This window comes from Actinokineospora baliensis (assembly GCF_016907695.1).
Classification (GTDB): domain Bacteria; phylum Actinomycetota; class Actinomycetes; order Mycobacteriales; family Pseudonocardiaceae; genus Actinokineospora; species Actinokineospora baliensis.
In genome coordinates, this window is the sequence record NZ_JAFBCK010000001.1 from 7128371 (window position 1) to 7186041 (window position 57671).

Here is a 57671-nt window from a genome sequence, read left to right on the forward strand (position 1 = left end):
CCGGGAAGTCCCGCGGCGCGCGGGAGGGTGCCGCGCAGGCGCTCCGGGTCCTGGCCGAGCGCGCGGGTGACGGCCTCGACCCGGCGTCGGTGAACGCGCCGTTCGCGGTGCCGCCCGCCGCGCCCGGGGTGTGGCAGCCGACGCCGCCCGCATACGCCCCGGCCGCCCAGTACGGGAACCGCTCGGCCAAGCCGTTCGCGCTGCGCCGGGCCGACCAGTTCCGGCCCGCGCCGCCGCCCGCGTTGGATTCCGCGCGCTACCAGCGCGATCTCGCCGAGGCGCGGGACTACGGGTCGAGCACCAGCACTGTGCGCACCGACGCGCAGACGACAGTGGCCTCCTTCTGGTACCAGGGTTCGCAAACCGCTTACGTCACGCCACTGCGGGTCGCGCTGGCCGGGTCGCGGGGTTCGCTGGCCGACCGGGTGGCGCTGGTCGCCGTGTTCAACGTCGCGGCGGTGGACACCCAGATCGCCACGTCCGACGCGAAGTACGCCTACCAGCTCTGGCGCCCGGTCACCGCGTTGCGGGCGAACGGCCTGCCGGACTGGACCCCATTGCACGCGACGCCCGCGCACCCGGACTACCCGAGCGGGCACGGCACGTACGCCGGGGTGGCCGAGCAGGTGCTGACCGCACTGGTCGGACCGCGCGCCTCGAAGCCGTTCGAGCTGACGAGCCCGACGGCACCGGGGGTGGTGTTCCGGTACCAGGCGTGGCGGGAGTTGAGCCGCGACAACGTGAACGCGCGGGTGTGGTCGGGCATCCACACCCGGGTGGCCGACGAGGTGGGTGTCGAGTTGGGCCGCGACGTCGGCCGCCACACCGTGGGGGCGGTCGACCGGCTGCTCCGCTGAGCGGCGGTCCGGTGCTGCGATAAGCCGAATGGGGTGCGCCGTTTCCCCGTGCCCACCCAGAACCGCCGGGACAATTGCGTCGTTCGGGTGAACTTCGGCGGTTGCACCGGAGGCCGTGGCGGCCACGCGCTTGTCTTTGTCCAGAAAACGCCCAGCGGGACTGGACCACCGCCGGGCCAGGACATCCGCGTGGCCGCGCACCGGCGGCGGTGAACTGGGGAATCGGCCGCCGCCCAGGTGGACCAATCCGGGTCTCGGGGGCCAGGTGTCGATCAAGGAAGCCGAGATCTCACCGTTTGTGGATATCAGTCCGTGTCTTGGAGGCTTCCCGGCCATGGAGACGACGCGGTCTTCCCCGGTGAGGTCTTCCCCCGCGGGTATGTGGATCCCGGTGCGCGACGGGCGGGACACCGTGCCGGTGCGGCTGGCGGCCGAGGGGGCGTTCCTGCCCAAGCCGCTGCCGTCGGACGTGCTGCTGTCCTCGCGCACGCACCGGGGTCTGGCCGACGCCCAGGAAGCGTTGGGGCGCTTGGACGAGGCGACGGTCCGGCTGCTCGACCCGTCGGCGTTGGTGCGCGCCACCCAGGTCCGCGAGGTGCAGCGGTCGGCCCGGTTGGACGGGATCAGCACGGCGCTGCTGGAGGTCCTGGTGTCGCAACTGCCGGGGGTGCGGCCGGATACCGCGGTCGAACCGGCCATCACCAGCTACTTGCGCGCCGGGGACACGGGCTTCGCGGCCGTGCGCGCGGGCGTGACCGACCACGTCGCCCTGATGTCAGCCGTGGCGGGCGCGTTCGGCGGCAGTGAGAGCGGGATCTGGCGTACCCACCACACGTGGCTCGGCGGCAGCGACCCGTTCCTGCTGGCCAGCCCGCCGGGTGCGGCCAGCAGGGCGGCGTTCGAGCAGTTCGCGGCGTGGTCGGGGGGCGAGACCGAGGTCCCGGTGCTGGCCAAGGTCGCCCTAGGCCACTTCTTCCACGAGGTCGTCCGCCCGTTCCGGCACGGCAACGGCCACATCGCCCGGCTCTACGTGGGCCTGGAGTTGGCCCGCTCCGGGGTGCTGCGCGGGCAGGTGCTGCCGCTGTCCACCTGGATCGACCGCAACCTGGGCGAGTACCGCGCCCGGGTGCGCCTGCTGGCCGACGAGGGCGACTACGAGCAGTGGATCTCCTTCTTCGCCAACGGCATCCGCGCGGTGTCGCGGGAGGAGCTGTCGTTGATCACCAAGCTGGAGGCCGCGCACGAGGCCCTGCACCACCGGCTCTCCGGCAGGCGCACCGGCAACATCCGCAAGGTCCTGACCAGCCTCATCGCCACCCCCGTCACCAACCACCGCCAGATAGCCGAACTCCACGGCATCACCACCAAGAACGCCGGAGACGTCTGCGCCCGCCTAGTAGACGCCGGAGTCCTCCACCGCCTCGACGACAAGCCCTACGCCAAGGCCTACTACGCCCCAGACCTGCTGCGGCTGCTCAGCCTGACCGATCCGCTCCCCCACCGCCCGTAGCGCGAGGATGGGCGGGATAGGTGTTCGAGGGGCAAGGGATCTGACTCGGCGGGTGGGGGTGGAAGGGTCGAGGATGACGGCTGGCGCGAAGTGGCGCGACGACGCCGGATGGTTCTGCGTCGCACCGCTTCTCCCTCGAACACCACGTGGATCAACGGCGGCGTTGGCGGCGTTCGAGGGCGAGGGACTTGGCTCGGCGGGTGGGGGTGAAGGGGTCGGGGATGACGCCCGCGGCGGGCGGGGTGTGGGCCGCTTCCCCAGCCGCCGCTGGGGTGGGAACGGCGCTCGGCTGGGGCCGCGGCGGCGTTCGGCCGAGACCCTGGCGGGAAGCAGTGGCGACGGACGCTGGTGGCCACCATGGTGTGGCCGGGATCCGCAGCCGCCGCGGTGGCAGCGGCGAGAAGGCCAACTCTCCCGACATGGAACGCCGCCACTCCTTCACTCGCCGCCGCTGGTCCGCCGCCTCGGCAGCCAGGGGTGCGTCGTCGCCGTTTCCCGCGCCCCGACTACCCCACCGCCCGTAGCGCGGTGGGGCGAGCTCGGATCAGCGGCGGCGTTGGCGGCGTTCGAGGGCGAGGGACTTGGCTCGGCGGGTGGGGGTGAAGGGGTCGGGGATGGCGCCTGCGGCCACCAGGGTGCGGACCGCGTCCGCGGCCGCCGCCGGGGTGATGTCCAGGGCGAAGTGGCCTTCCTGCGGGGTGAGCAGATCGTCGCCGCCCCAGCGGATCGCGGCTGAGCAGTCGGTGAGGATGTCTCGGATGGTGGCGATCTCGTGGGGGTAGAGGTTGCCGGTGGAGGAGAGGGGGAGGCGGGTGGGCAGCAGCGAGATCGCGGTTCCGGAGAGATGGTTGGACTGCAGCGCGCCAACTCGGCGGTCGGTGGTGTGGCCGAGGATGTCGCCCGCCGCCAAAGGGGTTATCTCGTAGTGGAAGCGGCGTGCGACGTGGGCGAGGAGGATGGCGGCCGGGCCTGCCAGGGCCGTCATGGTCGCGGTGGAGCCTTCGACGCGGACCTCGGTCATGCCGCGGGTGCGGATGGGCCAGCCGTTGGCGGAGGTGCGGCCGCGCCATTCGGTCGGCGCGGCGGCGGCTTCGGTGGCGCCGACCGAGAGTGTCAGCGCGACACCGCCCACCCCCGCGAGGAAACCCCGTCGTCCCAGTGTGGTCATGTCTGGACCCCTCCCAGAGTTCGTGCGCGGACCGCCATCCCCAGGCAGGCGGTGGCCGCGAGTGCGAGCCCGGCCATGGCCGGGTTGACGTAGCCGGGGACCAGGTCGATCCCGGCGGCGCATTGCCTGCTCAGGGGCAGCAGGGTCGACCCGCCGACGCGGGCGTCCCAGGCGATCCCGTACACCAGCGCGCAGGTCTCGCTGATGTCCGGTGTGTACATGTGCGCCGCGCCCCACCCGTACGTCGCGACCGCAGACAAGGCCGCCACGACACCCACGACGGCCCACGGGCGAACCGCGCGCGGCAGCCGCCTACTTGCTTTGTGTACCAACAAGATGACGGCAGCCAACACCGCGATAACCAAGCCCACCATCAACTCAGCCGCAACCCGCGGGCGTTCTCCTGCCCTACCAAGCCGAGCAACGTGTCGGCGTAGCCCTGCAGGAACGGGTCGAGCTTGCTGTCGGGCATGTGCCCCGGCAGCAGCGCGTCCCACCCGCCGGTCGTCTTGATGGCCGCCGTGCGCAGGGCCGCCAGTTCGGTGTCGCCCGCGCTGCCCAACAGGTTCCGCGCGGTGGCGACCACGTGGTCGGCGCGACCGCCGTGGCGCAGGTCGACGAACCGGCGGAATCGCGACACGTGGCCGGTGGTCAGGTGTTCCCGCACAGCGGCGTTGATCGGCGTCCCGGCCAGCACGGCCGCCGCGACCAGGTACCCGTCGACGTCCTCGACCAGGTCGGCGAACGGGAACGACGAGCTGACGTTGATCTTCGCGAGCCGGTCGGCGCAGAAGGCGTACCCCGAGGCGTAGGCGGTCCCGTTGGCCCGCCACTCGCCGTAGAACGTGGCCAGGTCACCGCCCCAGCCGCCGAAGTCGCCGCGGTCGGCGGTGGTGCCGGAGCCGGTTCCGCGCAGCAGCACAGCATTGGCCGTCGCGCCGAAGTGCTCGACCCCGATCTCCACGCCGTAGCAGGGATCGAGGTAGCGGGTCACCTTGGTCAGGCCCGCCCGTTCGGCGTAGGCGATCCAGTCGCGGTCGACGTCGCCGATGAGGTTCTGCCAGCCGGAGTAGAGGTCGACGTAGGTCGGGTAGCGCAGGTACTCGGCGACCAGCCGGTTCGGGTCACCCTTGCCGTAGCGCTGGGCGGTCGCGTACAGGTCGTCGACGTACCGCAGGTAAACGTCCACAGGGGACTGTTGGCCGCCGACGCCCTCCGGTCCGACACCGGGGTCGCCGCCGTCGCGGCACACCACGCGGTCGAGGTCGAAGCGGTCGGCCCCGGAGGTGAACGAGAACTCCTTGATCTGGTTGAACGACCAGTTCGTCGGCAGCGGGAACCCCAGGTTCCCCGAGAACCCCCACGACATCCCGGAGACGAAGGAGAACCGGGCGTAAGCCTCGTCGGTCACCCGCGAGCACACGTTGCGCGACCCGTACACGCCCGCCAGGTAACGCTTGCCCTGGTTGGCCAGACCCGCTTGCACACCGCGGAAGTAGGGCAGGATGTTGCTGTCGATCTGCTCGTCGGTCGCGTCGTAGTCGACGGCGAAGTAGATCACCGCGCCCCGGTTGAACCCGTAGCCGACCGCCCGCGCGTGGGCGCGCAACGCGTGCTGGTAGCCCTGCTCGTAGGTGAAGTCCGGGAGTTCACGGGCGTTGTACTGCGAGATCGGGAACATGCGCAGGCCGCCCGCGAAGATCGCCTCCAGCTCGCCCGGCTGCAACTCCTTGTCCAGCGTGCTGTTGACGTCCTCGTCGAGGTAGCGCCCGACGATGGTGTACCCGGCCGCGCGCAACGCCTGCGCGCGGGTGATCGAGATGTGGAACCTCGTGTCGCACCCAGTCACGGGCCGATCGGGGTCACCGCTGGAGACCAGCAGCTGCGACCAGGTCTGGTAGTCGCCGTATCCGGTGGTCGAAAGCGCGGAGAACCGTTGGAAGAACTCGACGAACTGCTTGAGCGCACTGTCGAAAGTGGACTTGAACGCGGTGCGGACCGGAATGGTGTTGTTACCGGGGATGGTGTCGTCCGGCACCGGGCCGTTGAACACGCACGCGGCGCTGAACAGCTGCACGAACACCCCGGACTGCCCCAGTGACACCGGGTGCGCGCGCAACCCGCTCTGCGTCGCCGGACCGAAGTTGCCGGTGACCTGGTCCTCCGGGATGCCGAACTCGTACTGCAGCGCCTTCATCAGCGCCTTCTGCACGTCCCGCGAGAAGTGCCCGTCGCACGGGGTGGCGAAGAAGGTGGACCTGCCCAGGTACCGGCCGTTGAGCCACTGCTGGATCACCCGGACCTGCTCGTCACCACCGGAGAGCAGCACGTAGGCGTCCATGGTCAACAACGCCTTGAACACCTTCGGCGGCAGGGTCCCGTCCCCGCCGACCCCCAGGTCCGCCTTGAGCTGGGCGACCGCAGTGAGCGTCGCCTGGCTGTAGACGCCATTGGTGGTGCCGCCCCAATAACCCTTGCAGTACAACGCGTGCTGCACGATCCGGACGACGTTGGCGTTGGCGTAACCGGGACCGACGTTGCCGCGCTGGGCCAGCAGCGACAACGTGGTGGGGCCGAAGCTGTCCGACAGAGAGGTGATGCCCAGTTCCCGTTGCAGAGCGCGGGTGAGCGAGAACATCGTGCTCCACGCGGTCTTGCCGTCCTCCGGGCAGCGCACGTAGCCGGGCACGGCGCCGTAGGTCGCGTTGACCCAACGTTGCGCTTCCAGCACTTTGACATCGGCCATGGTCCGCCCCCAGCACTTCCCGTGTCGCCCCCAGCGGGCGAATCGGAGGATAGGCGGAAGATCAACGGAGGGAGGGGGTGCGCACAGAGACTCCGCACACCCACACCATTCCTCCACAATCCGGTGGCTTCGGGGTCGGCTCGCCTTCGGCATTGCGCTGGATCGTGGTGGCGTGGGTGTGCTCGATGGGGCGAACTTGGTTTGCGCGGGGCCCCTGCGCTACCCGTGGCAGGACCGCAAAGCTGGGGCCGAAAAGCATGGCCCTGCAGCGCACAACGCTACGGGCACCGCCACCCCACACAAACCAAGTCCGCCCCATCGAGCATTTCGGGTGGGCAGCTTCCGAGTGTCCAGTGGTCGGCAATGCTGTCGGAGTCGGGTGGTCGGGCTGGCGGGGTCGGCCCCAGCTCAAGAGCGAACAGGCCCTGGGTCAGGGGGGCCGTGCGATTCCTCGGGGACCGGGTGGGTGCCGAGCGGCTTCGGCACCCACCCGGAGGTCAGAAGGGGTATCGGGGGAGGTCCCCGCGGAGGGTCACCCACTGGGTTTCGGTGAAGGCCTCGATGTTGGCCGCGGCGCCGCCGTGGCGGGAGCCGGTGCCGGAGGAGCCGACGCCGCCGAAGGGGGCGGGGGCTTCGTCGTTGACGGTTTGGTCGTTGATGTGGACCAGGCCGGAGGGCACTCGGTCGGCGAGGTCGAGGCCTGCCTGCAGGTCTCGGGTGAGGATGCCCAGCGAGAGGCCGTAGTCCGAACCGGCGGCGAGGGCGGCGACCTCGTCGATCGAGGAGAACGGCGTCACCGGGGCGACCGGGCCGAAGATCTCCTCCTGGTAGGCGGGCACGTCGACCGGCACGTCGCCGAGCACGGTTGGGCGGTAGAACAGGCCGTCGAAGGTGCCGCCGGTGCGCACCGTCGCGCCGCCCTCGGCGCTGGCGGTGACCAGGCCGTGCACCCGGTCGCGCTGGCCCTGGTCGATCAGCGGACCCAGGGCCACCTGCTCGCGGTACGGGTCGCCGACCGGCAGCCCGGACACCTTCTCGGCCAGCACCGCCGTGTACTCCTCGGCGATCGACTCGTGCACCAGGTGCCTGCTGGTGGCCATGCAGATCTGACCGGAGTGGGTGAACGTGCCCCACGCGCCGACCGAGGCCGCCGCGGTGACGTCCACGTCGGGCAGGACGATCAGCGCCGAGTTGCCGCCCAGCTCCAGGTGCGCCCGCTTGAGGTGCTGGCCCGCCAGCGCCCCCACCGCGCGCCCGGCCCTGGTCGACCCGGTGAACGCGATGACCCGCACCGCGGGCTCGGTGACCAGGGCCTCGCCGACGTCGGCGCCGCCGGGTAGCACCTGCAGCAGGCCCTCGGGCAGCCCGGCCTCGGCGAAGATCCGCGCGAACACGGCTCCGCCGGAGATCGCGGTGCGCGGGTCGGGCTTGAGGATGACCGCGTTGCCCAGGGCCAGCGCGGGGGCGACCGCGCGGATGGCCAGGATCGTGGGGACGTTGAACGGCGCGATCACGCCGACCACGCCCACGGGCAGCCTGCGCGCGAACGACAGCCGGGGCGCACCGGTGCGCAGCAGCTCGCCGTACGGGTGCGAGGGCAGCGCGGCGGCCTCGTAGCACTCCTGGGCGCTGGTGTGGACCTGGAACTCGCCGAACGGCCGGATCGCGCCGGACTCCCGGGAGAGCCAGTCCTTGATCTCCTCGGCGTGCAGGGTCAGCAGGTCACCGGCACCGCGCAGCACCGCGGCCCGCAGCTCGTGGGGTGCCGCAGCCCAGGCCCGCTGCGCGGTGACCGCCCGCTCGGCCGCCGCGTGCACGTCGGCCGGGGTGGCCTTGCCGACCACCCCGAGCGGCTCCCCGGTGGCGGGCTCCACGGCGGTGTAGGTCCCGCCACCGCCCTCGGTCCAGGTCCCGGTCCAGACCTTTCCCTGCCACGCGCCGTCCTCGAGCAGTGCCATCGCGTCGTCCTCCGTCTGCGGCGAGCACACCGGTCAGGGGTGAGCCTGCTGCATTGTTGAAGTTGTGACAACTCGATCCTGGTGACCGGCCCTCCCCCGGACGGAGGACGCCGCGGTCAGACATCGGGGGGACGCCGGTGCCGGTCGCCCGCCGAGACGATGGCGAGGTCCACAGACGAGGGGAGTTCGTCCACATGAACCGGAGAACGTTCGGCGCGGTGCTCGCCACCGCGACGGCCGCGACAGTGCTCACGGCACTGCCCGCGGCGGCGGGTACTGGGGTGACCACGCCGGGGTTGAGCGGGCGGTACCCGGTGGGGACCAGGGAGGTGCACGTGGTCGACCAGGGCCGCGCCGACCCGTGGGTCCCCGACCGGCGCCGCGAGCTGATGCTCACCGTGAGCTACCCGGCGGCCAGGGCGGGCGGCACCCGCGCCCGCTGGCTGTCGAGCGGGGTCGCGGCGGCGTTCACGCAACTGTTGGCGGACCCGAACTTCGTCGGCCTCCCACCGGGCACCGTCGACTGGACCGCGGTGCGCCGCCAAGCCGTGCTCGACGCGGCCCCGGCGCGCGGCAAGTGGCCGGTGGTGCTGTTCTCCCCGGGATTCGGCGGCCCCCGCGAGTTCTACACCGACAGGATCGACGACCTGGCCAGCCGCGGCTACGTCGTGGTGTCGATGTCGCACACCTTCGAGTCAGCGGTCGTCCAATTCCCGGACGGCCGGGTTGAGTACGGCCGCGCGAACGCAGGCAGCAGCGCGGACAAGAAGAAGGCCATCGACACCCGCGTCGCCGACACCCGCTTCGTCCTCGACCGGCTCGCTGACCTGCCCTTCGCCGACACAAGCCGGATCGGCATGGCGGGACACTCGTACGGCGGCTTCACCACGGGCGAGACGATGGTTGTTGATCGACGCATCAAGGCGGGGGTCAACATCGATGGTGCGCTCGGGTACGGGGCGGGGGTCTATCTGCCTGGTCGGGTGGTGGCGGAGGGGCTTGATCGGCCGTTCTTGCTGTTCGGCGGGGATGATGTGGATCCGGTGACGGGGCGGGAGTTGGAGCATTCGCACGTGGCGCGTGAACTGGATCCGAGTTGGGCTGATTTCTGGGGGGTGCAGCGGGGGTGGAAGCGGGATCTGCACTTGGACTCCAGTACGCATTACTCGTTTACGGATCTGCAGTTTGTGGTGCCGCAGGCGCGGGGGTATTTGGGGGCTGGGGTTGTGGAGCGGGTGGTTGGGGGTGTGGATGCTCGGCGGTCGGTGGTGGTGCAGCGGGAGTATGTGGCAGGGTTCTTTGATCTGCATTTGCGGGGGCGGGATCGGGGGTTGTTCTCTGGGGGGTCGTGGTGTTATCCGGAGGTGCGGTTGATTCCGTAGGGTCCTGGTCGGCTCGCCTGCGGCATTGCGCTGGATCCGTGGGTGGTGCGGTGTGCTCGATGGGGCGAACTTGGTTTGCGCGGGGCCCCTGCGCCACCCGTGGCAGGACCGCAAAAGCCGGGGCCGAAAAGCATGGCCCTGCAGCGAGGCAAGGCTACGGGCACCGCCACCCCACGCAAACCAAGTCCGCCCCATCGAGCATCTGGCACCGGAGGGTCCGAGTGTCCAGTGGCCGGGTTGGGCGGGTCGACTCGGGGAGTGTTCTGGCACCAGCGGCTTCCGAGTGTCCAGTGGTCGGCAATGCTGTCGGGGTCGGGGGGTTATGTTGGCACGCCTGCTCAGGTGTCTCCGCTCAGCAGTAGGCGTATTCGGGCGGCTTCGACTTCGTCGACATCAATGGCTAGGGATAGGGCTCTGTGTAGGTGGTGGCGGGCGGCTGCTATTGCTCCGGATTTTTGGGCGGCGGTGGCTCGTTGGAGCAAGAGATCAAGCCGTGGGCCTAGTGCTCGTTCCGCTTGTTCCAGGTACATCGCAGCGGCGGTGGGGCGGTTGGCTTGGAGCATGAGGGTGCCGATGGTGTGGAGGGCGGGGCCTTCGGGGGTGTCCTGGCGGCGGTGTTCGACCAAGAGGGCGAAGGCGGCGTCAAGGGCTCGGTGCCATTGTCTGGTGTTGCGGAACAAATCAAGCAAGGACTCGAGGGTGCCGATAAGGCGAGGCTCGTCGGTGAGGTTGCGCCAGAGGGTTAGGGCTCGGACCAGTTGGGATTCCGCTATGAGCGGGTCGCCCGCTGCGGCTGCGGTGTGGCCGGAGTGGTCGTGGAGGGCGGCTAGGGCTGCGGGGTTTTTCCATTGGCGGGCAGCGGTTTCGCCCCAGGTGGTCAGGTCGGCGCGCCAGGTGCTGTCGTGCAGTAAGGGGGGTTCGGCGGTGAGGGGCCAGAGGGTTAGGGCGAGGGTGCATCGGGCTTGAGCGGCGCCTGCGGAGGCGAAGGCGGCGGCCAAGTGGGGGCGGTGGTCGGCGACCCAGGTGGGTGAGTGGGCGTGTGATGCCAAGGCCGTCACGAACTTTGTCGGCAGCACGGGGTCCGGGGCGGAGCGCAGGGGGGTGGGGGGCGCGAACCAGCCGGGGCGGGTGGGGGTCAGGGTGCCCGCGCGGGTCATCTCGGTGACGACGTGGTGGGTGGTGGGGTGGGGCCAGTCGAGGGTGGCGGAGAGGAGGGGGAGGGACAAATCGGGTACGGCGAGGGTGGCGAAGGTGGCTGCCACCCGTTCCGCGGCCTCGTCTCGCCCCACCGCACCGGCTCCGTTCGGCTCGTGCGCTGATCACGGCCCGCGGTCCATGATGCGCGCGGGCGTCAGCCGCCGAAGGCGGCCGTCAGGGTGAACCGGTCGCCGCGGACCAGGGTGTGCCGCCATTCCATGGGCTGGCCCTGGGCCCGGCTGAGCCGGTGGATGGAGAGCCCGACGCCGCAGCCGAGGACGGAGCGCTCCACCGGCGAGAGGGCCACCGCGCGGATGTTCTCGCGGGCCCGGTCCAGGCGCAGGCCGGTGCGGGCGAGAACCGCGTAGACGCCGATGTCGGTGAGGTCGGCGGTCAGCAGGCACCGCCCGTGCTCGGCGGGTAACCACACGCGGTCGATGGCCAGCGGTTCGTCGCCCGCCAGGCGCAGCCGCTCCAGGTGCACCAGCGGGGCGGAGCCGTCGAGGCCGAGGTGGTCGGCGACGACGCCGTCGGCGTGCACCTCGAGCTTGCGCACGACGCTGCGCTGGGTGAGCCCGGCGGTGCGGACCGAGGCGTTGAGGCTGTAGAGGGTGCCCAGCGGCTGCTCGACGCCCTGTTCGGCGCGGACCCGGGGGCGTCGCCCGCGTTCGGCGGTGACCACGCCGTCGGTGCGCAGCTTGGCCAGCGCCCGCCGGACCGTGGTGCGGCTGACCCCGTACTGCGCGACCAGCTCCGCCTCGCTGGGGAAGAAGCCGTCGAACTCGCCCTCGCGGAGCCTGCGGACGAGGTCGTCCTGCACGCGCCGCCACCGGATCCCGTGGTCCATCCGCTAAATGTACCTACCTTTGCGCCCCGGACAAGCCCGCCGAGTCGTACCTTAAATGTCCGAACATTGAGGAGGCGTGATGGTCGTGATCGTGGGTGGCGGCACAGCCGGTATCACCGTGGCCGCTCGGCTGCGGCGGGCCGGTCTGCAGGACATCACCCTGGTCGACCCGGCGCACACCCACCACTACCAGCCGCTGTGGACGCTGGTCGGCGGCGGCCGGGCGCCGTTGCGGGAGAGCGCCCGGCCGCAGGCGTCGGTGGTGCCCAAGGGCGTCACCTGGGTGCGCCGCGCCGCCGTGGGGATCGACCCGGACGCCAAGCGGGTGCACCTGGACGACGGCACCGAGCTCGGCTACGACCAGCTCGTCGTGTGCCCCGGCATCCAGCTCAACTGGGGCGCGGTGCCCGGCATGACCGAGGCGCTACGCGCGAACGCGTCCAGCAACTACAGCGCCGACCTGGCGCCGCGCACGTGGGAGCTGATCAAGCGCACCCGGCGGGGCACCGCGGTGTTCGCGATGCCGTCGGGGCCGATCAAGTGCGCCGGGGCGCCGCAGAAGATCGCCTACCTGGCCGCCGACTACTGGCGCGAGCAGGGCGTGCTGCGCGACATCGACGTCCACCTGGTGCTGCCGACGCCCGCGCTGTTCGGCGTGCCGGAGTTCGCCGAGGTCCTGGCCGGGGTGGTGCGGCGGTACGGGATCACCACGCACCTGTCCAGCGAGGTGACCGAGGTCCGCGACGGGTCGGTGGTGATCAACGGCGAGACCGAGCTGCCGTACTCGATGGCGCACCTGGTGCCACCGCAGAGCGCGCCGGACTGGATCAAGGGCGGGCCGCTGGCCGGTGCGACCGGGTACGTCGAGGTGGACAAGCACACGCTGCGCCACGTCCGCCACCCCGAGGTGTTCGCGCTCGGCGACGCCGGGTCGACGCCGAACTCCAAGACCGGTGCGGCGATCCGCAAGCAGGCGCCGGTCGTGGTGGCCAACCTGCTCGCGGTCCGCCGGGGCCAGGAGCCGACCGCGCGCTACGACGGGTACGCGTCCTGCCCGCTGACGACCGCGCGCAGGCGGATGCTGCTGGCCGAGTTCGACTACACGATGCGCCCCACGCCGTCGATCCCGGTGATCAACACGATCCGGGAGCGCACCGACATGTGGTACCTCAAGCGCTACGGGCTGCCGCTGATGTACTGGAACCTGATGCTGCGCGGGCGCGCGTGAGACCTGGAGGAGCCGTGGCGTCGAACCTCGTTTTCGCCCAGTACTACACCGAATGCCTGTCCCAAGCGTCCTATTTGGTCGGTGACAGGCGCAGCGGGCTGGCCGCCGTCGTCGACCCGCGCCGCGACATCGGGACCTACCTGGCCGACGCCGCGGCCAACCGGCTGCGGATCGAGTGGGTGCTGGAAACCCACGTGCACGCCGACTTCCTGTCCGGTCACCTGGAACTGGCCGAGGCGACCGGGGCGGTGATCGGGTACGGGAGCGCGGCGGAGGTGGACTTCCCGGTGCACCGGCTGGCCGACCGCAGGCGGATCTCGTTGGGGGACGTGGACCTGGAGGTGCTGCACACGCCGGGGCACACGCCGGAGTCGATCTGCCTCGTGGTCCGCGAACACGCCGACGACGAGGTGCCCTACGGCGTGCTGACCGGCGACACGCTGTTCCTCGGCGACGTCGGCAGGCCGGATCTGTTGTCGGCCAACGGGTGGAGCGCCAGGGAACTCGCCTCGGCGCTGTACCGGTCGACGCGGCGGCTGCTGGAGTTGCCGGACGGGACGCGGGTGTTCCCCGGGCACGGGGCCGGGTCCGCGTGCGGGAAGAACCTGTCCACGGAGACGACCGGCACCCTCGGCGAGCAGCGGCGGACCAACTACGCACTGGCGCCGATCACGGAGCGGGAGTTCGTCCGCGCGGTGTGCGCCGGTCAGCCGACCGCTCCTCGGTACTTCGCCTACGCGTCCACGCGCAACCGGGCTTCGCGGCCGATCTTCGACGAGCACGACCCCGTTCCCGAAGTGTCCGCTGTGGAGGGTTCGGTGCTGTTGGACACGCGGGACCCGGACGAGTTCGCCGCGGGGCACCTACCGGGTTCGGTCAACGTCGGGCTCGGTGGACGCTACGCGGAGGCCGCGGGGACGGTGTTGGCCGCGGAGGACGAGATCGTGCTGGTGTGCGCCCCGGAGCGAGCGGTGGAGTCGCGCAACCGGTTGGCGCGCATCGGGTTCGACCGGGTCCGCGGGTACACGCGGCCGCGTCCGGTGCGCCGCGCCGAGCGGCTGAGCGCGGCCGAACTGGCGGAGGTGGCTCCGGCGCGGCAGTTGGTGGACGTGCGCGGTCCCGGCGAGGTGGAGGCGACCGGCACGATCCCCGGCGCTGTGCTGATCCCCCTGCCGGAACTGGTGGCGCGCCTGAGCGAACTCGACCCGGCCCGCCCGACGGTGGTCTTCTGCGCGGGCGGGTACCGGTCTTCCGTCGCGGCATCGACCTTGCGCGCCAACGGTTTCGCCGATGTCGCAGACCTCGCTGGCGGGTTCAGCGCGTGGACGGGCTTAGCGTGATCCTCACAGCGCTGGCCGCAGGCGGTGTGGTCGGCCTCGCGATGGGCACGCTCGGCGGAGGCGGCGGAGTGCTGGCCGTCCCGGCTCTGGTCTACCTCCTCGGCATGACCCCATCGATGGCGGCCACGGCGAGCCTGCTGATCGTCACCGCGACCTCGCTCACCGCCCTCACCCGCCACGCCCGGGGCGGCGACGTCTGCTGGCGGACGGGCCTGCAGTTCGCCTGCGCGGGCATCCCCGTCTCCGCCGGTGCCGCCGTGCTGTCCACCCACCTGCCCGCCTGGTCGCTGACCGCGGCTTTCGCACTGCTGGCCGTGGCAGCGGCGGTCAAGATGATCGCTGGCGCCCCGGCCGAGGCCGAGGTGTCGGCCCCGCGTCAAGCACGGGCGGCGCGGGCGGTGGGCGCCGGTGCCGGTTTGGGGGCGGTGACCGGGCTGTTGGGGGTGGGTGGTGGGTTCCTGGCGGTGCCCGCCCTGGTCAGCGCGGTCTCGCTGCGGATGCGGGTCGCGATCGGCACCAGCCTGCTGGTCATCGCGGTCAACTCGGTGGTCGCACTCACCACCCGCCTGGTGACCGGTCCATCCGGCCCCCAGTGGTCGGTGATCGCCCCCTTCGCCGCCGCCGCCGTCCTCGCGGCCTGGGACGGCCGACGGCTCTCGATGGCCCTGTCCCCGGTGATCCTCCGGCGGGCCTTCGGCGTGGTGCTGGTCCTCCTCGCCGTCGCCATGATCGCGGACCTGGCGCTGACGGCGATTCGGTGAGGGGCTAGCGCTGGGTGCACTGCCCGGCGGTGTGGGTGCCGGGGAGGCGGGGACAGCGGCAGGCGCAGAGGTCGTCGTACTCGGCGTCGTCGAGGGGTTGGGTGGGGCGGGTGGGGGCGGGGGTCAGCGTGGACATGGCGAACTCCGGGGAGTTGGCGACAGGGGCGAGACATACACCACGTACCACCGGGAGCGGGGGTTCAACCCCAGGAGGTTGTCTGTCCACAGTGGTCAATCAACGGCGGGTGGGTGAGGAAGTCCTCGAAGGCCAGTTCCGCGGCACCCACCAACACCGGGTGCGCGACCGCGCCCGCCACGACCGGTGTGCCGTCGGCGCGGGCGATCACCGAGCGGCCCAGGTGTTCGGTGATCCGGTCGCCGCCGAGGCGGTGCAGGTCGGCCAGGAGGCCGGTGAGGACGACCTTCGCCGGGGCGAGGACGTTGAGGAGGTTGACCAGGCCGGTGCCGAGGTGGTCGGCGGCGGTCAGGACCGCCCTGGTGTCCCTGGCGGCGCCCGCTTCGGCGCGGGCGAGCACGTGCGGCAGGTGGTCGACCGGCACCCCCGCGTTCCTGGCGACCGCGCGCCCGTCGGCGTAGAGCTCCAGGCAGCCGCGTTGACCGCACGGGCACGGCAGACCTTTGCGGTCGATCGACAGGTGGCCGACCTCCAGCACGTGCGACTCGGCACCCACCAGCGCGCCGCCGATCCCCGTGTGCCCGCCGACCAGCACCAGGACGGGCCCGTCGCCGCGCCCCGCGCCCCGGCGTTGCTCGGCGAGCGCGGTCAGTCCGGAGTCGGTGGCGACCCGCACCGGTAGCCCCTCCGGCAGCGCCGACCGCAGCACCTCCTCCGCCGGGACATCGGTCCAGCCGAAGTGCACCGCGTTGCGCACCACCCCGCCCGGCCTGGTCATCCCGGCCAGACCGACCGCCACCCCGACCAGCGGCCGCCCGTGCCGCCGCGCCACCGACGTGAGCCGAGCCGCCAGCGCCTTGAGCACCGCGCGCGGCCCCTGCCCGGGCAAGGTGAACCCGCACTGCTCGACCACTTCGGCCCCGAGCCCGACCACCGCCACCTCCGCGCGCCGGGGCTTCAGGTGCACCGCGAGCACGACCGGTCCCCGGTCGGCGAACCCGAGCACCGGCGACGGTCGGCCGCGGCCCGTGGGCTCCGCGGCCGCGGCGGCCAGCACCCCGGCGTCGGCGAGCCACCCGGCCGCGTCGCCGATGGCCGTCCTGGTGAGACCGAGCCGGGTGGTCGCGGCGGCGCGGCTCATCGGGCCCTCGTCGTGCAGCAGCCGCACCAACCGGGTCACCGCGGTCGGTCGAGCGGGGCTTTGCACGGGCGTCTCCTTCGCCTACGGTTGGCGGTGTCCGATTTTATCCAGTCGTGGGACAAAAAGGGAAGTGAGCCGGGTGCGCCGACCACTGTGGACGTTGCCGTCCGCGTTCGCGGTGTTCCTGGCGCTGGGCGCGTCGGCGGCGGCGTGGGGGGTGGCGCTGCCCCGGCTGCGCGAGACCTACGACCTCGGCCCGACCGGGGGTGGGGAGGTCATCAGCGCCTTCAACCTGGGCGCGCTGGTGGCGATCCTCGGCTGCGGCGTCGCCGCGCGGCACCTGCCGCCGAGACCGACCCTGGCCGTCCTGCTCGCCGCGTTCGGCTGCGGCCTCGTCGGCGCCGCACAAGCCCCGAACTGGACGTTCCTGCTGGTCAGCGCCCTGGTAGCCGGGCTGGGGTTCGGCGGGGTGGCGCTGCACCTGAACACCACCTACGCCTCCGGACCCCGCGGCGTCCTGCTGGTCAACCTGGTCAACGCGATGTTCGGGGCAGGCGCGATCGCCGCGCCGCTGCTGGTGGCCGGGTTCGGCGTGTCGACCGCCCTGATGGCCATCGCCGCGGTGGTCGTGCTGTCGGTACCGCTGGTCGCCGAGGCGGGCGGGACACCACCCCCGACCCCGCCGGTGGGCCGCGCGACGCTGGTGCTGCTCGCGCCGTTCGCCCTGATCGGCTTCCTCTACGCCGGGGTCGAGACGTCGGCGGGGGCGTGGGCCAGCACACACCTGACCTGGACCGGCACCGCCCCGGACACCGCCGCCCGGCTGACCGCCCTGTTCTGGGCAGGCCTGGCCGTCGGCCGCCTACTGGTGCCGCTGGTCGCCACCCGACCAGCGGTGATCGTGCCCGCCGCGTTCGCCGTGACCACCGCCGGACTCGTGGTGGCCACCCAACCCCCGGTGGCGGTGATCGGCTACGCCCTCACGGGCCTCGGCCTCGCGCCGATCATCCCCACCACCCTGGCCTGGCTCGCCGCACTCACGCCACACGCGCACCTGGCGGGCTCGGCCCTGCTCACCTGCAGCATGCTCGGCAGCGCTGTGCACCCCCTCTTGGTGGGCCTCATCGCAACGCCCGACCACCCGGTGACCATCCCCCTGACCTTCACCACCTACGCCGTCCTGGGACTCGCCGCCGCCCTGTGGACCGCCCGCCACCGCCCAACCTGAACCCCTCCGCTGCGATGTCCTGTTCGCCACGCACCGCTACCCGAGCTCGCGCCCACCGCGGCTCGACAACCGCATAAAGACACCCCGAGGGCAACCGTCCACAACGTCCCGAGCCATCCACAGCTCGTCGCAGCCCCTTCCCCGCGCCCCCACACCGGATAGACTGGCACCAGGGCCGCCCCCGGAGAGGGTGGGGGATGTGTCCCGGGTGAGTGCGATGCCGCCGACCGCCGAGGATTCCGCGCCGCCAAGCTGCCCTTGCACGTCGCCCTGTGGACCTCTGCCCGATCTGAACTGGTCCTCAATGCCCGGGCGGAGAGGGTGCTTGCAGGAAGGGCCGCTGCTCAACAGCGAAGCGAAGCCGCAGGCGTGATTCGACAAGATCGCCGGTCGCGGGACATCGCTGGTTGCCATGCTCCGCAGCGACACCTACCGCTACCCCGAAGCCAACTGTCCACAACGTCCCGAGCCATCCACAGCTCGCCGCACACCCTTCCCCGCGCCCCCACACCCGATAGACTGGCACCAGGGCCGCCCCCGGAGAGGGTGGGGAATGTGTCCCGGGTGAGTGCGCGCAAAGAGGATGACTCCGACAGCCTAGAGGTCCGCGCCGCCAAGCTGTCGCTGCAAGCCGCCCTGTGGACCGCCTGCCTTCGCCCGACCTGAACTGGTCCTCAAATGCCCGGGCGGGGAGGTGCTTGCATGACGGGCCACCGCCCAGCCGCGAGGCGAAGCCGCAGGCGTTGTTCGACAAACTCGCCGACCACGGGACATCGCTGGTTGCCGCGCTCCACAGCGACACCCACTACCGCCGCCCCGAAGCCAGCCGTCCACAACGTCCCGAGTTGTCCACAGCTCGTCGCAGACCCTTCCCCGCACCCCCACACCCGATAGACTGGCACCAGGGCCGCCCCCGGAGAGGGTGGGGAATGTGTCCCGGATGTGTGCGCGCAAAGAGGGTGCTTCCGACAGGCGCAGCCAAGTCTGACCCCGGTGCTGTCAGCGGGCGTACCGCACCGCCAGCACCTCCGAGGCCAGGCCCGACAGTCCCAAGATCCGGGCGGGTGCGCTCCCCTCCGCCACCACCACCGTCACCGGGGCCACGGCCGCGACCTCCAGCAACAGCGCCACGCCCGCGCTGCTCATATAATCCACACCGGACAGGTCGACCATCACGGGTCCCGCGGAAGCCTTGGCCAGCAACGATTCCCGCCACTGATCCACCCCCGGCAGGTCCAGCGATCCCGTCATCTCCACCGCGCCAAGAGGATCGACCACCGGCAGCATCGGGTGGGTTCCGCCGCCGACTACGCGGAAGGTCACGGTCGTGCCCGCGGGGGTTCGGGTGTAAGACACGGATTCGGCCAGTTCGTGGATCATGTCGACGCCGCGGCCGCGGTGGGTGTTGTTGGGGGGTTCGGGGCGCCATTGGCCTCGGTCGCGGACTTCGGCGACGACGGAGCCGTCCGGGGCGCGGGACACGTCGACGTCGAAGGTGCCGTTGGTGTTGGGGTAGGCGTGTTCGACGGCGTTGGCGGCGGCCTCGCCGAGGGCCAGGTGGAGGTCGTTGCGGACGCCGGGGGCCAGGCCGGCGGCGTCGGCCCAGTGGTCGACGGCGGTGCGCAGCGGGCCGAGTTCGGCGACCACGGCGGGCAGGTCGCGCGCGGCCAGCGGCGGCGGGATGAACCGGGCGACGACCAGGGCCACATCGTCGCCGTGGCCGCCGTCGAGCAGTGCGGTGGTGACCCGGGTGGCCAGGCTCTCCGGGTCCAACCCAGCCCTCGCGGTGACCACCTCGGCCAGCCGCGCCAGACCCACGTCGATCACCGTTCCTGGCCGCTCGACCAGGCCGTCGGTGTACAGCAGCACCGTCGCGCCCGGCCGCAGGGTTGTCTCCCCTTCGCGGTACGGCCCGCGCCCGGCCACCCCCAGCACCGGACCGGCCGCGCCCGCCAGGTACCCCACCCGGCCGTCGGCCACCAGCGGTGGCGGGTGCCCGGCCAGCGACCAGCGCAGCAGCCCGCTCGCCCAGTCGAACGTCAGGCACGCGCAGGTCGTCCCCATCGCACCCGGCGTACGGGCCACGAACGCGTCCAACCGCTCCAAGGCCGCGGCGGGTGAGTACCCGTCGAGCAGGTACCCGGCGAGCGCGCTGCGCAACTGCCCCATCACGGCCGCCGCGGTCGGCCCCTTGCCGACGACGTCGCCGACCGACAGCGCCACGACGGTGTCGGTCAGCTGCAGCACCTCGTACCAGTCGCCTCCCGCCTGGGCGTGCCGGGCAGCGGGCAGGTACCGCGCCGCGGTGGCCAGGCGGGCCAGGCCGGGCAGCTCCCGCGGCAGCAGGCTGCGCTGCAGCGCCTCGGCGATCTCGTGCTCGCGGCGCAGCAGCAGCTCGCGCTCCTGGTCGGCCCGCCTGCGCGCGGTCACGTCCCGCCCGATGGCCTGGACCCCGGCAGGCGTGGCCTGGATGCTCAGCTCCAGCGCGACCACCCGGCCGTCGCCCCGGTGGATCTCCCACACCTCGGTCGCCACGTCACCGGCGGTGAGCCGGTGCCACAGCTCCCGCAGCCGCCCGGTCTCCTCGACGGCGACGAACTCGTTGATCGTGCGGCCGAGGATCTCCTCGCGGGTGGCCCCGAACAACGCGCAGCCCGCCGGGTTGACCTCCACGTAGCGCAGCTGCTCGTCAACCACCCACACGCCGTCGGTGGCCCGCTCGAACAGCATCCGGTACCGCTGCTCGCTGGCCCGCAGCGCCCGCCCGGCGTGCACGCGTTCCAACGTCTCCCAGCAGCGGGCGACCACGACGCCGACTAGGTCAACCTCCTCGGCCGTCCAGGCGCGCGGGGTGGCCTGGTGCACTGCCATCGCCGCGACGAACCGGCCCGCCTTGCGCAGAGGCACGCAGATCACCGCGCGGATGCCGGTCACCCTATAGGCGTCGAGGTCGGCCAGCCGGTGGTCGGTGTCGGCGTCGACGACCACCCACGGCAGACCGGCCCGCATGGCGGTGAGGGCGCCCGCGCCGAAGGCCGACATCGCGTACCGCCCGGCCAGCGGCGGCAGTCCGGTGGCGTGGCTGCCGCTCATCACGAAGTGGTCTTCGTCGGCTTCGACGCGCGCGTAGGCGCAGCGGTCGACGCCCAGGTGGACGCCGAGTCTGCTGGCCGCGGTCGCGATGATCTCCTCCGCGTCCTCCAGCGGCTGCAGTTCGCGCTCGAGGGCGCCGAGGAACCGCTCCCGCTCGTGCGCGGCCCGCCGAGCGGTGATGTCGAGCGAGACGCCGCGCAGGCCGACGGGGGTGCCGTCCGGGGTCCGTTCGACGTGCACGACGTCGTGCAGCCACAGCACGGAGCCGTCCGCGGCCACGACCCGCAGGTCGAGCTCGTGGTCGCGCAGCGCGGCGCGGGCGGCGACGGCGGCGGCCCGGTCGTCGGGGTGCACCACGCTCGCCCAGAAACCGGGGTCGGCCAGCCACGCCTCGCGCGGGTAGCCCAGCAGCGCCTCGACCCCCTCGGAGACGAAGCTCAGCCGCCCGGTGCCCGCCTCGGCCGTCCACACCACGACCGGCAGCCCGCCGAGCAGACCGGCCGCCTCGGACCAGCCGGGTGCGGTGTCCATTTCAGCCTCCCGCCGCCTGTCGCCCTGCCGCGCCGACCCTACCTCCGCGCCGCCCCGACCGGTCTGCCGGATTTCTCCGCCATTTCCGGTGAATACCCTTTCTCGCCCTTTCCGAAGGATATCCCGACTTTTCTGGGCGGGTCGACCGAATTGACGCGTTAACACTTGTCGCATGTGAATATCTGGACGTTCCGCGTGAAGTTCGCCGGAGTTAACGTCTATTCGTCCGGCACCGGCGGCGGGCGAGCGGCGAGGGACCTCACTCGACCGGCGCGGTGCGCGGATTCCTGATGCGCCCGAATGCGCATTCCCTGCATCTTTCCGGTCCGTGCGCGAGAACACGGCCGGGAAAGGAGCCACTTCCCCATGAAGCCCAGTCATCGCCTGCTCGCCGTGGGTGGCGCGCTGGTGTCCGGCCTGGTGGTGATCGGCAGCGCCGTCGCGGCGACGTCGAACCAGCAGGTCGACGCCGCCCAATCCGCCCAGGTGGCCCAGGACACCGCCGCCCACGCCGCGGCCGCCCTGGTCGACTCCCGTCCCGCGGCACTGCACGCCTCGGCCGACGATTCGTTCGTCCAGCGCAAGGTCTACTCCGCGGGCTCGACCCAGTACGTGTCCTACGACCGCACCTACAAGGGCCTTCCCGTCGTCGGCGGCGACTTCGTCGTGGTCACCGACAACGCGGGCACCGTGAAGTACACCTCCGTCGCCCAGGACCAGACCATCCAGGGCGTGGCCACCTCCGCCAAGGTGACCAAGGAGCAGGCCGAGACCGCCGCCCGCGGTCAGCTCAAGTCCGTCGAGAAGACCGAGGCGAGCAGGCTCGTCGTGGTCTCCCTCGGCACCGCCCGGCTGGCCTGGGAGTCCACTGTCGACGGCAAGACCGCCGAGGGCGAGCCGAGCAGGCTCAGCGTCTACGTCGACGCCATCGACGGCAAGGTGCTGCGCACCCAGGAGCACGTGGCCCGCGGCAGCGGCAGTTCCGCCTACAGCGGACCGGTCACCATCGACACCACCCACTCGGGCAGCAACTACGTGATGCGCGACCCGAACACCAGCAACCTGTCCTGCCAGGACATCAGCGCGTCGACCCCGTTCAGCAAGACCTCCGACTCGTGGGGCAACGGCCAGGCGTCCAACCGGGAGACCGGCTGCGTCGACGCGCTGTTCGCCGCCGAGACCGAGCGCAAGATGCTCACCCAGTGGCTGGGCCGCAACGGCATGGACGGCAACGGCGGCGCGTGGCCGATCAAGGTCGGCCTCAACGACCTCAACGCCTTCTACGACGGCAGCCAGGTGCAGATCGGGCACAACCAGGCCGGTGGCTGGATCAGCTCCATCGACGTGGTCGGCCACGAGATGGGCCACGGCATCGACGACCACACCCCCGGCGGCATCTCGCAGTCGGGCACCCAGGAGTTCGTCGCCGACACCTTCGGCGCGGCGACCGAGGCCTTCGCCAACGAGTCCTCGCAGTACGACCCGCCGGACTACCTGGTGGGCGAGGAGATCAACCTGGTCGGCAGCGGCCCGATCCGCAACATGTACAACCCGTCGCAGGTCTCCAACAACCCCAACTGCTACTCCAGCAGCGTCCCCGGCGGCGAGGTGCACGCCTCGGCGGGCCCCGGCAACCACTGGTTCTACCTGATCGCCGAGGGCAACAACCCCGGTGGCGGCAAGCCGACCAGCCCGACCTGCAACAACAGCTCGGTGACCGGCCTGGGCATCCAGTCCGCCATCAAGATCATGTACAACGCGATGCTGATGAAGACCTCGGCCAGTTCCTACCTGAAGTACCGGACCTGGACGCTGCAGGCGGCCAAGAACCTGTACCCGGGCAGCTGCACCGAGTTCAACACCGTCAAGGCCGCCTGGGACGCGGTGAGCGTGCCCGCCCAGTCCGGTGACCCGACCTGCACCGGCGGCACCACCACGCCGCCGACCAGCCCGACCACCACCACCCCGCCGACCACCACGACCCAGCCGCCCGGTGGCTGCTCGGGCCAGAAGCTGACCAACGCGGGCTTCGAGTCCGGCGCCACCGGCTGGACCCAGACCTCCGGTGTGATCGGCCAGTTCGCCTCGCAGAACCAGCCCGCGCACGGCGGCACCTACTCGGCGTGGCTCAACGGCTACGGCTCGGCGCACACCGACAGCGTGGCGCAGTCGGTCAGCATCCCGGCGGGCTGCAAGGCCACCCTGACCTACTACCTGCACATCGACACCGCGGAAACCGGCTCGACCGTCTACGACAAGCTCACCGTGACGGCCGGTTCCACCACGGTGGCCTCCTACTCCAACGTCAACAAGGCCGCCGGGTACACCCAGCGGACGGTTGACCTGTCCAGCCTCGCCGGGCAGACCTTCACCCTGAAGTTCACCGGCACCGAGGACGCCTCGCTGCAGACGTCCTTCGTGCTCGACGACCTGGCGCTGACCCTGGGCTGATCACCAGGCACCGCCAACCGGGCGGGCACCTCCGCACGGGGGTGCCCGCCCTGCCGCGTCACCAGTGCAGCAGCCAGGGCACCACCAGGGCGACCACCGCCACGGCCCAGAAGCGCGGGCCGCCCAGCCCGCTCGCCGGGCGGATGACGCCGACGTTCACGCCGAGGAAGAACACGAGCACCACCGCCCAGAGCACGCCGATGTACCCCAGGTTCAGCACGGGACCGCCGTCGTCGGCCAACTCCTCCGGCGCGCCCACGGCCAGCGCGGCCAACTGCCCGGGCAGCACCGCGAGGTAACCGATGCCCAGGTTGACCAGCACCGTCGCGCTCCAAGCCCCCAGTTGTCGCATGCCTAGAACGCGATCTCCCGCCAGAGGTCCCACCACCCGACCGCGAACGCGCTCGGTACCAGGAACAGGACCAGCGCCGTCCGCCAATAGCCGCGGCCGCCGATCTGCCCCACGGTCACGACCGCCCGGTTCACCCCGTAGAACACCCCGCCCACGACCGCCAGGGCGATGGCGACGAGCGGCAGGAACGCCAGCATCCCGCCCATCTCCGCGGTCTCCCCCGGCGCCACCACGGCGACCGCCACCAGGGTCAGCGGGTACACCGCCAGGTACCCCACCCCCAGGTTGAGCAGCACCGCCGCGCCCCAAGCCCCCACTCGTCGCATGCCGAAGAGTCTATTGACCAGGAGTGACCAGCTTTTGCCCGCCAGCGCTCGGCCGGGCCGCGCGCGCTGGCCGAGCGGGCGGTGGGCTCGCACGATGGGCCCATGTCGACTCCTGCCGAGGACGAGTGGCGCACCTACGACGAGTTCGCCGACGGTATCGCCACCTACCGCCTGCCCAACGCCGACCTGACCGGGCGCGAGATCGTCATCGCGCTCGAGGACGGCCCCGTGCTCGAGCTGCGGTTCGAGGACGCCACCCACGTGGTGTGCAACGGGGTGCGCGACCCCTACGACGCGGTGGCGGTGCGCGAGGACGTGTTCTTCGTGAACCTGCCGCTGACCAGTGTCGAGGGCGAGTCGCTGACCCTGGTCTTCTCGACCACCACGCACCGCGCGCTCGGCGTGCTGTCGGTGATCGGCGCCGAGGACGTCGAGGGGCAGCCCAGGGTCCGGCAGTCGTTCTGGGCGGGGACCACCAACGGCGGCGAGCCGACCGGTGAGGTGCCGGGGCCCTCGCGCGACCTGATCGGCAAGCGCAACCTCTACCGCTACAGCCCCAACCACCTCTACGAGCACGTGTACGTGTCCTCGCAGCGCTACACCTGGCAGTGCCTGGAGGGCATCCAGCGCGGGCACGGCGACACCGACCTGTCCACGGTCTGGAAGTTCGCCGACGGGCTGTACCTGTTCTGCTTCCGGGAGTTCCGCATCGCGGTGGCCAGCGTGTGGCTGCACGACCTGAGCATCGCGCTGCGCACCACCGGGGTGTTCCTCGGCCTCAACGGCGAGGGTGCCTCCGAGCACTCCACCGGCGGCGGCCACATCTACCCGCTCGGCGCGGTCGTCTACCCCGACGTCCAGCCGGTCTGACCAGCACAACGCAGAGGAGAACCCATTGTCTACTGTGGACGTCGTCGCCGCACACTACGCGGCGAGCGACCGCGGTGACCTCGACGGCATGCTCGCCCCGATCACCGCGACGACCACCTGGACCGAGGCGGCCGGGTTCCCCTACGCGGGCACCTACACCGGGCCGGACGAGGTGCGCGAGAAGGTGTTCATCGCCATCGGGCAGGACTGGGACGGCTACACCTTCACCCTGGCCGAGCTGGTCGACGGCGGTCAGACCGTGATCGGCCTGGGCCACTACCACGCCACGAACCGCCGGTCGGGCCGCGAGTTCACCGCCCGCGTGGCGCACGTGTGGAAGTTCGACGGCGACACCGTCGCCAGCTTCGAGCAGATCGTCGACTCCGTGCCGGTGGCCGCCGCCATCGACTAGCGGATCGAGCCACTGGGGCTCACCCGATGAGGTGAGGCGCCGTGCAGTTCCACCCCCTGGCCGCCTCCTGGAGCGCTTCCGCGCGCTCCGGGAGGCGGCCAGGGGCGTTTGCGGGCAAGGTCGGCGAGTGACCTGGATCGCACCCCGTGCTGCGCACGACAACACGCGTGCCCGCAAAGTCAAGGAGCGTGGGCCAGACCACTCATAGGGTCCGTTCCACCTTCGAAGAATTGAGTGAATCCCGTGCCCTGCGCGCGCAAGCGACCGCAGCCGAGAAAGACAGGGACCGCTATGAGAAAGATCATGCGCAGCGTGGCGGTGGCCGCCGCGGTCACACTCGTCGCCGCCGGGTGTGCCGACGGTGGCAGCAGTGGCAGCGGCGGTGGCAGCGGGCCGATCGTGGTCGGCTCGGTCAACGCGCTCAGCGGCGCGGCGACCTTCCCGGAGTCCTCCGCGGCCGCCAAGGCCGTCTTCGACGCCGCCAACGCCTCCGGCGGGGTCGGCGGTCGGCAGATCCAGTACAAGGCGCTCGACGACAAGGGCGACCCGGCCGCCGCCGCGGCCGCCGCGCGCGAGATCGTCGGTGCCGACGGCGCCGTCGCCCTGGTCGGCTCGTCGAGCCTGCTCGAGTGCGAGATCAACAACAAGTACTACGAGCAGCAGAAGATCCTGTCCATCTCCGGCATCGGCGTGGACCCGGCCTGCTTCAACAGCCCCAACATCTCCCCGGCCAACGTCGGTCCCTACCACGACATGACGCTGACCCTGCTCTACGGCTCGGAGACGCTCAAGCTCGACAACATCTGCGCGCTGCTGGAGATCGCGGGCAACACGCTGCCCTCCTACCAGGCCGCGATCGACGAGTGGACCAAGATCACCGGCAAGAAGCTGACGTACATGGACGCCACCGTGCCCTACGGCGGCTCCGACTACACCAGCTACATCGTCAAGGCGCGCCAGGCGGGCTGCAAGGCGATCACCGTCAACCCGGTCGAGCCGGACTCCATCGGCCAGCTCAAGGCCGCCGCCGCGCAGGGCTGGAACGACGTCACCTGGCTGCTGCTCACCTCGGTGTACAGCGAGAACTACGCCAAGGCGGTCAGCAACGCCGGTGCGGGCATCTACGTCCCGGCCGAGTTCTACCCGTTCACCGACGCCGACGCCGCCCAGAACAAGGAGTGGCGCGAGCTGATGACCAAGAACAACATCCCGCTGACCTCGTTCAGCCAGGGCGGTTACCTCGCGGCGAAGTACTTCCTGCAGGTGGTCAAGGGCATCTCCGGTGACATCAACCGCGAGTCGGTGACCAAGGCGCTGCAGGAGATGCAGCCCATCAGCGACCCGATGGTCGGAACCCCGTACGTGTTCGGCAAGGGCAAGACCCACCACGACAACACCGCGGGCTGGCCGATCAAGCTCATGTCCGGCACCAACAAGTGGGAACTGGCCGAGCAGGACTGGCTGCGGATCCCGAAGAACTAGTACCGGTTAGGGAGTTCCTCGATGCTGCAAGGAGCGCTGGCAGGTCTTGCCGCGGGCGGGCTGTACGCGGTGCTCGCCGTGTGCCTGACACTCATGTCGCGGCTGGTGCGGGTGGTCAACTTCGCCCAGTCGGCGACCGGGATGTTCGGCTGCTACGTCGCGGTCTGGCTCTCTGTCGACGTGGGACTCCCGACGTGGGCGGCGACGGTGGTGGGCATCGTGCTCGGCTGCGGGCTGAGCGCGCTGCTCGGGTGGATCATCTCCACCTGGCTGGCGGAGGCCGACATCGGCACCCGCTCCGCGGTCACCGTCGCCGTGCTCCTGCTGCTGATCTCGCTGTCGTTCATCCTGTTCGGCAACAAGCCGCAGCCCTTCCACCCGATCCTCGACGGCCCCGCGTTCGAGGTCAACGGCGTGGTGGTCAGCCAGGTCACGGTGGTCACCGTGGTGCTGTCGGTGGTGGTCGCGCTGGGCTGCCGGGCGCTGCTGAGCGGGACCTCGTTCGGCCTGCAGCTGCGGGCGCTGTCGGAGCGGCCGACGACCGCGGAGCTGATGGGCATCCCGGCCAAGCCGCTGGCGGTCGGGGTGTGGGCGGCGACCGGGTTGCTGAGCACCCTGGTGATCTCGATCGTCGCCCCGTCGCAGTCCAACGACGCGACGTCGCTGTCGATGCTGGTGGTGCCCGCCGCGGCGGCCGCGCTGCTCGGCGGGTTCCGCAGGCTGGACCTGGCGGTGGTCGGCGGGCTGGTGCTCGGCATGGCCCAGGGCGCACTCGCCCAGGTCGACAGCCTCTCGGTGGTCCGCTACTTCCTGCCGTTCCTCGTCGTCGTCGGTCTGCTGCTGTGGTCGCAGCGCAAGGAGGTCTGGGATGTCGCGCGCTGAAACCGGCCCGCTGACCCGCTTCGGCGGCCCGCTGGTGGTGGCCGGTGCGGCCATCGTGGTGGGCTACCTGTTCAGCGTCGGGCTCGACGGGTACTTCGTGTACCTGGGGATGAGCGCGATCGTGGCCGGGATCGCGCTGCTGGGCCTCGGTGTGGTGACCGGCAGCGCGGGCATGGTCTCGTTGTGCCAGTTGACCTTCGCCGCGGTCGGGGCGTGGGTGGTCTCCTACCTCAACCGCGCGGGCGCGCCGGGCGGGTTCCTGGTGTACCTGGTGTGCGGCGGTATCGCCGCCGGGCTGGTCGGCGTGCTGGTCGGCCTCCCGGCGCTGCGGCTGCGGGGGATCAACCTCGCCGTGGTGACCCTGGGGCTGGCCGCCGCGGCGGACCTGACGCTGGTGCAGATCCAGTTCCCCGGGACCGTCGACGGCGTGTCGGTGGAGCGCCCGGAGGCGTTCTCCGACGACCGCGGCTACTTCTGGCTGGGCACCATGGTGCTCACCGCGTGCTGCCTGCTCGTGCACTTCCTGCGCCGCACCCGCTGGGGCAGCGGCTGGCAGGCGGTGGCCTTCTCCGAGCGCGGCACCGCGGCGGCGGGCGCGTCCGTGCGCACGTCCAAGCTGAGCGCGTTCGCGGTGAGCGCGGCGCTCGGCGGAGTCGCGGGCGGTCTGCTGACCGGCCAGGTCGGCCTGGCGTTCCCGGCCAGCTTCACCGCGATGCAGTCGCTGGCGCTCTACGTGCTGGCCATCATGTCCGGCGCGCACCTGATCGACATGGCCGTCTTCGGCGCGGTGCTGTGGGTCGCGGTCCCCGAGCTGCTCAAGCGCTGGGGCATCCCGCAGGACTGGGGTTTCGTGGTCTTCGGCCTGCTCGGCACGCACGCCCTCACCACCGGCGGCAACCTGGGCACCGCGGTCCGCGAACTCTGGCGGCGGCGGTCCAAGGAGGCAGCGGGCATCAATCTGGGCGCACCACCGTCCGATGTGGAGATACCGGAACCCGGTGAACCCGTGCTCGTGGTCCGGGACTTGAGCGTGAGCTTCGGCGAAGTCAAAGCACTGTCGCACGTGGACATCACAGTGCCGTCCAACGGCGTGCTGGGCGTCATCGGACCCAACGGCGCCGGTAAGTCCACTTTGGTCGACATCCTCAGCGGCTTCCTCCCCCAGGCCACCGGGTCCGTCGAACTCGACGGCCTCGCGCTCAACGGGATGTCGCCCACCCGCCGGGCCCGCGCGGGCCTGCGTCGCACGTTCCAGCAGGACCGCGTCCCCGCAGGCCTCACCGTCGGCGCCTACGTCCGCTTCGTCGCCAGGCGCCGCCTGTCGACCGCCGAGATCGCCGACGCCCTGGAGTTCTTCGGCTGCCCCGCCCCCAAAACCCCACTACGCCGCGTCGACGTCGGCGCCCGCCGCCTGGTGGAGGTGGTCGGCCACCTGCTGGCCAAGCCGAAGGTCCTGCTGCTCGACGAACCGGCCGCTGGCCTACCGCACGAGGAGCACGTCGCCCTCGGCCTGCGCCTGCGCCAGGTCCCCGCCCGCTTCGGCGTGTCGGTCCTGCTCATCGAACACGACCTCGACCTGGTCCGCTCGGTGTGCGACACGATCACCGTGCTCGACTTCGGGCAGGTGCTGGCCAGCGGACCCCAGGCCGAGGTACTCGCCAACCCGGAGGTCCTCAAGGCCTACATGGGTGAAACGGAGCTCCTGTGAACGCGCTGCAGGTACAAGACATCACCGTCACCCGAGGCGCAGGCCCGGTAATCCGCGACGTCGGCTTCACCCTGGAACCCGGCCGGATCACCGCACTGGTGGGCCCGAATGGGGCGGGCAAGACCTCCCTGCTGGAGGCCATCTCCGGCGTGGTCCCGGCCGCCCGCGGGTCGGTGCGGATCGGGACCACGGAGATCACCAAGCACTCCAGGGTGGCCCGGGCGAAGCTCGGCCTGGCACACATCGAGCAGGGCCGAGCCGTGTTCCCCGGCCTGACCGTGCTGGAGAACCTCAAGCTCACCGCGCGCACGTGGCCCAGGGTGGAGGAGGTGCTCGCCCTGTTCCCCGAACTCGACAAGCGCCGAAACTCCCCCACAGCACTACTCAGCGGCGGCGAACAACAGATGGTCGTCCTAGCCCGAGCCTTCGCCGCCCGCCCCAAGTTCCTCCTCATAGACGAGATGTCCTTGGGCCTAGCCCCAGTCGTCTTCACCCGCCTGCTACCGATGGTCACCCGCTTCGCCTCAGAAGGCGCCGCAATCCTTCTGGTAGAACAATTCACCCACCTAGCCCTAGGCGTCTCCCAAGACGCCATTGTCGTCTCCTCGGGCCAGGTGACCTACCAGGGATCAGCCCAAGACCTCCTGAACTCCCCCGAAACCCTCCACTCCGCCTACCTAGGCGAATAAGAGACCGGCTGGGTGACGTCCTGGGGGCGTCACCCAGCCACCCAAACCCTGGCACTGGCCCGGCCCCGTCAGCCTCGCCGCCGCTCTCGGAGGCCGCTGCCTCTCACTGCTCGATGGGGCGAACTTGTTTTGCGCGGGGCCCCTGCACCAGCCGTGGCAGGACCGCAAAGCTGGGGCCGAAGAGCGTGGCCCTGCAGCGAGGCAAGGCTACGACTGGCGCTCCCCCGCGCAAGACAAGTCCGCCCCATCGAGCCGTCGCGCCCGGCCCCGAGTTGGCCCGCCCGACCCATCGCCCTGAGCTGGCCCGCTCAACCCAGCTGGCCGAGTCAGTCGCGTCAGCCTCGCCACTGCTCTCAGAGGCCGCTCGCTCTAACTGCTCGATGGGGCGAACTTGTTTTGCGCGGGGCCCCTGCACCAGCCGTGGCAGGACCGCAAAGCCGGGGCCGAAAAGCATGGCCCTGCAGCGAGGCAAGGCTACGACTGCCGCCACCCCACACAAAACAAGTCCGCCCCATCGAGCCGCCGCGCCCAGCCCCTCGAGTTGGCCCGCCCAAACCAGCCCCCCGAGTTGGCCCGCCCAGCCCGGCCGTCCGGGCCGGGCCTGCCTGCCTCACTGCTGCTCTCGGAGGCCGCTCGCTCTAACTGCTCGATGGGGCGAACTTGTTTTGCGCGGGGCCCCTGCGCCAGCCGTGGCAGGACCGCAAAGCAGGGGCCGAAAAGCATGGCCCTGTCCGCGCAGCAACGCTACGACTGCCGCCACCCCCACGCAAAACAAGTCCGCCCCATCGAGCCGCCGCACCCAGCCCCCCGAGCCAACCCACCCAACCCAGCCCCCCGAGCCAGCCCCGCCAACCCGGCCACCGCTCCCGGAAGTCGCTGGTGCCAACTGCTCGATGGGGTGGACCTGTTTTGTGTGGGGGGGACGTCAGCCGTAGCGTCGCCTCGCTGCAGGGCCATGCTTTTCGGCCCCTGCTTTGCGGTCCTGCCACGGCTGTCGTAGGGGCCCCACGCAAAACAGGTCCACCACATCGAGCCCGCACTAAAATCGCGGATCGGCGCGCGATGCCGCAGGCGAGCCGATGATCCGACGGCGAAGCCGAAACAAGAGACCCGCGCCCGCTACGCCGGAAACCCAGACCTCACCGAATACCCGAAGTCCGCCACCACAGCCTGCCCGTTCACCGCCCGAGACCGCTCCGAAGCCAAGTACAGCACCTGCCAAGCCACCTCCCCCGCCGACTGCACCGGGAACTCCGCCTCCTCAATCGCCTGATCCCCCAGATCCGCCCGCGCCATCGGCGTGTCCACAACAGACGGACACACGCAGTTCACCCGCACCGGCGCGAACTCCACCGCCAGCGCGCGCGTCATCGACACCACCGCCCCCTTCGAGGCGCTGTAGGGCACCATCCCCGGCACCGACACGAACGCCGAGTCGGACCCCAGCAGCACGATCGACCCGTCCGCCCCCATGTGCGGGTACACGTGTTTCGCCAGCAGCAGTTGCCCCAGCACGTTCACCGCCAGCACCGCCGCGATGTCCGACGCGGGTGTGTCGACCAGCAGGTCGCCCACCGGTCCCGAGATGCCCGCGCACCCCACCACGACGTCCAGCCCGCCCAGCCACTCCACCGCCGAGTCGACAGCGGCCGCCAGCGATCTCGCGTCGGTCACGTCGGTCACGAACTGGGCACCCGGCGCGCGGTCGAGGACGGCGACGGTGGCGCCTTCGGCTTCGAGGGCTCGGGCGCAGGCCAGGCCGATGCCGGAGGCGCCGCCGGTGACCAGGGCTTTCTTGCCGGTGAGGGCGAGGTCCATGGTGCCATCCTGGGGGCGGGCGGGCACCGGTGGTTGGTCTGCGGCGCACCATCCTTGTCCGGTGCCGCACGGGGGTCGGCGGCGCGGTTCCCCCCGGGCGCGCGCAGGGCCAAGACTGCCGGGTACCCGGAGAAAGGAACGCCGATGACGTTGTCCGATACCTCGACGTGGTTGCCGCTCGACGGGTTGGCGCCCGGGTTCGACGAGAACAAGGCGCCGACCGTGGGGGACCTGCACGGGCGGACGGTGGCCCTGGTCGGGGCGGACGGGGCCGCGGTGCTGTCGGCGTCGTTCACCGGGGCCAAGGTGGTGTGGGACCACGGCGTGGACGACTGCGAGACGTTCCTGGTGGACGAGGACCTCTACTACTCGCAGTGGCACCCGGCCGAGCGGCCGGAGGAGGCCGTGTCGCTGTTCCTTGACCTGCGGGCCGGGCGCGCGCTGGTGGTCACCACGACCATCAACGGCGGCGGCACGCCCCGGGTGACCCAGGTCTTCACCCCCGCGACCATCGAGGGCGAGATCCTCTCCGGCGAGGCCCCCGCCCCCTCCCGCGCGCTCATCGGGCGGCGCGCGATGTGGGTGTACAGCCAGGAGCACGCCTACGAGCACGTCTACCTGAGCCCGCACTGGTACACCTGGCAGTGCCTGGCCGGACCGGAGAAGGGCCTGGCCGACACCGACGAGAACTCCGTCTACCAGCTGCGCCCGGGCATCTACGTCTTCACGTGGCGGGAGAAGGTCATCCACTGCGCCTCGGTGACCGTGGCCGACCACCGCGACGTCCACCGGCTGCGCTCGCACGGGGTCCTGTTCGGGCTGAACGAGACCGGTGACGGGCAGACGCACTTCACCTTCGGGGCGCACGGGCGGCTGCTGAGCAACACCGTGCACCCCGAGGAGTACGACCCGGCCCTGGGGTAGGCGCTCACCGCGCGGGCGCGATCCGGAAGCTGAACGCCAGGTCGCGCCACTCGCCGGTGACGTGGCGACCCGGCGGGGGTGTGCCGACCCCCGCCGGGAAGTCCACGACGAGGTCGGGTTTGACGCCGAACACGGCGTCGGAGTCCAGGTAGTCGCCGCCCGCCACGAACAGCTGGGTGATCAGCCGCTGGTGGCCGGGCGCGGAGATCATGAAGTGCAGGTGCGGGGCCCGGTACGGGTGCCTGCCGGTCGCGGCGAGCAGGTCGCCGACGGTGCCGTCGGCCGGGATCGGGTACGCCGAGGGCAGGATCGACCAGAACCGGACCATCCCGAGCTCGTCGGCGCGGAACCGGCCGCGCAGCACCGGGCCCTCGAGGTCGGGCAGCTGCACGTCGTAGAAGCCGTCCTCGTTGGACTGCCAGACGTCGACGACCGCGCCGGGCAGCGGGGTCCCGTCCACCGAGGTGATGGTGGCCTCGACGTGCAGCGGGACGCCGGATAGGCCGTCGGCGACGTCGGAGCCGTGTTCGAGCTCGGGCGGGCCCTCGACGTAGAACGGGCCCAGCACCGCCGAAGGCGTGGTGTCGGGTGTGCGCGAGTTGGTCAGCGCGTCGACCACGCTGGACACGCCCAGGGAGTCCGACAGCAGCACGAACTCCTGCCGCTTGTCGTCGCACAGCTGCCCGGTGCGGGTGAGGAAGTCGATGCCCGCCTGCCACTCGGCCTGGGTGAGGTCGTTGTCGACGGCGAACCCGTGCAGGCGCCGGACCAGGTCGCCGATCAGGTGCCGCAGCCGGGGCTCGCCGCCGAGGGTGCCGACCACCTGGTCGGTCAGCCAGTCCAGCCGGGGTGCGCCGCCCAGCGTCGGCCGCTCGCCCGCCCACGCGGCGCGCAACAACCCCGTCACGCCGTCTTCGGTCAGCGGGGCGGGGTTCGGGTACGGCTTGGCCACGGCGAGCTCGACCGCGCGCGGCAGGTCTGTCTCGGGCAGGTCGAGTTCCCGCAGCGAGGTCGGCGCGCCGGTGGCCACGAGCAGGTCGAAGATCGCGCCGGGGGCGTCGGTGCTGCCCAGGGCCTCGCCGATGCGGCGGACGGCCTCGGGGGTGTGCGCGGCGTTGTAGGCCAGGGCGTGCGGGAGCACGACGGCGTGCGTGGGCGAGTGCGGGAGGCCGAAGGCGCCGCCGAGGGTGTGGCAGAGCTTGTGGTGCAGGCCCATGCCGACCGCACCGAGGCAGGTCCCGGCGAGCCAGGCGCCGGTCAGCAGGTCGGCGCGGACGTCCTCGGCGCTGGGGTCGGCGGTGATCCGGCGCAGCGCGCGGGCGATGCGCTCGATGGCCTCGAGCGCGAGCCGGTCGGTGACCGGGTTGGCGTCGGGGGCGTAGAGCGCCTCGACCGCGTGTGCCATGGCGTTGACCGCGCTGGTGACGGTGATGCCCAGCGGGAGGCCGCGGGTGAGCTCGACGTCGTAGATGACCGTCTCGGGCAGGATGTCAGGCGAGGAACGGGTGGTCTTGACGCCGCCGTCGGTCTCGCCGAGCACCGGCGTGACCTCGGAGCCCGCGTACGTGGTGGGCAGGATGACCTGGTCGACGCCGGTGCGCACGGCCAGCGCCTTCGCCAGCCCGGTCGTGGAACCGCCGCCGACGGCCACCACGCAGTCCGCGCTGACCTCGCGCAGCACCGCCAGCGCCTTCTCGGTCACCGCGACCGGGGTGTGCATGGCCGCGCCGTCGAACCGGCCGACCGCGAGGTGGCCCAGCGCCTCCCGGAGGCGGTCGCCGAGCTCCGGCAGCCCCGGGTCGGCCAGGATGAGGACCCGCTCACGACCGAGCCGCTCCACCTCCGGCCGCACGTCGGCGAGGGTGTGCGAGCCGAACACGACGCGCGCCGGGCCAGCGGTGTAGCGGAAGTTCGAGTAGCGGGAATCAGACACGAGTGGCTCCAGGTCCGGGTGGGGTCGGGCTCTACTCTGCGCCCGCGAGCTCCCCGGCGCCTTCGTCGCGCCGGTCGAGCAGGGTCGCCAGCGCGGTGGTGAGGTCACCAGCCGGGTCCGCGGGCAGTGTCCACGCCCGCCAGCCGACGTGCGCGTCCGGGCGGACCAGCACGCAGCCGGACTCCTCGACCTCGCGCAGCCTGGCCCAGTCGTCGTAGAGGTCGATGTGGTCGCGGCCCGCGCCGATGACGAAGGCCGCGATCTCGATGTCGAGCTGCTTGGCCGCGATCTCGGCCGCCGCGACCCACTCCTCGCCCGCGATGCCGGTGAGCAGGGCGAAGCGGCCCTTGCCCGCCAGGTCGTGGGTGCTGACCTTCTGGCCGCCGCTGCCGAGCCAGCAGTGCGGCAGACGAGCGCCGGGCCAGGTCGTCGGGTGGTAGTACAGCTCGGGGTCGCGGGTGTACTCCGGTTCGGGTGTGCCGTCGCCGACGATCGCGCTGGAGTTGTAGCGCTGGCCGAGTTCGACGCCGTGCGCGTTGAACTCGTAGTCCTTGAGCTCTAAGGCTTTGCGTAACGCGGCCCGCTGCTCGGCGGCCTTGGCGGTGTTCTCCGTCCTGGCCCGCATGTTCGCGACCTTCTCAGCGGGGTCGTCGGACTCGGTGAAGCCCAGGGCCTCGAAGATCGGGCCGAACTCCTCGATGGACTTGTTGGCGCGCAACACGATCTGCTTGCCGACCGGCGCGCGCTCGGCGTCGTAGCTGTCGAGCAGGCCGGGACCCGCCTTGCCGGAGAGCACCATCGCGAGCTTCCAGGCCAGGTTGTAGGAGTCCTGGATGGAGGTGTTGGAGCCCAGCCCGTTTGACGGCGGGTGCCGGTGCACGGCGTCGCCCGCGCAGAACACCCGGCCCGCGCGGTAGCGGGTCGCGTACATCTTGTTGTTGCCCCACAACGAGGTGGAGCGGATGGTGACCGGGATGGTGTCGTCGCCGATCAGGTCGTGCACGATCTTGGTGGCCATCGCGTCGTCCACCGCGGGCGGCGGGCCGGAGATGTCGTAGCCCCACACGATCAGCCACTCGTCCCACGGGCGGACCATCCGCACCAGGCCCATGCCGATGCCGCCGATGTCGGAGCCGGGCTGCAGCACCCAGTACAGGACGCTGGGCCGGTGCTCGACCAGCCGGGACAGGTCGGCGTGGAAGACGATGTTCATGCTGCCCGCGAGGTCCATCTGGCCCTCGAAGGGCAGGCCGACGTCCTTGGCGACCTGGCTGCGGCCGCCGTCGGCGCCGATGACGTACTTGGCCCGGATCGGGTAGGTGTGCCCGGAGAGCCGGTCCCGCACGGTGACGGTGACGCCCTCGTCGTCCTGCTCCAGGCCCAGGTACTCGGTGTCGAACCGGACGCGGCTGCCGCGCTCGGCGGCGTGGCCGATCAGGATCGGCTCCAGCAGCGTCTGCGGCAGGTCGCAGTTGCTCGACGGCGAGGCCAGGGTGTAGTCGGCGCGGCGGGCCGGGTGGGTGCCCCAGGTGCGGACCCGGCCGATCTCGTCGCCGGTGAGGCTGGTGCAGAAGACGGTGTCGCCCATGAGGTCCTGCGGGGTGCCCTGGGCGCGCACGTCGTCCTCGATGCCCAGGTCGCGCAGGATCTCCACGGTGCGCTGGTTGGTGATGTGCGCGCGCGGGGTGTTGGCCGTCCAGCGGTACTTGGTGATGACGATGTGGTCGACGCCGTGGGTGGCCAGCATCAGCGCGGCCGAGGCCCCGGCGGGACCGCTGCCGATCACCAGGACGTCGGTGGTCAGGGTGCTCACGGCGCCTCGCCTTCGGTGGGGACCGCGCCGGTGCTCCGGCGGACATCGGATTGATGATGCGAACCCGGGGGCCATTCGTCCAATACGTCTTGCCCACGCCTGCTATAGCCTGCCGATATGGATGTGCGGGACCTGGAGTGCTTCCTCGCGGTCGCCGAGGAGGGCACCATCAGCCGCGCCGCCGAGCGCCTGCACATGACCCAGCCGCCGCTGACCGTGCGGGTGCGGGCCCTGGAGCGGGAACTGGGGGTGGAACTGCTGGTCCGGCACGGGCGCGGGGTGACGGTCACCGCCGCGGGCCGGTTGCTGGCCGACCACGCCCGCAGGCTGCTGGCCGACCTGACGGCGACCACCGAGACGGTGCGCGCGGTTGGCCTCGGCACCCGGGGCAGGCTGGCCCTGGCGATCGGGCACTCGATCGCGCCGAGGTTGCTGGCGCGGTTGCTGCGCTCGGTCGGGTCCGATGTGGACGTGGCACTGGTCGAGGTGTCGGACGCCGAGGTGCTCGACCGGGTGCACCACCGGGAGGCGCACGCGGGGCTGCTGAGCCAATCCCGGTCCACGCCGCGGCGGGCGGCGGGACTGGAGGTGGCGGTGGTGGGCCGGTCCCCGCTGGTGGTGGTGCTCCCGCAGACCCACCCGTGCGCGGACGCCGAGCGGGTCGACCTCGCGGACCTACCGGACGACCGGGTGGTGGTCCCCGACCTGGCCGAGCTCACCCCGACCGCGGCGACCCGGCACCGGGCGGACTCCGTGGCGCATGCGCTGGCGCTGGTGCAGGCCGGGATGGGGGTGGTGGTCCTGACCGCGGAACACGCCCCCCAGGTCTGGCCCGGCCTGGTCGCCCGCCCACTGCGCCAACACACGGAGATCATCGAGGCCGCCGTCTGCTGGCGCCCCGACGAACACTCCCCCGTCATGCGCCGCTTCCTGCGAGCCGCCCTCGCCACCCCGGAACCCGACGCCCTGGGCCACCCCTTCGCCCGCCCCCACCCCGCCGACGACTCCTGACTCAACCCACCAGGGCGCCGTCGCGGAGCTCAAGCCACCGCGAGATGCCCAGCCCGCTCAGAAACCGAGCGGCATGGCCCACCGCAACCAAAGACACCCCGCAGACGTCGAGCGCGTTCACCACTGGGCCGACGCCCACCACACCCATCCGGCAGCTGGCGACCGCCAGTCCCGGTGGGGCGAACAGCGCCCCACACCAGTGGGGCGCAATTGCGCAGCGGGCAGAGGCGTCCTCGGCATGCAGTCCACCCGCGCCCCTGGTCAGCCCGCCAGGGCTCAGTCCCGGAGCTCGAGCCACCGCGAGATACCGAGCTCACCATGCAACCGGGCATCGCGCCTCACCACAACGAACACACCCCGGGGCGCCGAACGCGTTGGCCACTCGGCCGACGCTCGCCACGCCCAGCCGCCCCCGATCAGCCCACCACCCCGACGAACCCGGGTCAGCCCACCAAAGCCCCATCGCGAAGTTCCAGCCACCGGGTAATCCCCAGCTCACCCAAGAACCGCGCATCATGGCTCACCACAACAAAAGCACCCCGATAAGCCGCTAGCGCGCTCTCCAACTGACCAACGCTCACCAGGTCCAGGTTGTTCGTCGGCTCGTCCAGCAACAGCAACCGCGGCGCCGGTTCGGCGAACAGCACGCACGCCAACGTGGCCCGCAGCAACTCCCCACCGGACAAAGTGGACACCGGCTGGTGTGCGCGGTCCCCCCGGAAGAGGAAGCGGGCGAGCAGGTTCATCAGGTCGGCGCGGGGCATCGACGGGGCGGCGTGGGCCAGGTTCTCGGCAACGGTCAGTGCCGGGTCTAGGTTGTCCAGGCGCTGGGAGAGGTAGGCGGCTGGGACGGCGTCGCGGATGAGGCGGAGCAGGGTTGACTTGCCCGCGCCGTTGGGGCCGGTGAGGGCTATGCGCTCGGGGCCGCGGATGTCGAGGGTCAGTCCTTCCCCGGCGAACAGGTCCCGCGCGCGCAAGCGTGAGCCGTGGAACAGGGTCCGGCCAGCCGGGACGGTGGTCTCCGGCAGCTCCAGGACGATCTTGGCGTCGTCGCGCACGGCCCGGCTGGCGGCGTCGAGGCGGGCTTGGGCGCCGCTCACCCTGGCCGTGTGGGTGCCTTCAGCCCGGCCTGCGGACTCCTGGGCGCGGCGTTTCATGGTGCCCGCGAAGATCTTGGGGAGTCCGGCGCTGTCGAGGGTGCGGGCGGCGTTCCCGGCGCGTCGAGCGGCGCGTTCGCGGGCCTGCTGCATCTCCCGTTTCTCCCGCTTGACCTCCTGCTCGGCGTCGCGCACGGTCCGTTCGGCCGCCTCCCGCGCCGCCTTGGTCGCTGCGTCCCACTCGGTGAAGTTGCCGCCGAACACGCGGATCTCGCCGTGGTCGACCTCGGCCACGCGATCGGCGCGGTCGAGCAGGTCGCGGTCGTGGCTGACGACCACAAGGCACCCGCGCCAGTCGGCCAGGACCGAGTACAGCCGGGTGCGGGCGGCGGTGTCGAGGTTGTTCGTGGGTTCGTCGAGCAGCAGCACGTCGGGCCGTTTGAGCAGTTGCGCGGCCAGGCCGAGGGATACGACCTGGCCACCGCTGAGGGTGCCGATCCGCCGGTCGAACGCGACGTCGGCCAGGCCGAGGCGGGCGAGTTCGGCGCGGGTGCGCTCCTCGATGTCCCACTCGGTGCCGATGGTGGTGAAGTGCTCGTCACGCACGTCGCCGGACTCCACCGCCCGCAGCGCCTCCAGCACCCGGTCCACCCCGAGGACCCGCGACACGCTGAGGTCGTCGCCCAGCGGCAGCGTCTGCGGCAGGTAGCCGACGACCCCGTCGACCAGTACCGACCCTGACCGCGGCCGGTATTGGCCCGCGAGCAGCTTGAGCAGGGTCGACTTGCCCGCGCCGTTGACGCCGACCAGCCCGGTGAACCCGGTGCCGACGGTGAACGACACCCCGTCGAATACGGGGGTGTCGTCCGGCCAGGAGAACACGAGGTCGGTGCAGGTGATTGCCATCGCCGACCACGGTAGGCAGCGATCCCGCCGAGCACCAACCGGTTATCCCAGGGCTACGGCACGGCGACCACGGTCAGCGGCTTGCGCGCGCTCAGATCGCACGTCGGAGCCGTGCTGTCGACGCGGTCCCCGTTCTCCGCGAAGCAGAACGAGCCCGTCGCACCGTCGAACATCTGCGCGCCCTGGCCGGTGTGCATCACGCGCGAGCGGGCCAAGACCTCCGTGGCGTCCAGTTTCCTGCCCTCGGCGAGGACCTTGTTGATCCAGGAATCGACGACTTTCAGCGCGTCCCAGGCGTTGGCCGCCCACCCGGTGCTCAGGTCGGCGGGGTTGAAGTCGAGGTCGTTCATCGCGGCCTTGAGGTCCTGGAACTGCGGGCGGGAGTTCTCCTGGGACAGCGGCGTGTAGCGGATCGAGAACCGCCCGCCGGGCTCGAGCAGGTTGTTCACCCGCTGGATGCCCCAAGAGTCGATCGCCGTCTTGTCCGATCCGGCCAGTTTCAGGATGGCGGCGTCCGAGGTGGACAGCACGGTGATGTGGCCGCAGGTGTTGTCCTTGACCAGTTCGTCGAACAGCCGCGACAGGTAGCGCGACCTGCCCGCGTAGAACACCGTCGCGGAGCCGTTCGCCGTCGGGCACAGGGGGTCGAGCGCGATGGCGGTTCCGAAATCAAGCTTCTTGTGCTGGATGTCGTTGTCGTTCAGCAACTGGGCGGTCGCCTCAGCACCGGACTTGGTGTAGGTGTCCGTGTCATCGGCGTAGCGCATGAGCAGCACGGACTCCGAAGGGGGAATGGGTTTGGCCAGGAGCGCTTGCACCTGATCGCGGTTCGAGTAGGCGATCCGGCGGAAGTCCCGCGTGGTCCCCACGTTGGTCGCGGTGACCACATCGGACACCATGGGGATCTCCTTCTCCGACAGGGTGCGGGTGATCTCGGCGAGCTCGCTCGTGCTCAACCCGAGGCCGATGGCCGCGACCAGCGGTTGTTCCTGGTCGTCGCGCAGCTCGACCACCTGGTCGAGCACCGTCTTCCACTGCTTCTCCGCCGTACCCAGGTGCGCCAGCACCAACCGCACGGCGTAGGGCCGGTCGCGGTTGATGCGCTGCTGGGCAGCGGCCGCCCCCTCGAGCTGGTGCACCAGCCGCGGCCCGGACAGGTCTGAGGTGAAGGTCGCCACGAACGCCACGGTGACAGCGGGTTTCTCGATCGCGGCGTTCTGCTCGGCGATCTTGGCCTCGACCCTGTCGAGCGCGCCGCGGGTGTCGTCGCCGAAGTCGTCGCTCAAGGCGCCGGAGAACTCGTAGCCACCGTCGGTGATCCCCACGCACTCGCCGTCGGAGCGGGAGATGCCCAGGTCGAAGCCGCCGCCCAGGCAGGTGAGGTAGCCCCACGACGAGGCGACGGCCACGACCGGGGCGGCGAGGAGACCGAGGACGACGGTGATCACGACCCGGCGGCTGGGAGCCGGTCGGATCTGGCCGGGCCGCCGCTTGCGGAAAACCCGGCGGTCGAAGCCGTACCAGATCACGCCCGCCCAGAGCAGCAGCGCGACGGCGGAGATCAGCAGGGCGATCACGCGGTCTCCTTCTCGTGGTCGGGGCAGGTGATGTGCCGCCACGCGCGGACCGCGTCCTGGTGGGCCTTGCTCTCCTCGACCAGTTCGGCGTAGCCGCCCGCGGAGTGCTTGAGGACCGCGAGCAGCTCGGCGGCGACGATGGCGTGCAGGTCGGCGCGCTCGGTCACCGCGAAGGGGTCGTTGACCCCCTGCCAGGCCAGCACGAGCGTGCCGACACCCGCGGTCACCGGGTCCAGGTCGGCGAGGGTCTCCTTCGCCGCGGCGAGCCGCTCGGACCAAACGGGGGCGCAGTCGGCGGCGGGCGGTGCGGGGGCGGTGGCCAGGTCACGGACGTGCTCGAGCCACTCCGCGCCGTCCGTGCTGGTCAGCGCCTCGGTCACCTTGACAGCCACCTCGCGCACCTCGCCAACCGACAACAGGTGCGGCAGCGCCCGCACGCGCGGCGGGGAGCCCGCAGGGCCCGGGTCCGCCTGGGCCAGGTAGCGGTGCACGGCGTTCCAGGACCGGAAGTGCCCAGGTGGCAGCGCGGCCAGGCGGCGGTGGAGCAGGGCCCGGGTCAGCGGGTGCATAGTGCGCCGATCGCCCGTACCCACCTCGAACAGCGCCGCGATGAGGGCCAGTTTCTCCTCGTGGGTACCCGACACCAGCACGCTCTCGCTTGACGCCAGCACCTCGGCCTCGGCCCAGTCCCGGGCGGCGGAAAGGACGGCCAGGTTGTCCGACGACGTCCCGGGGGGCGGCAGGAGCATGCCCTCGATCAGCTCGACCACCGGGCGCGGTGCCTGCCTCGGTGCCCGGTCGTCGACCACGAGCCTGCTCAGGAGCTGTCCGGGGCAGGCGTCGTTCGGGGCGGCCGCCAGGGCGGCCCGGGCCAGCGCGGTCGTGGCACCCGGGTGGCCGCGGGTCAGCGGCCTGAGCACCTGGACCAGCCGGTCGCGCTGATCGGCGGGCACCTTCAGCGCGCTCGTCAGGTCGAACATCTCGGTGTCGGTCAGGTCGCGCAGGGGCAGGGTGACGCCAGCCGCACCCGCCGCCCGCCCGGTGGCGACGACGGTGAGCCGGGTCGGCTCCGGTCGCTCCTGCCGGTAGAGCCGCAGGAACTCCAGCGCGGGCTCGCGGTCGGCGTTGTCCAGCAGCAACACCGGGTCGAGCGACGAACCGCGCCGGGTGGTGGCCCGGACATCGGCGAGGAACGCCTCGAACAGCACCTCAACCACCCGGTCACGACCCGCGTCGCCCGCGTAGCGCCACTGGTCGTTGAGCGAGACCAGTTCCATCACCGGGTCGTTGCGCAGGCCCCGGTCCTGGTGGCCGTACCAGTGCTGACCGGCGCGCAGGGTCAGCCGCCCGCCGAACCGACCGCTGCTGAGCCCGGCCAGCAGCACCCGGGCCATCGGTTGCAGCGCGATGGTGGGCAAGCCCAGCGCCCGCAACGGCTCGCTCAGCAGCGCGTCCAACTGCTGCGTGAGCTCGGTGGTGTTCTTCACCCTGGCCAGCTCGCGGCGGACCTTGTCCGCCTGCGCCCGCAGGTCGTTGGCGGGCAGCGCCATGGTGGTCACCAGGCGGCCGACCACGAACCGGGAGAAGCTCCAGCGGGTGGCGAGCCTGCCGAAGTCGACGACCAGCGCCGACAGCAGGTCCAGCACGCCCGCTTCCGGCTTGAGCTCGTGGACGTCCCTGCGCACGTGCGGTTCTTCGCCGAGCCGCGCGGCGACCTCGGCGAGCACCGCGGTCCGCCCGGACCCGCCGGGGCCGACCAGCAGCAGCGCGGGCCGCTGGCCGGGATCCGGGTCGTCCGGCAACCGCCCGTCGACCACCAACCGCACGACCCGGTCCAGCAGGTCCGCCCGTCCGACCAAGGCCATCGGCACCCCTCACGGCGTCGCGGGCCAGGCGCGCCCGTTGCCGTGAAAGACGCCGTCGGGTGTACGGGGATTACCGTCCTGGGCGAACTTCACCCGGAAAGCCCAAAGTTCGACGATCGACGTCCCGGCCGACCGCGCTGGGCAGCCCCCGAATCCAGTCTACGCAAGGGGGACCGACAAAACCGGGCCGCGCAGGCGAGGCACCTGTGGACAACTCGAGTTGTCCACAGTCTGTCCAGCCGCCGAGCGCACCGACCGGCTTTCCTTCAGTAGACTGGATTCGGGGGCTGCTGAGCGCGGCCCGCCTAGCGGGACAACAGGTCCGCGGCCCGTTCGCCGATCATGACGGCGGGGGCGTTGGTGTTGCCGGTCGGCACGGTGGGCATGACCGAGGCGTCGGCGACGGTGAGCCCGGTGAGGCCGTGGACGGCGAGGTCGGGGCCGACGACGGCGAGGGGGTCGGCGCCCATCTTGCAGGTGCCGACCTGGTGGTGGTAGGTGATCGCGGTGCGGCGGACGTACTCCTCGACGTCGGTGCCCGCCGACGGGTACAGCTCGCGGGCGCCCCACTCCTCGGCGAGGGCGGGCGCCGCGCCGAGGCGGCGGCACTGCTCGACGGAGGCGATGAGGCTGGCGAGGTCGTCGGGGTGCTCGAGGGCGGCGAGGTCGATCAGCGGCTCGTCGGCGACGCCGGGGCCCGACAGGCGCAGGCTGCCCCGGCTGCGCGGCGTCACCATGCCCGCCATCAGCGAGAACCCGGTGGGCGGCCCGGACATCCACGGCTCGTACATCGGCACGCTGAAGTGGATCGGCTGCGTGTCCGGCAGCGCCAGGTCCGGCCTGCTGCGCCAGAACAGGTGCGTCTGGGTCACCGAGCGGCCGCTCACCGGCGGTTCGACCTCGCGGCGGTCGGTCGCGAAGATCACCGGGGACAGCAGGTGGTCGTGCAAGTTCTCGCCGACCCCGGGCAGGTCGGCCACCACGTCGATCCCCAGCACGCGCAGGTCACCCGCGGGCCCGACCCCGCTGCGGAGCAGGATCGTGGGGGACGCGAGCGCACCAGCCGACAGCACCACCCGGTCGGCGCGCAACTCCCGCAGCTCACCATCGACCTCGGCGAGCACACCGACCGCGCGAGTGCCTTCGAACAGCACGCGGTGCACGATTGATCCCGTGTGGACGGTGAACAAAGGACTATCGAGGATCGGCTCCCCGTAAGCGATCCAGGTGTTGATGCGACGACCGTCGCGGGCGGTGATCTGCTCGACCGACACGCCGTCGAGCTCACCCGCGTTGTAGTCGGGGTTGAACCCGATCCCGATCTGCACCGCTGCGTCCACAATGGACCGCTGGATGGGGTGCAGCGGTTCGTTGGCGGTGACCGGGAGCAGGTCGTTCTCGATCCGCTCGTACACCGCCCGCACGTCCGCCCACGCCCACCCCGGCTGCCCCCACCCGTCGTAGTCGGCGGCGGCACCGCGGACCCAGATCATCGCGTTGAGCGCGTGCGACCCGCCGAGCACCTTGCCGCGCGGCAGGTGCAGGCGGCGGTTGGCGGCGTGCGGCTGCGGCACGGTGTGGTGGTCCCAGTCCTGCGGCCCGTGCCACAGCTCCCCCGCGCGCGCCGGGTCGTGGATGGCCGGGTTGGTGTCCCGGTCGCCCGCCTCCAGCAGCGTGACCCGCGCCCCCGCGTCGACCAGCCGCCGCGCCACGACCGAGCCCGCCGAGCCCGCTCCGACCACGATGACGTCCATGTGCCCGCCCTTCCCTGTGTGCGTGGCCACAGCTTGGCAACGGCGCACCCGCCCCGGCTGCCCCCGGAGCGGATCGATTCGCCAGCGGACAACGACCGTGCGGCGCCGGACAACACCGGGCGGTCACGCTCGGTCACGACAGGGTGCCGAGCACCCAGCCCGTGATGAACCCGATGACCAGCAGCCACAGCCCGAACCGGGCCGCCTGCCCCGGTGAGAACAACATCGCCATCTCGCCCCTCCTCGACCAGCCGGATCCCGACGCTTCTCATGGTGGCGCGCCGGGGTGGGGGTGCCGAGGGGTTTCCTGTCGCCTGGGCGGTGCCTGGCCGGGAAACCCGCGCGGCATGACAAGTGCCGGACAACTCCTGGTCAACTGGACACGCGGCGGCCGAGGCCCGGTTCAATCGGACCGTGCACCCACTAGCCGCCGACCTCAGGACGCTGCGCCGGGGCAGGGCCGTGCACGCGACCCCGCTGCCGCCGCGCCTGGGCCCCGCGCTGCGCGCCCTGTGCGCCGTCACCCCCGCCGACGACGACGTCGCCGCCCGCACCAAGGTGGTCGACACGCTCACCGAGCTCGCCGAGAAGCTCCCCGACGACCTCCGCCTCTGCTTCACCGCGGCGTTCGCCCTGTCCGAGGAGACCCGCCAGCCCTTCTACGTCGACCGGCTGGCCTGGGCGGGCGCCCAGCTCAGCCGGGAGAGCCGCACCATCCGCCGCCGGGTGGACGAGAGCATCCACACCGTCAGCCAGCTGGCCGGGTCGCGGCCCCGGCCGAGCTGGCACACCGAGGAGCTGCGCACGGTGGTCACGCTGACCGCCGAGCCCGAGGTGTTCGAGTTCCGCAGGCTGGTCGCCGACACCGAGATCACCGACGTCGACCTGGGCTGGTCGACCAAGGCCGGGGTCGAGGACCTGGCGATAGACCTGATCCACGGCGGCGTCCTGACCGACCGCGTCCGCAAGGCCCGCAACCGCGTCGCCACCACGGTCCGGCTCCCGGTGCCGTTGCGCGCGGGCCAGATCCACGACCTAGCCGTGCGACTGCGCCCCCGACCGATGCACCGGCACTACGTGTGCACGCCGCACACCCGCTGCCAGCTGTTCACGCTGCGCGTGGCGTTCTCATTGGCGGACGTGCCGGACCAGGTCCTGCTGCTCGACGGCGTGCCACCGGGCGAGGTGGAGGACGACCTGGCCGCCCACCACCAGCTGCCCGTGGATGGAACAGGGCAGATCACCGTGACCTTCACCGACCTGACGCCGCACCTGTCCTACGGCCTGCGCTGGTAGCCCTTGTCCACAACGGCCCTTTTCTTCCCCAGCCGCGACTTTCAGCCTGGGCCACGGGGTGGGGCGCTCGGTAGGCTGGATTCGGGGGCTGCTGGGAGCGGTTCGATCTTGTGCGCTTTCGTTGGCTCGCGGCCCAACCGGCCCGCCGCGACAGCCACGTGCTCCTGACCACCGGAACCTTGTCGCGCACCTGAGCGAGTACCGGTTGGTGTCGCGGGCGAACAGCAGGCCGGACAAGGCTTCGAGAACCCAGGCGCGTGCTGAGCAGCCCCCGAATCCAGCCTACTCGCGGGGACTGGCACTTCGGCGAGCCGAGCGAGGTGCCTGTGGACAACTCCGCGCGCAGCCTCAGGCAGGCAGTACCCGGCAAGATCAAGTGTCGCGAGCAGCCCCCGAATCCATTCTACGCAAGGGGAATCGGGGAACGCACATGGCGGACGGCGGCCTGTGGACAACGTCCGGGCACGGCTGCGGCGGGACGCAGAGCCCGCAAGATCGACTGTGCTGAGCTCCCCCCGAATCCAGGGTACGCGGGGAAGGTGGAGGATCGGGGTACGCCGGGGAGGGCTGTGGACAACCCGGAGTTGTCCACAAGGGACCGACCGCGGGAAAGCACCAGCCGGGTTCGCTCGCGTAGAATGGATTCGGGGGCGACTCAGCACAGTCGATCATGGCCACGGTCAGCCGGAGGCCAGGGAGCGGCGGACCTTCTCCTCTCCCAGCACCTCCGGCAGCAGCCGCGTCTCCTGTCGGTCCGCTTCCCCCCAGTGCGCCCGCGAAGCCGCGACGTCCCCTCGCACCGCGGCGACGTTGCCCAACCCCGTCAGTGCGCGGGCCAGTTCGTAAGCGCTGCCCGCCAGTTCCGCCAAGCCGCACGCCTCCCGGTATAGGCGCACCGCCTCGTCGAGTCTGCCCGCGTTGTAGTGGATCCAGGCCAGGCAGTTGAGGGCCATCAGCACGTCCACCGGTTGCTGGTCGGGTTGTGCCCGCGCGCGTTCCGCGTGTTCGAGCGCCTCGTCATACCGTTCCAGCATGGTCAGGGCCAGGGCGATCCCGCGGGAGGCGATGGCCACGTTCCGCATCCGCCCGGCGGTCCGGTACGCGGCGAGCGCCTCCTCGAGGTCGTGCGCGGTCACCTCGGGTTCGCCGTGGTAGAGGCGGGCCCAGGCGAGGCTGGACAGGGCGTCGGTGCGGCCCCAGGTGTTGCGGGCGGCGGTGAAGGCCGCCAGGGCGCGTTCGTGGCAGGAGATGGCGTCGGTGATGCGGCCCGCGTCGATGTAGGCCATGCCCAGGTTGTTGAGGATCATGCCGGTGGCCGACAGGTCACCTAGGGCGTCGGTGGCGTCGAGGGCCCGGGTGTGGGTGGCCAGCCAGGGCTCGTAGAGCTTGTCGCGGAAGAAGAAGGCGCGGAGGACGAAGGCGAGCTGCCAGCACGCCGTGTGCAGTTCGCGGGTCGCGGCCAGGTCGACGACGCGTTCGAGGGTGGGCCACTGGGCCCGCAGCCAGGTCAGGGCCGCCTCTGGGTCGGCGAAGGGCGGCAGCGGGGTGTGGTCGATCGCGGGGCGGTAGCGGGACGGTTCGAGGGTCTTGTCGGCGGCTATGACCTTGGCCAAGGCGTAGTCGACTAGGCGGACCACTGCGACCGCTTGGCCCTCCTCGGCGGGTTTGGCGTGCCGGGCGGCGAAGGCGCGCACTAGGTCGTGCACCCCGATGTGGCCTACGTCGTCGACGGTGATCAGGCTGGCGTCGTGCAGGCGGTCGAGTAGGACCTCGGCCTCGCCTATAGGCAGAGCGGCCATTGCCTCGACAGCAGGGACCTCCAGCACGGGACCGGGATGCACGGCCAGCAGCCCGAACAAAGCGCGCTCCTTGTCGGTCAGTGCTGCGTAGGACACGGCGAAGGCCGCGGCGACCGCGCGTTCACCGTCGTCGAGGGCGAGCAGGCGGGTTCGTTCGTCGGCGAGGCGGTCGCGCAGCCGGGCGCCCGTGCCCGACGCCAAGCGGGCGGCGGCGATGCGGATCGCCAGCGGCAGGTACCCGCAGAGGGCGGCGATCTCCTCGGCCTCCGCGGCGGCGGGCGCCCGGTTCCCGGCGACCGAGCGCAGCAGGGCGACCGCGTCGGCGGGCTCGAGCATGTCCAGCGGGATGTGCCAGGCCTCGTCGAGCGCGGGCAGCCTGCCGCGGCTGGTGATCAGCACCCGGCAGCCGTCCTCGGCGGGCAGCAGCGGGCGCACCTGCGCCGCGGTGGCGACGTTGTCGAACACCAGCAGCATCCGCCGACCGCGCAGCAGGTCGCGCAGCAGGTTCGAGCGGCCGTCCACATCGGGCGGGACGCGCTCGGAGGCGACGCCGAGCAGGCTGAGCAGCGCGTGCGATGCCTCCAGCGGGTGCACGGGGGTCGCGCCGGGGGTGTGGCCGCGCAGGTCGAGGAACACCGACCCGTCCGGGAAGGAGTCCTCGGCGTCGCGGGCCGCGCTGACGGCCACCGTGGTCTTGCCGACCCCGGCCAGGCCGTGCACCACGCACATCCGGACGAAGTCGCCGTGCAGCACGGAGGACAGCTGGTCGAGCACGTCCGCGCGGCCGACCAGGTGACCGGTGGCGTCCGGCAGCCCGTGCAGCCCGGGCCCGGTCCCCGCTCGCGCGGGCCGGTCCGGTTCGTCGAGCAGGGCGAGCAGGGCGCCACCGGCGTCGAGGGCCGCGTCGCAGGCGGCCGCGATCTCGCGGCTCGCCCTGCCCTTCCCCGTTTCGATCTTGCTGAGGTAGCCGCGGCTGATGAAGGCGGCGTCGGCCAGCGCCGACAGCGACATGCCCTTGGCGTGCCTGCCGCGCCGCAGAGCGGTTCCGAACTCGGTCATGGCTCCTGGTTCTCGATCCGGCGGCTGGTCCCACCCGGGGGCCGGTCGCGGCCGCCCCCGGGTGGTCGCGGTCATCCGAGCAGACCGACGGCCAGCAGCACAATGGTGACGTAGTGGGTGTGCACCGGTCTCCCCCCTCCATTGTCTTGGCGTTGCCGGTAAATCCGACACACCAATGGTCTTCCGGAACGGCGGGGTGGCGACAGGGGTTTCCTGTTTCCTGGGTTTTCCGGTGCCGGGAAACCCCTGGCGCGGTTTCCCGGTCGGAACGTGAAATGGGGTGCGGGAATTCGCGCGCGGCGCCGTACTGGGTACACTCGGGTGCCCGCCGGGGGAGATGGGGGTGAGCGGTGGTGAACGCCGACCGTCGGCTCGAGGTCCTCAACCACGAGCTCAAGCAGGTGCGCAAGGGACTCGGGGTGCACCAGGTGGGGCTACCCGCCTCGGCCGGTCCGGTGCTGCGCGAGCTGGCCGGGGTGCGCGCGGACGACCCGCCCGGCGCGGTGCGCGACAAGCTGATCGCCGCGGTGCGCGCGCTCGTGGAGCGGCTGCCGCAGGGGCGGCGGGCGTTGGCGCGGGCGGTGTTCGGGTTGGACAACCCCACCAACGCCGCCTACACGACCCGGCTGGCCGACTACGGGCAGACCGCGGATCGGGACGTGCGGACCATCCAGCGGCGCGCCGACGAGGTCGTGTACCTGGTCGCGGAACTGGCTTGCGCGCAGGCGACCGGTGACGGCGGCGACCCCGGCGTTCCCTGGCACACCAAGCGGTTGCAGGTGCGGCTGGTGCTGCGCGGCGCCGAGGTGGAGGTCTTCGAGACCCGCCGGATCGTCAGCCACCAGCCCGGGCTGACCGACGTGCGGCACGCCATCTCGGTCGGGCTGGCAGGCCGGGAGGCCGGGCCGGTCGACCTGGCGGCGCTGGGCATCGACGAGATCTCCGGCGGCGAGGTGCGGTCGCCGGTGATGGCCTCCGCCGACCGGGTGGCGTTCACGCTGCGGCCGCCGCACCCGCTGCAGCCCGGCGACGAGCACGACTTCTTCTTCCGGGTGCGCACCGGGGAGATCGCGCCGTTCTACTGCTGCACCCCGGAGTTCGAGTGCGAGCGGTTCACCCTCAACATCCGGTTCGAGCCCAAGCGGCGGCCGAGCGGGGTGTGGTTGATCGACGGCGAGTTCTCCAAGGAGGTCGCCGATCCGACCCCGGCGCGGCGGCCGCTGCGCCTCGACGACACCGGCGAGGTGCGGGCCGAGTTCACCAACCTGCGGCCCGCCCGGTCCTACGGGATCGGCTGGGAACCTGCGCCCTGACCAGCGCACCGTCGCCGAAGACCGCCCGGAGCGCGCGCGTCCACCGCGATCCGGTGGCGGGCACCGGGTTCGGGGGTGGCGACAATCGGCCACAGAGCTCCCGTGAGCGGGTGGCGAGCGGGTCCGCTGGGCCGTACCAGCGCTCGACCTGATCGGCGAAACGACGTGCTGACCCGGAGTCCTCCGTGGCCTCTACAGCGATTGTGTCGGCCTCTAGTGCCAACCGGTGCCGCGAGAGCCCCGCTGCCCTGAAGGCGGAAACGACCTCTTCTGCCCTCTCCCGCGCAGCGTCCACGCTCCCGGTGAGCAACAAGAGGCGAGCGTGCTCCACGGCGGCTGCGGGCCACTCTCCGCGGTGTGTCGGCCCAGGGGCCGCTCGCTGGATCTTAGGAAGCAGTTCCTCCACTAGGTCCCGCGCAAGCCAGTGTTGCCCCCGTAGCCGGAGGGCTCTTACCCGGATCAGGGCCATACGACTGCGTTCGGACTCTGACACCCAGACGGGCTCAACGCCTCTATCGCCAAGAACCACGTTGGCGGCGTTGTGGTCACCAAGCAGGTCGTGGGCGGCCGCGCGTAGGAAGCGAGCGCGGTACTCAGTGACTGGATCTCCGGTTAGTGCCGCAGCGTTGGCCAGAACAGCGTGGGCATCACCAGCGGCGAGTGCCATCCAGGCTGCTGCGAGGTTGTCTCCGGCCGCGACTCGGACTGTGTAAGAGGCGGCGAAGTCTCCGCGCTCTTCAAGGCGGTCGGCTACCGCGCGCAACAGAGCTTCCTTGGTCCGAACAGACAACGTCTGTTCACGCGCAATGTGGACTGCGTGCCTAAGGGTGTCCAGTCCCACCCTTGGGTCCGCCACAGCCCGCTCTAGGACGACAGCGGCACGCTCCACAATCGCTGCCACGTCCGTTCCTCGGCGGATCTCAGCAGCCGTCAACGGGTGCAGACGCCACGTTTGCCTGCCTGCGCTGCCCGGGTTGTCCACGGCGTGCAAGACCCCGTCGAGCTCGTCGAGCACCCGCGCCACCAGCATCGGCGCGGAGGAGCCGAACGCGGGGGCCACCCCCTCCACCAGGAAGTCCCCCGCGAAAGGAACCGAGTCGAGGACGGCGGCGAACGCCAGCACAGCGCGCGCGTGCTCGCCGTCAACTCGGATCGCACTACGCGCGAACGGCGGTACAGCGACCTCGGTGAAGCCCCAACGCCGGTTCGCGGTTCGCGCTGTCAGCACCGTCCGCACGCGCGGGGACGGAAGAACCAGCCGGGCCGCGTCGAAGTCCGCGGGCACGTCGTCGATCACCCAGAGGACGTCGACCCCGGCCACTGTCATCAGATCAGCGAGCGTGTCGCGGGCTTGGTCGAACTCCAGGCCGCTCAGGTCGACGGCGAACCGCTCGGCCGCCACGCGCCTCAGTTCCGCCGCGTACCAGGCGAGCGGATCCAGGCGGTCGAGGCTGGTCCACTCGACGCCACCGGCGTAGGCGGTCCGGAAGAGGACCCCGTACTGCTCGGCGAAAGTCGTCTTACCGGTCGCTGCCGCCCCCGTGACGACGACCGGCTGCACTGCGCGGTGCAGATCCCACAGCGACGCGTACCCGCCCACGAACCGCCGAGGCCGAGTAATGCGCTCCGGCATGCCGCCCTCGGCCAATGACACCCCATTGGCCGCTTGGACCTTCTTAAGCACGGCGTCGCCAATGGCCTCCAGCGTGACCCGGTCGGCGAGTCCTGTGGGATCCCCGCCGCCGACGGCTACGACCCGGTCCCGTGGTGGGCCGAGCCGCTCGGCGGCGAGCAGGGCCCTGGTGAACTCCCACTGGCAGACGTGCTGGTCGAGGTACGTCGGCGAACAAACCGCCACGAACACCGCTGCCTCGTCCAGTGCCTGGCGCAGTTTGTCGGTGACGCCGTCGAAGAGGGTGAGGTCGCGACCACGCGACACCGGGACACCCCGAGCCAGCAGCGCCGCCTCGATGAGTTCGGCGCTCGCCTCGTCGCCATGGGCGTAGCTCAGGAATACCCGTTCAGTGCTCACCCGGACAACGATGCCCCATCCGCCCGCTCAGCGAATCGGTGAAGTCGCGACAAAAACATGACAGTGTCCTGTCACGGCACGGCTTCAGGCTATTACCCCGTCGAGGTAGAGCCACAGGCCGCCGTCGCGGACGAAACGGCTCCGCTCGTGCAGGACACCCCGGTCGCGGTTGTGCCGGTAATGCGCGCGGAACTCGACCGCGCCCTTCGCGTGGAATGGACCACCGCCCTCGGTGGCCACGATTTCCAGCAGCGTCCACCGCTGGTCGGCGTCGAGCACCAGGTCGGTGGGCCGGGTGTCGGGGTGCCAGGTCCGGCTGACGTAGTCGACGTCACCGAGGGCGAACGCGCTGTAGCGGGACCGCATCAGAGCCTCCGCCGTGGCCGCGGGTGTGCCCGCGTGGGCGCGCCCGCAGCACTCGTCATAGGTCAGACCGGTTCCGCAAGGGCAGCGTCGCGACATGCGACCAGTATCGCGCCTCTTACGACCACGGGATGACAGCAGGACCAGCCCCGAGCGTGAGTCCCGGCTACCCCCGCCTTCCGTAGAAGTGTGTCAAGCCCGAATGGAGGGGACAGACATGCTCAAGAGATCGGTGGCCGTCTTGGCGACGGCCACACTCGCCGCGATGGCGTTACCCGGCATCGCCGCCGCCCGAGGCGGGGTGCAGGTGCAGTGGGCGCAGTGTCCGGATGACACGGTGCTCCAGTGCGCGGCCATCGTGGTCCCGCTCGACCACGCGCGGCCGAAGGGCCCGACCATCACGCTGCGCGCCACGAAGCTGCCCGCGGGCGACCAGCGGAACAAGATCGGCACGCTGTTCATCAACAACGGCGGCCCCGGCGGTTCCGCCGCCGACTTCACCCCGGTCGCGGCGCAGCTGCTCGGCGCGAAGGTCACCGCCCGCTACGACATCGTCGGGGTGGACCCGCGCGGCATCGGCGGGTCCCGCAACTGCGTCACCGACGGGTGCGGCTCCGCTCCCCTGACCTGCTCACCGACACCGGGTGGCCCCGCCGAGGTGGCCAAGCCGGTGGAGCCGTTCCCGGCGACCGCCGAGGACGTGCCGGGGTTCCTCGCCTACGCGGACTACCTGCGCGCCCTGTGCGCCACCGGCTCGAACCCGGTCATCCGGCACATGTCCACAGCGGACACCGTGCGAGATCTGGAGCTGATCCGCCAGGCCGTCGGGGACAGCGCGTTCAGCTTCTACGGCCTGTCTTACGGTTCCGTCGTCGGCGCCACCTACGCCGCGATGTACCCGGACCGGATCCGCAACCTGATCGTCGACAGCGTGGTCGACCCGGTGCAGTGGAGCACCGGAAAGGGCCGGGACTCCCGGTTCCTGGTCACCACCCGCATCAACAGCGCGGACGGGGCGTGGGAAGCGCTCACCAGCGCGCTCGCCGAGTGCGACCGGGTCGGGCCGAGCCGGTGCGCGGCATCGGGCTCCGCGCGGGCGAAGTGGACCGCGGTCGTCGAACGGGCCAAGCAGGGGCCGCTGCAGACCGCGGAAGGGCCGCTGACGTACCCGAACCTGATCAGCCTGGCGCACAGCGCGCTGACCATCCCCGAGGGCTACCCGCTGCTGATGGACCTGCTGCAGCAGCTGCACCAGAGCGGCACCGCCCGCGCCGCGGCGGCCCCGTCGCTGTCGGCGCTCAAGGAGGTGGCGGCCAAGACCAAGGCACAGCAGGTCCGCCCCGCCTTCGAGGGCGTCGCCTGCGGCGAGACCAACAACCCGACCGACCGCGACGCCGCCACCCGCTCGGCGGCGCACGCCAACCGCACCGCGCCGGACTTCGGTCCGCTGTGGGCCTGGCTCAGCGCGGTCTGCGGCAACTGGCCCGCCCACTCCCCCGGCGCCTTCCAGGGCCCGTGGCGGGTCAGGACCTCGGCACCCCTGCTGATCGTCAACAACACCCACGACCCGTCGACCCCCATCAGCGGCGCCCGAGCACTGCACCGGCTGATGCCGAACTCGGCCCTGCTGCCGGTTTCGGCTTACGGCCACGGCGCCGTGGGGATCTCGTGCGTGGGCAAGACCTACGAGAAGTACCTCCTCGACGGCATCCTGCCGACCGGCGGGTGCAAGGCGGACACACCGCTATTCCCGTAGTGCACTTGGCCCCCGCACCCCGGTCACCCCGTGGTGCGGGGGCATCACCGTTCCCGCCGGACCTCGCGGTGACTGGTGTCGCACAACGGGTAGATCTTGCTCCGCCTGCACGTGCACACCGCGGTCACGAACCGCTCGGACCGCACCACCGAGCCGTCTTCCCCGTGCACCACCACCGGACCGTCCACAAGAACCGGTCCACCCGTCACCCTGATCGTTGGTTCCACTCCCGCGTATACCTCGCGACGGCAGCCGGGAAACCCCTTCACACAAGGACATTCTCCGTCTCACGCAGCGAGGGCGTGTCTGCCTCCCAGGCCGCGAGCAGGCACTGCGCCAGCCGCTCCTCAAGCGATTCCGCTGCCAGTAGACCAAAAGCGACATCGGCGGCCAGGTGCGGTTCGTCCTCCAGGAGCCCGCCGATCACCTCGTGCCGCAACACCTGCTCGTGCACCGCGTCCGCCTCGATGTGCTCGCTGTAGAACCGAACGCACGCCTCGGGCGCCGACAGCTTCCGCAGCGCGCTCACCATCCGGCGGGCGCTGGGCCCGGTAGTGATCTCGGTGGCGGCGAAGTGGCCGACCAGCGCGCCGCGCAACGACCGGTGCAGCCCGAACAACGACATCAGGTTGACCGTGGCCAGCGCGGGCGCGGGGACGACGTCGAGGTAGTGCAGGTACCCGCTGGACAGGTCAGCTGCCTCGAGCAGGTCGGCGAACAACCGCGAGTGCATCCGCTCCGCGTGCCCCCCGCCGAACTCGTCGAACTCCACGGCCACCACCGCCGCCTTGGCCCGGCCGCGCAACCTCGGGATCACCCACGCGTGCGGATCCGCCTCCTTCAGGTGGTAGATCGACCGGTGGACGAACAACTCCCGGAAGTGCCACCACTGGCCGCGTTCACGCAAGAAATGCGGCACCCCGCTTCCCGGCACCCGCTCCACCAACAGGTCGTCGACCACATCAGCCACCCCGGCGGTCCCGACCTCGTCGCGCAGCGCACCCAGGAACGGGCGCTCCAACTCGGCCCGCAGGCGGAGCAGGTCCGGATCCCACTCCAACTCCTCGTCCACGCCGTCGAACCCCCGGTAGTGCAGCTCGTAGAGCAGGTGCAGGGCCAGGGTCAGATCCTCACCGTGCGGATCGGCGTCACCCACAGGCGGCAACAAGCCTCGACGCCCCCGAAGGACGTCGACGACCGCGGCGGAGAGCTCGCCGCGCGGGGCGGGAAGTGGCATCGGGAGTCCTTTCGAGCGACTCCCCCGCGACTACCCCAATCCGGTGACCCCCACACCCACCGCCTCGTTACCCCGATCCGGTGACCCCCACTCCTGTCACCTCGTCGATCAACCTCCCCCTGCGCAGAGCCGCACGCTGCCGATCCGCACCCGTGCCCGATGCGAGCAGCCGGTCGATCGCCGCGCGGGTGAAGGCCCAGTCACCGGTTTCACGCAAGGCCGGGGCGGTCAACCGCAAGAGGGCGTCGATCTGGGCGCGGGCCGTGGTGGCGACCCCGGCGACGGGGTCGATCGCCGTGCCCAGGCCGTGGCGGGCGGCGCACCACAGGGACGCGGCGCCCAGTTGGGGGTCCAGGCGGGGGCCTTCGCGGCCGTGGGCGAGTTCGTCGAGGGCGACTCGCACCAGGGCTCTGGTCAGGGCGGCTTGCAGGACCGCCTCCCACGGGTGTTGCACGGTGTCGGCCACCCGCACCTCCACCGTCGGCAGGTGCGCGGAGCGGCGGGCCAGCCAGAACGTCATCCGGTTGTCCACGATGACGCCGCAGTCCACCAGTCGGGCGATCTGCTCGTCGTGGTCGGCGCCGGAGGTGAAGTACGGCGGCAGCCCCGCGCCGGGGAAGCGGGCCTGGTCCAGCAGGCGCAGGCTCTCGTGCCGCCGGTCGCGGCCGCCGCGCACGGGGGAGTTGACCGACAGGGCGAGCAGCGTGGGCAGCCACGGCGCCAGGTGGTTGACCACGGCTGCCGCGGTGTCCGGGTCTGCCACGCCGACGTGCACGTGGCAGCCGCAGGCCTGGTAGTCCTCCAGCACGGCGGTGAACCGCTCGTGGATGGCGGTGAACCGGGCCTTGTCCGAGCGCGGCGGCGGCGGGCCGTCGACCACCGGCACCCCGGAGGCCATCGGCAGTACCCCGTGCGCCACCGCCGCCTCCCGCACCGCGCGCCGCGCCCCGGCGATCTCGTCGCCCAGGCAGTCGAGTTCGGTGCACACCCCGGTGGCGGTCTCGACCTGGGTCGGGAAGAACTCCGCCTGCCCGATCCACGGCCCCACCCGCAGGTCGGCCAGCACCGCGGCCGCGGCGGGCACCGGGTACCCGGCGTCCGGGTCGACGAGCAGGAACTCCTCCTCCACCCCCACGGTCAACCCGCTCGCGCGGTCGGTCGCGCCACGGCCGGGAGCGGGCAAGCTGATCACCACGGGTGCCTCCAGCGGGGTCGCGGGTGCCTTCGGCGCGGCTACCCGGATCTCGACATGATCAACCACTGGGGGCCGGGGTGGCGCGGAGTCAGCCCGTTTGGGCGATCCGACCCACCCGGGCGTCCACCGCTCGGACGAGGTCGAGGTACCGGCGCTCGGCCGCGGCGGTGTCGCGTTCGACCACGACGACGCCGAAGCGGCCGATCTCCAGCGCGCCGAGCATGTAGGCGACCGCGCCGGTGCGGGTTCCGGTGCGGTAGTGCAACCTGTCCCGCACAAGGGTGTCCACGACGTCCGAAGGCGACAGTGCGCGGTATTCGCCCCGGTAGAGGCGGTCGGTGGCGAAGTACGCGCGCGGGGCGCCGTCGGGGGTGAGGTAGCGCCCGGTCTCGGGGTCGTAGCCGCCTTCGACCAGGCCGTGCAGGAGGAAGTACGGCGCGGTGCCGCCGCCCATGCGCAGGTTGAGCTCCAGCGCGTGGTGGCGCCACCGCGATCCCGAGCGGACGGAGACGAAGTCGACGCTCGCGATGCCCACGACCGACCGGGACGCCAGGGCCCGCGCGGTGCGCAGGGCCAGTTCCTGGATCTCCAGCCGGTAGTCGGCGCGGGCGGGGAACGCGCACCCCGC

44 protein-coding genes (2 of these 44 running past the window's edge) are annotated in these 57671 nt (G+C 71.5%); 19 read left to right on the top strand and 25 right to left on the bottom strand.

Annotated elements, in window-relative coordinates; translation table 11 throughout:
- Together JOD54_RS31465 and JOD54_RS31470 are read left to right on the top strand one after the other, a co-directional pair.
- A protein-coding gene (locus JOD54_RS31465; RefSeq protein ID WP_239573571.1) for a vanadium-dependent haloperoxidase crosses the window boundary here: on the top strand, positions 1 to 857 show its 3' portion. Its footprint begins 343 nt before the window's first position; 857 of the gene's 1200 nt are visible here — the last part of the coding sequence; its start codon lies off the left edge, out of view; the stop codon is at positions 855 to 857.
- Between the two features lie 358 nt (positions 858 to 1215).
- On the top strand, positions 1216 to 2367 hold the full coding sequence (locus JOD54_RS31470; RefSeq protein WP_204455562.1) for a Fic family protein: 1152 nt from the start codon (positions 1216 to 1218) through the stop codon (positions 2365 to 2367).
- A 544-nt stretch (positions 2368 to 2911) separates the two neighbouring features.
- On the opposite strand, the gene JOD54_RS31475 is transcribed toward JOD54_RS31470, so the two are convergent.
- The 4 genes from JOD54_RS31475 to JOD54_RS31490 all read right to left on the bottom strand — a co-directional run bounded on the left by JOD54_RS31475 (position 2912) and on the right by JOD54_RS31490 (position 8239).
- Positions 2912 to 3535, bottom strand: coding sequence for a hypothetical protein (locus tag JOD54_RS31475; RefSeq protein ID WP_204455563.1), 624 nt, complete (start codon positions 3533 to 3535; stop codon positions 2912 to 2914).
- Positions 3532 to 3909: a hypothetical protein gene (locus tag JOD54_RS31480; protein WP_204455564.1), complete on the bottom strand. Its 378-nt coding sequence runs from the start codon at positions 3907 to 3909 to the stop codon at positions 3532 to 3534. The genes JOD54_RS31475 and JOD54_RS31480 overlap by 4 nt, the downstream gene beginning before the upstream one ends.
- Positions 3909 to 6281, bottom strand: a complete 2373-nt coding sequence (locus JOD54_RS31485) for a glycoside hydrolase domain-containing protein (RefSeq protein ID WP_204455565.1) — start codon at positions 6279 to 6281, stop codon at positions 3909 to 3911. Before JOD54_RS31485 ends, JOD54_RS31480 begins: the two co-directional genes overlap by 1 nt.
- 497 nt (positions 6282 to 6778) lie before the next feature.
- Entirely contained in the window at positions 6779 to 8239 is a 1461-nt protein-coding gene (locus JOD54_RS31490; protein ID WP_204455566.1) for a benzaldehyde dehydrogenase, read from the bottom strand.
- Between the two features lie 194 nt (positions 8240 to 8433).
- Here JOD54_RS31490 and JOD54_RS31495 point away from each other — a divergent pair, with 194 nt between their 5' ends.
- The gene (locus JOD54_RS31495) at positions 8434 to 9621 is read left to right on the top strand and encodes an alpha/beta hydrolase family protein (RefSeq protein ID WP_204455567.1); all 1188 of its coding nucleotides are present in this window, start codon (positions 8434 to 8436) and stop codon (positions 9619 to 9621) included.
- A gap of 338 nt (positions 9622 to 9959) precedes the next feature.
- Here JOD54_RS31495 and JOD54_RS31500 read toward each other — a convergent pair whose 3' ends face one another.
- Both JOD54_RS31500 and JOD54_RS31505 read right to left on the bottom strand, forming a co-directional pair.
- Positions 9960 to 10910, bottom strand: a complete 951-nt coding sequence (locus JOD54_RS31500) for a tetratricopeptide repeat protein (RefSeq protein WP_204455568.1) — start codon at positions 10908 to 10910, stop codon at positions 9960 to 9962.
- A 62-nt stretch (positions 10911 to 10972) separates the two neighbouring features.
- A complete protein-coding gene (locus JOD54_RS31505) occupies positions 10973 to 11665 on the bottom strand; it encodes a GntR family transcriptional regulator (RefSeq protein ID WP_204455569.1) in 693 nt (230 codons plus the stop codon).
- A gap of 79 nt (positions 11666 to 11744) precedes the next feature.
- On the opposite strand from JOD54_RS31505, the gene JOD54_RS31510 reads away from it, so the two are divergent.
- Genes JOD54_RS31510 through JOD54_RS31520 form a run of 3 tightly spaced genes read left to right on the top strand, consistent with a single transcriptional unit; the run spans position 11745 to position 14994 of the window.
- On the top strand, positions 11745 to 12893 hold the full coding sequence (locus JOD54_RS31510) for an NAD(P)/FAD-dependent oxidoreductase (RefSeq protein WP_204455570.1): 1149 nt from the start codon (positions 11745 to 11747) through the stop codon (positions 12891 to 12893).
- 14 nt (positions 12894 to 12907) lie between these two features.
- The gene (locus JOD54_RS31515) at positions 12908 to 14233 is read left to right on the top strand and encodes an MBL fold metallo-hydrolase (protein WP_204455571.1); all 1326 of its coding nucleotides are present in this window, start codon (positions 12908 to 12910) and stop codon (positions 14231 to 14233) included.
- Entirely contained in the window at positions 14215 to 14994 is a 780-nt protein-coding gene (locus JOD54_RS31520) for a sulfite exporter TauE/SafE family protein (protein ID WP_307860434.1), read from the top strand. Before JOD54_RS31515 ends, JOD54_RS31520 begins: the two co-directional genes overlap by 19 nt.
- A 4-nt stretch (positions 14995 to 14998) precedes the next feature.
- On the opposite strand, the gene JOD54_RS35415 is transcribed toward JOD54_RS31520, so the two are convergent.
- Both JOD54_RS35415 and JOD54_RS31525 read right to left on the bottom strand, forming a co-directional pair.
- The gene (locus tag JOD54_RS35415; protein ID WP_275592695.1) at positions 14999 to 15130 is read right to left on the bottom strand and encodes a hypothetical protein; all 132 of its coding nucleotides are present in this window, start codon (positions 15128 to 15130) and stop codon (positions 14999 to 15001) included.
- A 64-nt stretch (positions 15131 to 15194) separates the two neighbouring features.
- On the bottom strand, positions 15195 to 16337 hold the full coding sequence (locus JOD54_RS31525; protein ID WP_204455572.1) for an ROK family protein: 1143 nt from the start codon (positions 16335 to 16337) through the stop codon (positions 15195 to 15197).
- Between the two features lie 73 nt (positions 16338 to 16410).
- Here JOD54_RS31525 and JOD54_RS31530 point away from each other — a divergent pair, with 73 nt between their 5' ends.
- Positions 16411 to 17499 (top strand): MFS transporter, encoded by a 1089-nt coding sequence (locus JOD54_RS31530; protein WP_204455573.1) that lies wholly within the window; start codon positions 16411 to 16413, stop codon positions 17497 to 17499.
- A gap of 999 nt (positions 17500 to 18498) precedes the next feature.
- Here JOD54_RS31530 and JOD54_RS31535 read toward each other — a convergent pair.
- Entirely contained in the window at positions 18499 to 21123 is a 2625-nt protein-coding gene (locus tag JOD54_RS31535; protein WP_204455574.1) for a SpoIIE family protein phosphatase, read from the bottom strand.
- Between the two features lie 366 nt (positions 21124 to 21489).
- Here JOD54_RS31535 and JOD54_RS31540 point away from each other — a divergent pair, with 366 nt between their 5' ends.
- Entirely contained in the window at positions 21490 to 23574 is a 2085-nt protein-coding gene (locus JOD54_RS31540; protein WP_204455575.1) for a M4 family metallopeptidase, read from the top strand.
- A 58-nt stretch (positions 23575 to 23632) separates the two neighbouring features.
- Here JOD54_RS31540 and JOD54_RS31545 read toward each other — a convergent pair whose 3' ends face one another.
- The gene (locus JOD54_RS31545; protein WP_204455576.1) at positions 23633 to 23926 is read right to left on the bottom strand and encodes a hypothetical protein; all 294 of its coding nucleotides are present in this window, start codon (positions 23924 to 23926) and stop codon (positions 23633 to 23635) included.
- A gap of 2 nt (positions 23927 to 23928) precedes the next feature.
- On the bottom strand, positions 23929 to 24252 hold the full coding sequence (locus JOD54_RS31550) for a hypothetical protein (protein WP_204455577.1): 324 nt from the start codon (positions 24250 to 24252) through the stop codon (positions 23929 to 23931).
- 102 nt (positions 24253 to 24354) lie between these two features.
- On the opposite strand from JOD54_RS31550, the gene JOD54_RS31555 reads away from it, so the two are divergent.
- The 6 genes from JOD54_RS31555 (at position 24355) to JOD54_RS31580 (ending at position 30295) form a co-directional block, all read left to right on the top strand.
- Positions 24355 to 25122 (top strand): MoaF C-terminal domain-containing protein, encoded by a 768-nt coding sequence (locus JOD54_RS31555; RefSeq protein ID WP_204455578.1) that lies wholly within the window; start codon positions 24355 to 24357, stop codon positions 25120 to 25122.
- 34 nt (positions 25123 to 25156) lie between these two features.
- Complete coding sequence (locus JOD54_RS31560) at positions 25157 to 25534, top strand: nuclear transport factor 2 family protein (RefSeq protein WP_372440422.1); 378 nt, start codon at positions 25157 to 25159, stop codon at positions 25532 to 25534.
- A 303-nt stretch (positions 25535 to 25837) separates the two neighbouring features.
- On the top strand, positions 25838 to 27016 hold the full coding sequence (locus tag JOD54_RS31565; RefSeq protein WP_239573572.1) for an ABC transporter substrate-binding protein: 1179 nt from the start codon (positions 25838 to 25840) through the stop codon (positions 27014 to 27016).
- 21 nt (positions 27017 to 27037) lie between these two features.
- Positions 27038 to 27898 (top strand): branched-chain amino acid ABC transporter permease, encoded by an 861-nt coding sequence (locus tag JOD54_RS31570; protein ID WP_204455581.1) that lies wholly within the window; start codon positions 27038 to 27040, stop codon positions 27896 to 27898.
- Positions 27885 to 29606: a branched-chain amino acid ABC transporter ATP-binding protein/permease gene (locus JOD54_RS31575; protein ID WP_204455582.1), complete on the top strand. Its 1722-nt coding sequence runs from the start codon at positions 27885 to 27887 to the stop codon at positions 29604 to 29606. The genes JOD54_RS31570 and JOD54_RS31575 overlap by 14 nt, the downstream gene beginning before the upstream one ends.
- A complete protein-coding gene (locus tag JOD54_RS31580) occupies positions 29603 to 30295 on the top strand; it encodes an ABC transporter ATP-binding protein (protein WP_204455583.1) in 693 nt (230 codons plus the stop codon). Before JOD54_RS31575 ends, JOD54_RS31580 begins: the two co-directional genes overlap by 4 nt.
- Before the next feature lie 1119 nt (positions 30296 to 31414).
- Here the strand turns inward: JOD54_RS31580 and JOD54_RS31585 are convergent.
- Positions 31415 to 32113, bottom strand: a complete 699-nt coding sequence (locus tag JOD54_RS31585) for an SDR family NAD(P)-dependent oxidoreductase (RefSeq protein WP_204455584.1) — start codon at positions 32111 to 32113, stop codon at positions 31415 to 31417.
- 144 nt (positions 32114 to 32257) lie between these two features.
- On the opposite strand from JOD54_RS31585, the gene JOD54_RS31590 reads away from it, so the two are divergent.
- A complete protein-coding gene (locus JOD54_RS31590; protein ID WP_204455585.1) occupies positions 32258 to 33037 on the top strand; it encodes a molybdenum cofactor biosynthesis F family protein in 780 nt (259 codons plus the stop codon).
- Between the two features lie 4 nt (positions 33038 to 33041).
- On the opposite strand, the gene JOD54_RS31595 is transcribed toward JOD54_RS31590, so the two are convergent.
- Entirely contained in the window at positions 33042 to 34970 is a 1929-nt protein-coding gene (locus tag JOD54_RS31595; protein ID WP_204455586.1) for a maleylacetate reductase and hydroxyquinol 1,2-dioxygenase domain-containing protein, read from the bottom strand.
- 31 nt (positions 34971 to 35001) lie between these two features.
- Entirely contained in the window at positions 35002 to 36783 is a 1782-nt protein-coding gene (locus JOD54_RS31600) for an FAD-dependent oxidoreductase (RefSeq protein WP_307860435.1), read from the bottom strand.
- A 117-nt stretch (positions 36784 to 36900) separates the two neighbouring features.
- Here JOD54_RS31600 and JOD54_RS31605 point away from each other — a divergent pair, with 117 nt between their 5' ends.
- Positions 36901 to 37794, top strand: coding sequence for a LysR family transcriptional regulator (locus JOD54_RS31605; protein ID WP_204455588.1), 894 nt, complete (start codon positions 36901 to 36903; stop codon positions 37792 to 37794).
- A 443-nt stretch (positions 37795 to 38237) separates the two neighbouring features.
- Here JOD54_RS31605 and JOD54_RS31610 read toward each other — a convergent pair whose 3' ends face one another.
- The 4 genes from JOD54_RS31610 to JOD54_RS31625 form a co-directional block, all read right to left on the bottom strand.
- Positions 38238 to 39797, bottom strand: a complete 1560-nt coding sequence (locus JOD54_RS31610; protein ID WP_204455589.1) for an ABC-F family ATP-binding cassette domain-containing protein — start codon at positions 39795 to 39797, stop codon at positions 38238 to 38240.
- 53 nt (positions 39798 to 39850) lie between these two features.
- Entirely contained in the window at positions 39851 to 41374 is a 1524-nt protein-coding gene (locus tag JOD54_RS31615; protein ID WP_204455590.1) for an ABC transporter substrate-binding protein, read from the bottom strand.
- On the bottom strand, positions 41371 to 43239 hold the full coding sequence (locus JOD54_RS31620; RefSeq protein WP_204455591.1) for a hypothetical protein: 1869 nt from the start codon (positions 43237 to 43239) through the stop codon (positions 41371 to 41373). Before JOD54_RS31620 ends, JOD54_RS31615 begins: the two co-directional genes overlap by 4 nt.
- Before the next feature lie 305 nt (positions 43240 to 43544).
- Complete coding sequence (locus JOD54_RS31625; RefSeq protein ID WP_204455592.1) at positions 43545 to 44993, bottom strand: GMC family oxidoreductase; 1449 nt, start codon at positions 44991 to 44993, stop codon at positions 43545 to 43547.
- A 414-nt stretch (positions 44994 to 45407) separates the two neighbouring features.
- On the opposite strand from JOD54_RS31625, the gene JOD54_RS31630 reads away from it, so the two are divergent.
- A complete protein-coding gene (locus JOD54_RS31630) occupies positions 45408 to 46289 on the top strand; it encodes a hypothetical protein (protein ID WP_204455593.1) in 882 nt (293 codons plus the stop codon).
- 680 nt (positions 46290 to 46969) lie between these two features.
- On the opposite strand, the gene JOD54_RS31635 is transcribed toward JOD54_RS31630, so the two are convergent.
- Positions 46970 to 49147, bottom strand: a complete 2178-nt coding sequence (locus tag JOD54_RS31635; protein ID WP_204455594.1) for a tetratricopeptide repeat protein — start codon at positions 49145 to 49147, stop codon at positions 46970 to 46972.
- A gap of 353 nt (positions 49148 to 49500) precedes the next feature.
- On the opposite strand from JOD54_RS31635, the gene JOD54_RS31640 reads away from it, so the two are divergent.
- Positions 49501 to 50460, top strand: a complete 960-nt coding sequence (locus JOD54_RS31640) for a hypothetical protein (RefSeq protein WP_204455595.1) — start codon at positions 49501 to 49503, stop codon at positions 50458 to 50460.
- Here the strand turns inward: JOD54_RS31640 and JOD54_RS31645 are convergent.
- A complete protein-coding gene (locus JOD54_RS31645; protein ID WP_204455596.1) occupies positions 50405 to 52492 on the bottom strand; it encodes a toll/interleukin-1 receptor domain-containing protein in 2088 nt (695 codons plus the stop codon). The two genes, JOD54_RS31640 and JOD54_RS31645, sit on opposite strands and share 56 nt — an antisense overlap.
- An 84-nt stretch (positions 52493 to 52576) precedes the next feature.
- Positions 52577 to 52954 (bottom strand): YchJ family protein, encoded by a 378-nt coding sequence (locus JOD54_RS31650; RefSeq protein WP_204455597.1) that lies wholly within the window; start codon positions 52952 to 52954, stop codon positions 52577 to 52579.
- A 118-nt stretch (positions 52955 to 53072) separates the two neighbouring features.
- Here JOD54_RS31650 and JOD54_RS31655 point away from each other — a divergent pair, with 118 nt between their 5' ends.
- Positions 53073 to 54611, top strand: coding sequence for an alpha/beta hydrolase (locus tag JOD54_RS31655; RefSeq protein WP_204455598.1), 1539 nt, complete (start codon positions 53073 to 53075; stop codon positions 54609 to 54611).
- 44 nt (positions 54612 to 54655) lie between these two features.
- Here JOD54_RS31655 and JOD54_RS31660 read toward each other — a convergent pair whose 3' ends face one another.
- The 4 genes from JOD54_RS31660 to JOD54_RS31675 all read right to left on the bottom strand — a co-directional run.
- Positions 54656 to 54820: a CDGSH iron-sulfur domain-containing protein gene (locus JOD54_RS31660; RefSeq protein WP_372440370.1), complete on the bottom strand. Its 165-nt coding sequence runs from the start codon at positions 54818 to 54820 to the stop codon at positions 54656 to 54658.
- A 56-nt stretch (positions 54821 to 54876) separates the two neighbouring features.
- Positions 54877 to 55848 carry an iron-containing redox enzyme family protein gene (locus tag JOD54_RS31665; protein WP_204455600.1) on the bottom strand — a complete coding sequence of 324 codons (972 nt, stop codon included), beginning with the start codon at positions 55846 to 55848 and terminating at the stop codon, positions 54877 to 54879.
- 67 nt (positions 55849 to 55915) lie between these two features.
- A complete protein-coding gene (locus JOD54_RS31670; RefSeq protein ID WP_307860436.1) occupies positions 55916 to 57109 on the bottom strand; it encodes a YbdK family carboxylate-amine ligase in 1194 nt (397 codons plus the stop codon).
- A 22-nt stretch (positions 57110 to 57131) separates the two neighbouring features.
- On the bottom strand, positions 57132 to 57671 hold the final stretch of the coding sequence (locus JOD54_RS31675; RefSeq protein WP_307860437.1) for an ATP-grasp domain-containing protein. It continues 948 nt past the right edge of the window; only the last 540 of its 1488 coding nucleotides appear in the window; the start codon falls outside the window, past its right edge; its stop codon occupies positions 57132 to 57134.

Coding starts and splice junctions, on each gene's coding strand:
- JOD54_RS31565 (WP_239573572.1), top strand. CDS start 25,838: ATGCGCAGCGTGGCGGTGGCCGCCGCGGTCACACTCGTCGCCGCCGGG.
- JOD54_RS31495 (WP_204455567.1), top strand. CDS start 8,434: ATGAACCGGAGAACGTTCGGCGCGGTGCTCGCCACCGCGACGGCCGCG.
- JOD54_RS31505 (WP_204455569.1), bottom strand. CDS start 11,665: ATGGACCACGGGATCCGGTGGCGGCGCGTGCAGGACGACCTCGTCCGC.
- JOD54_RS31545 (WP_204455576.1), bottom strand. CDS start 23,926: ATGCGACAACTGGGGGCTTGGAGCGCGACGGTGCTGGTCAACCTGGGC.
- JOD54_RS31655 (WP_204455598.1), top strand. CDS start 53,073: ATGCTCAAGAGATCGGTGGCCGTCTTGGCGACGGCCACACTCGCCGCG.
- JOD54_RS31610 (WP_204455589.1), bottom strand. CDS start 39,797: ATGGCAATCACCTGCACCGACCTCGTGTTCTCCTGGCCGGACGACACC.
- JOD54_RS31575 (WP_204455582.1), top strand. CDS start 27,885: ATGTCGCGCGCTGAAACCGGCCCGCTGACCCGCTTCGGCGGCCCGCTG.
- JOD54_RS31485 (WP_204455565.1), bottom strand. CDS start 6,281: ATGGCCGATGTCAAAGTGCTGGAAGCGCAACGTTGGGTCAACGCGACC.
- JOD54_RS31605 (WP_204455588.1), top strand. CDS start 36,901: ATGGATGTGCGGGACCTGGAGTGCTTCCTCGCGGTCGCCGAGGAGGGC.
- JOD54_RS31540 (WP_204455575.1), top strand. CDS start 21,490: ATGAAGCCCAGTCATCGCCTGCTCGCCGTGGGTGGCGCGCTGGTGTCC.
- JOD54_RS31620 (WP_204455591.1), bottom strand. CDS start 43,239: ATGGCCTTGGTCGGACGGGCGGACCTGCTGGACCGGGTCGTGCGGTTG.
- JOD54_RS31490 (WP_204455566.1), bottom strand. CDS start 8,239: ATGGCACTGCTCGAGGACGGCGCGTGGCAGGGAAAGGTCTGGACCGGG.
- JOD54_RS31570 (WP_204455581.1), top strand. CDS start 27,038: ATGCTGCAAGGAGCGCTGGCAGGTCTTGCCGCGGGCGGGCTGTACGCG.
- JOD54_RS31535 (WP_204455574.1), bottom strand. CDS start 21,123: ATGGACACCGCACCCGGCTGGTCCGAGGCGGCCGGTCTGCTCGGCGGG.
- JOD54_RS31590 (WP_204455585.1), top strand. CDS start 32,258: ATGACGTTGTCCGATACCTCGACGTGGTTGCCGCTCGACGGGTTGGCG.
- JOD54_RS35415 (WP_275592695.1), bottom strand. CDS start 15,130: ATGTCCACGCTGACCCCCGCCCCCACCCGCCCCACCCAACCCCTCGAC.
- JOD54_RS31480 (WP_204455564.1), bottom strand. CDS start 3,909: ATGGTGGGCTTGGTTATCGCGGTGTTGGCTGCCGTCATCTTGTTGGTA.
- JOD54_RS31625 (WP_204455592.1), bottom strand. CDS start 44,993: ATGGACGTCATCGTGGTCGGAGCGGGCTCGGCGGGCTCGGTCGTGGCG.
- JOD54_RS31555 (WP_204455578.1), top strand. CDS start 24,355: ATGTCGACTCCTGCCGAGGACGAGTGGCGCACCTACGACGAGTTCGCC.
- JOD54_RS31585 (WP_204455584.1), bottom strand. CDS start 32,113: ATGGACCTCGCCCTCACCGGCAAGAAAGCCCTGGTCACCGGCGGCGCC.
- JOD54_RS31510 (WP_204455570.1), top strand. CDS start 11,745: ATGGTCGTGATCGTGGGTGGCGGCACAGCCGGTATCACCGTGGCCGCT.
- JOD54_RS31550 (WP_204455577.1), bottom strand. CDS start 24,252: ATGCGACGAGTGGGGGCTTGGGGCGCGGCGGTGCTGCTCAACCTGGGG.
- JOD54_RS31650 (WP_204455597.1), bottom strand. CDS start 52,954: ATGTCGCGACGCTGCCCTTGCGGAACCGGTCTGACCTATGACGAGTGC.
- JOD54_RS31635 (WP_204455594.1), bottom strand. CDS start 49,147: ATGACCGAGTTCGGAACCGCTCTGCGGCGCGGCAGGCACGCCAAGGGC.
- JOD54_RS31475 (WP_204455563.1), bottom strand. CDS start 3,535: ATGACCACACTGGGACGACGGGGTTTCCTCGCGGGGGTGGGCGGTGTC.
- JOD54_RS31665 (WP_204455600.1), bottom strand. CDS start 55,848: ATGCCACTTCCCGCCCCGCGCGGCGAGCTCTCCGCCGCGGTCGTCGAC.